This is a genomic window from Acidobacterium sp. FHG110202_01, from assembly GCF_059115305.1.
The window spans coordinates 173,015-230,685 of sequence record NZ_JBZYWJ010000005.1 but is presented as its reverse complement, the minus strand read 5'-3'; the positions used below and the strand labels follow the sequence as shown (position 1 = coordinate 230,685).

The 57,671-nt window shown below is 56.3% G+C and carries 45 protein-coding genes, 2 tRNA genes, 3 rRNA genes and 1 pseudogene (1 of these 51 cut by a window edge); 19 read left to right on the top strand and 32 right to left on the bottom strand.

The annotated features are described in order from the left end of the window. On the top strand, positions 1 to 1,465 hold the 3' portion of the coding sequence (locus AC5S16_RS12475; protein ID WP_493930399.1) for a glycoside hydrolase family 31 protein. 905 nt of this gene lie to the left of the window's left edge; the window shows 1,465 of its 2,370 coding nt (coding positions 906-2,370); its start codon lies off the left edge, out of view; its stop codon occupies positions 1,463 to 1,465. A 36-nt stretch (positions 1,466 to 1,501) separates the two neighbouring features. On the opposite strand, the gene AC5S16_RS12470 is transcribed toward AC5S16_RS12475, so the two are convergent. Beyond that, on the bottom strand, positions 1,502 to 1,888 hold the full coding sequence (locus AC5S16_RS12470) for a type II toxin-antitoxin system VapC family toxin (protein WP_493930398.1): 387 nt from the start codon (positions 1,886 to 1,888) through the stop codon (positions 1,502 to 1,504). After that, positions 1,885 to 2,145, bottom strand: coding sequence for a type II toxin-antitoxin system Phd/YefM family antitoxin (locus AC5S16_RS12465; RefSeq protein WP_493930397.1), 261 nt, complete (start codon positions 2,143 to 2,145; stop codon positions 1,885 to 1,887). Before AC5S16_RS12465 ends, AC5S16_RS12470 begins: the two co-directional genes overlap by 4 nt. A 148-nt stretch (positions 2,146 to 2,293) precedes the next feature. On the opposite strand from AC5S16_RS12465, the gene AC5S16_RS12460 reads away from it, so the two are divergent. Continuing rightward, positions 2,294 to 2,809 (top strand): hypothetical protein, encoded by a 516-nt coding sequence (locus AC5S16_RS12460; RefSeq protein ID WP_493930396.1) that lies wholly within the window; start codon positions 2,294 to 2,296, stop codon positions 2,807 to 2,809. 162 nt (positions 2,810 to 2,971) lie between these two features. Further along, a complete protein-coding gene (rpiA, locus tag AC5S16_RS12455; RefSeq protein ID WP_493930395.1) occupies positions 2,972 to 3,685 on the top strand; it encodes a ribose 5-phosphate isomerase A in 714 nt (237 codons plus the stop codon). A gap of 275 nt (positions 3,686 to 3,960) precedes the next feature. On the opposite strand, the gene AC5S16_RS12450 is transcribed toward rpiA, so the two are convergent. The 8 genes from AC5S16_RS12450 to AC5S16_RS12415 form a co-directional block, all read right to left on the bottom strand. Beyond that, entirely contained in the window at positions 3,961 to 4,587 is a 627-nt protein-coding gene (locus AC5S16_RS12450; protein ID WP_493930394.1) for a Uma2 family endonuclease, read from the bottom strand. Between the two features lie 60 nt (positions 4,588 to 4,647). After that, a 5S ribosomal RNA gene (gene rrf / locus AC5S16_RS12445) occupies positions 4,648 to 4,764 on the bottom strand. Positions 4,765 to 5,075: 311 nt separating this feature from the next. After that, a 23S ribosomal RNA gene (locus AC5S16_RS12440) occupies positions 5,076 to 7,997 on the bottom strand. A 336-nt stretch (positions 7,998 to 8,333) separates the two neighbouring features. Next, positions 8,334 to 8,409, bottom strand: a tRNA-Ala gene (locus tag AC5S16_RS12435). 11 nt (positions 8,410 to 8,420) lie between these two features. Continuing rightward, a tRNA-Ile gene (locus tag AC5S16_RS12430) sits at positions 8,421 to 8,497 on the bottom strand. 283 nt (positions 8,498 to 8,780) lie between these two features. After that, positions 8,781 to 10,280: ribosomal RNA gene (locus AC5S16_RS12425) — 16S ribosomal RNA — on the bottom strand. Together the 16S, 23S and 5S rRNA genes with 2 tRNA genes alongside form the textbook arrangement of a ribosomal RNA operon. Positions 10,281 to 11,208: 928 nt before the next feature. Beyond that, positions 11,209 to 12,666 (bottom strand): M48 family metallopeptidase, encoded by a 1,458-nt coding sequence (locus tag AC5S16_RS12420; protein ID WP_493930393.1) that lies wholly within the window; start codon positions 12,664 to 12,666, stop codon positions 11,209 to 11,211. 103 nt (positions 12,667 to 12,769) lie between these two features. After that, positions 12,770 to 13,456, bottom strand: a complete 687-nt coding sequence (locus AC5S16_RS12415) for a MarC family protein (protein ID WP_493930392.1) — start codon at positions 13,454 to 13,456, stop codon at positions 12,770 to 12,772. Between the two features lie 202 nt (positions 13,457 to 13,658). On the opposite strand from AC5S16_RS12415, the gene AC5S16_RS12410 reads away from it, so the two are divergent. Together AC5S16_RS12410 and AC5S16_RS12405 are read left to right on the top strand one after the other, a co-directional pair. Continuing rightward, positions 13,659 to 14,600: a branched-chain amino acid transaminase gene (locus tag AC5S16_RS12410; protein WP_493930391.1), complete on the top strand. Its 942-nt coding sequence runs from the start codon at positions 13,659 to 13,661 to the stop codon at positions 14,598 to 14,600. A 135-nt stretch (positions 14,601 to 14,735) separates the two neighbouring features. After that, positions 14,736 to 15,377: an O-methyltransferase gene (locus tag AC5S16_RS12405; protein ID WP_493930390.1), complete on the top strand. Its 642-nt coding sequence runs from the start codon at positions 14,736 to 14,738 to the stop codon at positions 15,375 to 15,377. 125 nt (positions 15,378 to 15,502) lie between these two features. Here AC5S16_RS12405 and AC5S16_RS12400 read toward each other — a convergent pair whose 3' ends face one another. Then, positions 15,503 to 17,050, bottom strand: a complete 1,548-nt coding sequence (locus tag AC5S16_RS12400) for a VWA domain-containing protein (RefSeq protein ID WP_493930389.1) — start codon at positions 17,048 to 17,050, stop codon at positions 15,503 to 15,505. A 256-nt stretch (positions 17,051 to 17,306) separates the two neighbouring features. Here AC5S16_RS12400 and AC5S16_RS12395 point away from each other — a divergent pair, with 256 nt between their 5' ends. Both AC5S16_RS12395 and AC5S16_RS12390 read left to right on the top strand, forming a co-directional pair. Then, complete coding sequence (locus AC5S16_RS12395; protein ID WP_493930388.1) at positions 17,307 to 18,983, top strand: hypothetical protein; 1,677 nt, start codon at positions 17,307 to 17,309, stop codon at positions 18,981 to 18,983. Between the two features lie 24 nt (positions 18,984 to 19,007). Beyond that, entirely contained in the window at positions 19,008 to 19,616 is a 609-nt protein-coding gene (locus AC5S16_RS12390) for a vitamin K epoxide reductase family protein (RefSeq protein ID WP_493930387.1), read from the top strand. Between the two features lie 47 nt (positions 19,617 to 19,663). Here the strand turns inward: AC5S16_RS12390 and AC5S16_RS12385 are convergent, their stop codons facing one another. From AC5S16_RS12385 to AC5S16_RS12365, 5 genes are all read right to left on the bottom strand, one after another. Next, positions 19,664 to 21,049 (bottom strand): NAD(P)/FAD-dependent oxidoreductase, encoded by a 1,386-nt coding sequence (locus AC5S16_RS12385; protein ID WP_493930386.1) that lies wholly within the window; start codon positions 21,047 to 21,049, stop codon positions 19,664 to 19,666. 63 nt (positions 21,050 to 21,112) lie between these two features. Continuing rightward, entirely contained in the window at positions 21,113 to 22,123 is a 1,011-nt protein-coding gene (locus AC5S16_RS12380) for a purine nucleoside permease (RefSeq protein ID WP_493930385.1), read from the bottom strand. Between the two features lie 84 nt (positions 22,124 to 22,207). Next, positions 22,208 to 23,380: an AAA family ATPase gene (locus AC5S16_RS12375; protein WP_493930384.1), complete on the bottom strand. Its 1,173-nt coding sequence runs from the start codon at positions 23,378 to 23,380 to the stop codon at positions 22,208 to 22,210. 118 nt (positions 23,381 to 23,498) lie between these two features. Continuing rightward, the gene (locus AC5S16_RS12370) at positions 23,499 to 26,399 is read right to left on the bottom strand and encodes a choice-of-anchor Z repeating domain-containing protein (RefSeq protein WP_493930383.1); all 2,901 of its coding nucleotides are present in this window, start codon (positions 26,397 to 26,399) and stop codon (positions 23,499 to 23,501) included. Between the two features lie 143 nt (positions 26,400 to 26,542). Next, positions 26,543 to 26,743, bottom strand: coding sequence for an allantoinase (locus AC5S16_RS12365; protein WP_493930382.1), 201 nt, complete (start codon positions 26,741 to 26,743; stop codon positions 26,543 to 26,545). A 101-nt stretch (positions 26,744 to 26,844) separates the two neighbouring features. Here AC5S16_RS12365 and trxB point away from each other — a divergent pair, with 101 nt between their 5' ends. Further along, the gene (gene trxB / locus AC5S16_RS12360; protein WP_493930381.1) at positions 26,845 to 27,780 is read left to right on the top strand and encodes a thioredoxin-disulfide reductase; all 936 of its coding nucleotides are present in this window, start codon (positions 26,845 to 26,847) and stop codon (positions 27,778 to 27,780) included. Between the two features lie 162 nt (positions 27,781 to 27,942). Here trxB and AC5S16_RS12355 read toward each other — a convergent pair whose 3' ends face one another. The 6 genes and pseudogenes from AC5S16_RS12355 to AC5S16_RS12330 all read right to left on the bottom strand — a co-directional run. Next, positions 27,943 to 29,883, bottom strand: a complete 1,941-nt coding sequence (locus AC5S16_RS12355; protein ID WP_493930380.1) for a sodium:solute symporter family protein — start codon at positions 29,881 to 29,883, stop codon at positions 27,943 to 27,945. A 381-nt stretch (positions 29,884 to 30,264) separates the two neighbouring features. Continuing rightward, complete coding sequence (locus AC5S16_RS12350; protein WP_493930379.1) at positions 30,265 to 30,876, bottom strand: HPP family protein; 612 nt, start codon at positions 30,874 to 30,876, stop codon at positions 30,265 to 30,267. Position 30,877: 1 nt separating this feature from the next. Continuing rightward, a complete protein-coding gene (locus tag AC5S16_RS12345; protein ID WP_493930378.1) occupies positions 30,878 to 32,644 on the bottom strand; it encodes a molybdopterin-dependent oxidoreductase in 1,767 nt (588 codons plus the stop codon). A 17-nt stretch (positions 32,645 to 32,661) separates the two neighbouring features. Then, complete coding sequence (locus tag AC5S16_RS12340) at positions 32,662 to 33,300, bottom strand: hypothetical protein (protein ID WP_493930377.1); 639 nt, start codon at positions 33,298 to 33,300, stop codon at positions 32,662 to 32,664. A gap of 46 nt (positions 33,301 to 33,346) precedes the next feature. After that, positions 33,347 to 34,453 (bottom strand): DNA glycosylase AlkZ-like family protein, encoded by a 1,107-nt coding sequence (locus AC5S16_RS12335; protein WP_493930376.1) that lies wholly within the window; start codon positions 34,451 to 34,453, stop codon positions 33,347 to 33,349. Positions 34,454 to 34,500: 47 nt separating this feature from the next. Beyond that, positions 34,501 to 34,548, bottom strand: a pseudogene (locus AC5S16_RS12330) ((2Fe-2S)-binding protein); the annotation flags it as partial. 66 nt (positions 34,549 to 34,614) lie between these two features. On the opposite strand from AC5S16_RS12330, the gene AC5S16_RS12325 reads away from it, so the two are divergent. Both AC5S16_RS12325 and AC5S16_RS12320 read left to right on the top strand, forming a co-directional pair. After that, positions 34,615 to 34,950, top strand: coding sequence for a PadR family transcriptional regulator (locus AC5S16_RS12325; RefSeq protein WP_493930375.1), 336 nt, complete (start codon positions 34,615 to 34,617; stop codon positions 34,948 to 34,950). Then, entirely contained in the window at positions 34,943 to 36,487 is a 1,545-nt protein-coding gene (locus AC5S16_RS12320; protein ID WP_493930374.1) for a hypothetical protein, read from the top strand. The genes AC5S16_RS12325 and AC5S16_RS12320 overlap by 8 nt, the downstream gene beginning before the upstream one ends. A gap of 149 nt (positions 36,488 to 36,636) precedes the next feature. On the opposite strand, the gene AC5S16_RS12315 is transcribed toward AC5S16_RS12320, so the two are convergent. The 5 genes from AC5S16_RS12315 to AC5S16_RS12295 all read right to left on the bottom strand — a co-directional run bounded on the left by AC5S16_RS12315 (position 36,637) and on the right by AC5S16_RS12295 (position 41,743). Further along, a complete protein-coding gene (locus AC5S16_RS12315; protein WP_493930373.1) occupies positions 36,637 to 37,605 on the bottom strand; it encodes an OmpA family protein in 969 nt (322 codons plus the stop codon). A 362-nt stretch (positions 37,606 to 37,967) separates the two neighbouring features. After that, complete coding sequence (locus AC5S16_RS12310; RefSeq protein ID WP_493930372.1) at positions 37,968 to 38,510, bottom strand: DUF2393 family protein; 543 nt, start codon at positions 38,508 to 38,510, stop codon at positions 37,968 to 37,970. A 66-nt stretch (positions 38,511 to 38,576) separates the two neighbouring features. Beyond that, positions 38,577 to 39,539 (bottom strand): quinone oxidoreductase family protein, encoded by a 963-nt coding sequence (locus tag AC5S16_RS12305; RefSeq protein ID WP_493930371.1) that lies wholly within the window; start codon positions 39,537 to 39,539, stop codon positions 38,577 to 38,579. A 309-nt stretch (positions 39,540 to 39,848) separates the two neighbouring features. Continuing rightward, the gene (locus AC5S16_RS12300) at positions 39,849 to 40,637 is read right to left on the bottom strand and encodes an ATP-binding protein (RefSeq protein ID WP_493930370.1); all 789 of its coding nucleotides are present in this window, start codon (positions 40,635 to 40,637) and stop codon (positions 39,849 to 39,851) included. A 47-nt stretch (positions 40,638 to 40,684) separates the two neighbouring features. Continuing rightward, on the bottom strand, positions 40,685 to 41,743 hold the full coding sequence (locus AC5S16_RS12295; RefSeq protein WP_493930369.1) for an alpha/beta hydrolase: 1,059 nt from the start codon (positions 41,741 to 41,743) through the stop codon (positions 40,685 to 40,687). A gap of 128 nt (positions 41,744 to 41,871) precedes the next feature. Between AC5S16_RS12295 and AC5S16_RS12290 the strand changes: the two genes are divergently transcribed. From AC5S16_RS12290 to dusB, 6 genes are all read left to right on the top strand, one after another. After that, the gene (locus tag AC5S16_RS12290; RefSeq protein ID WP_493930368.1) at positions 41,872 to 42,075 is read left to right on the top strand and encodes a type II toxin-antitoxin system HicB family antitoxin; all 204 of its coding nucleotides are present in this window, start codon (positions 41,872 to 41,874) and stop codon (positions 42,073 to 42,075) included. Further along, on the top strand, positions 42,072 to 42,284 hold the full coding sequence (locus AC5S16_RS12285; protein WP_493930367.1) for a type II toxin-antitoxin system HicA family toxin: 213 nt from the start codon (positions 42,072 to 42,074) through the stop codon (positions 42,282 to 42,284). Before AC5S16_RS12290 ends, AC5S16_RS12285 begins: the two co-directional genes overlap by 4 nt. Before the next feature lie 84 nt (positions 42,285 to 42,368). Next, complete coding sequence (locus AC5S16_RS12280; protein WP_493930366.1) at positions 42,369 to 42,833, top strand: GNAT family N-acetyltransferase; 465 nt, start codon at positions 42,369 to 42,371, stop codon at positions 42,831 to 42,833. A gap of 71 nt (positions 42,834 to 42,904) precedes the next feature. Beyond that, complete coding sequence (locus tag AC5S16_RS12275) at positions 42,905 to 44,029, top strand: VWA domain-containing protein (protein WP_493930365.1); 1,125 nt, start codon at positions 42,905 to 42,907, stop codon at positions 44,027 to 44,029. 34 nt (positions 44,030 to 44,063) lie between these two features. Next, on the top strand, positions 44,064 to 44,285 hold the full coding sequence (gene rpmE / locus AC5S16_RS12270) for a 50S ribosomal protein L31 (RefSeq protein ID WP_493930364.1): 222 nt from the start codon (positions 44,064 to 44,066) through the stop codon (positions 44,283 to 44,285). 72 nt (positions 44,286 to 44,357) lie between these two features. Continuing rightward, positions 44,358 to 45,488, top strand: coding sequence for a tRNA dihydrouridine synthase DusB (dusB, locus tag AC5S16_RS12265; RefSeq protein WP_493930363.1), 1,131 nt, complete (start codon positions 44,358 to 44,360; stop codon positions 45,486 to 45,488). On the opposite strand, the gene AC5S16_RS12260 is transcribed toward dusB, so the two are convergent. The 3 genes from AC5S16_RS12260 to AC5S16_RS12250 all read right to left on the bottom strand — a co-directional run bounded on the left by AC5S16_RS12260 (position 45,469) and on the right by AC5S16_RS12250 (position 49,506). Continuing rightward, complete coding sequence (locus tag AC5S16_RS12260; protein WP_493930362.1) at positions 45,469 to 47,046, bottom strand: hypothetical protein; 1,578 nt, start codon at positions 47,044 to 47,046, stop codon at positions 45,469 to 45,471. The two genes, dusB and AC5S16_RS12260, sit on opposite strands and share 20 nt — an antisense overlap. A gap of 48 nt (positions 47,047 to 47,094) precedes the next feature. Then, entirely contained in the window at positions 47,095 to 47,622 is a 528-nt protein-coding gene (locus AC5S16_RS12255; protein WP_493930361.1) for a YfiT family bacillithiol transferase, read from the bottom strand. 213 nt (positions 47,623 to 47,835) lie between these two features. Then, on the bottom strand, positions 47,836 to 49,506 hold the full coding sequence (locus tag AC5S16_RS12250; RefSeq protein ID WP_493930360.1) for a M20/M25/M40 family metallo-hydrolase: 1,671 nt from the start codon (positions 49,504 to 49,506) through the stop codon (positions 47,836 to 47,838). A gap of 196 nt (positions 49,507 to 49,702) precedes the next feature. Here AC5S16_RS12250 and AC5S16_RS12245 point away from each other — a divergent pair, with 196 nt between their 5' ends. Together AC5S16_RS12245 and AC5S16_RS12240 are read left to right on the top strand one after the other, a co-directional pair. Then, positions 49,703 to 50,308 (top strand): DUF305 domain-containing protein, encoded by a 606-nt coding sequence (locus AC5S16_RS12245; RefSeq protein WP_493930359.1) that lies wholly within the window; start codon positions 49,703 to 49,705, stop codon positions 50,306 to 50,308. Then, positions 50,305 to 52,311, top strand: coding sequence for an LVIVD repeat-containing protein (locus tag AC5S16_RS12240; RefSeq protein ID WP_493930358.1), 2,007 nt, complete (start codon positions 50,305 to 50,307; stop codon positions 52,309 to 52,311). The genes AC5S16_RS12245 and AC5S16_RS12240 overlap by 4 nt, the downstream gene beginning before the upstream one ends. A gap of 85 nt (positions 52,312 to 52,396) precedes the next feature. Here AC5S16_RS12240 and AC5S16_RS12235 read toward each other — a convergent pair whose 3' ends face one another. Both AC5S16_RS12235 and AC5S16_RS12230 read right to left on the bottom strand, forming a co-directional pair. Next, positions 52,397 to 55,540 carry an Ig-like domain repeat protein gene (locus AC5S16_RS12235; protein ID WP_493930357.1) on the bottom strand — a complete coding sequence of 1,048 codons (3,144 nt, stop codon included), beginning with the start codon at positions 55,538 to 55,540 and terminating at the stop codon, positions 52,397 to 52,399. Between the two features lie 345 nt (positions 55,541 to 55,885). Next, the gene (locus AC5S16_RS12230) at positions 55,886 to 56,935 is read right to left on the bottom strand and encodes a phytoene/squalene synthase family protein (RefSeq protein ID WP_493930356.1); all 1,050 of its coding nucleotides are present in this window, start codon (positions 56,933 to 56,935) and stop codon (positions 55,886 to 55,888) included. A gap of 174 nt (positions 56,936 to 57,109) precedes the next feature. Here AC5S16_RS12230 and AC5S16_RS12225 point away from each other — a divergent pair, with 174 nt between their 5' ends. Further along, positions 57,110 to 57,562: a cupin domain-containing protein gene (locus AC5S16_RS12225; RefSeq protein ID WP_493930355.1), complete on the top strand. Its 453-nt coding sequence runs from the start codon at positions 57,110 to 57,112 to the stop codon at positions 57,560 to 57,562. Positions 57,563 to 57,671: the final 109 nt, after the last annotated feature.

Here is a 57,671-nt window from a genome sequence, read left to right as displayed (position 1 = left end):
CGTAGCCAAGGGCTATCGCGAGCGCCATCTGCCTGCCGATGTGATCGTCGTTGATTGGCTCTACTACTCTAAGATGGGCCAGTTTGATTTTGTTCCCGACCTGTGGCCTGATCCGGCAGCGATGAACAAACAGCTGCATGAGATGGGCTTTCAGACGATGATCAGTGTGTGGCCGCGCTTCGAGCTCGGCTCGCGCTACTACGATTTTCTCCGCGAGAAAGGCTGGCTCGAGCATCTCGCCGACGGTACGCCCACCAACGGCCTGCCTTATGACAAAGCCGGCTCCGATATCGACACCACCAACCCTGACGCTGCGCACTGGTATTGGGACCGTATCAAGGAACATATCCTGAGCAAAGGCTTTGACTCCATCTGGGCCGATGAGACTGAGCCCGATATTCCGCCGAACGGAAGCTACCTGCACATTGGCCCCGGCACGCAATTCTTCAACGTGTATCCGCTCTTTCACACGGCAGCGCTCGCCGACGGCTTCCGCCGAGATAAGCATCGCGCGCTTATTCTCTCGCGTGATGCTTATCTCGGCGCGCAGCGCAACGGCGCCATCTTCTGGTCATCGGATATCACAGCAACATGGGATGCTTTCAAGCGCCAGATACCAACAGGTCTCGACTTCGCCGCGTCCGGCCTGACTTATTGGAGCAATGATACCGGCGGATGGCAGCCCCTGCCTGACATGCATCACCCTGCGCATCCGCCTCTGCTTGATCCATCCGGCGTGCGTGACAATGTCGGCAATTACGATGACTACCCCGAGCTCTATACGCGCTGGTTTGAGTACGCGACCTTTCTTCCCATCTTCCGCACACATGGAAGCCGCCGCTATAACGAAGTCTGGTCTTATGGCAGGCAGGCAGAGCCGATCTTAGAGAAGTATTTGAAACTAAGATATGAGTTGCTGCCTTATATCTACTCGCTTGGCTATCAGACTTATCAGACGGGCTCACCTTTTATGCGCGCGCTGTTCATGGACTTCCCCAACGATCCGAACGTCGCTGACATTCGCGATGAATATATGTTCGGACCGGCATTTCTTGTGGCTCCGGTAACCGAGCAGGGTGCAACCAGTCGCCAGGTTTATCTTCCCTCAGGCGCTGACTGGTACAACTACTGGACCAATCAGCGCTTGAAAGGCGGCCAGACCATCAACGTCAGTGCACCCATCGACACTATTCCGCTCTTCGTCCGCGCAGGCTCCATCCTTCCGCTCGGCTCATATATTGAGAACACTGCGCAGGAACAGAAAATTGCCAAGGTCCGTGTCTATCCTGGAACCGACGCTGACTTCACCTTGTTCCAGGATGACGGCAACACCTATGCCTACGAAAAAGGTGGTGCAAAGATCACGCGTCTTCACTGGGACAACGCGGCGCATCGGCTGACGCACACCGGAACAGAAGCATGGAGCGGATCTGACGCGCAGGTAGTCTCGGTTATCGGGAAATAAAAGCTCTCAAAACTTTGGAGCAATTAGGCGAGAAATCTACCAGATGCTCTTTACCGGATAGCGGTGGAAATGTGCATCCCTGGTCAGCACAGGGATATCTTCCGCAATGGCCTGCGCGATGAGTATCCGATCGAAAGGATCGCGATGATAAAAGTCCAGCGACTCAAGACGGAGCAGATGTTCTGAGCGCAACGGCAGAAGGCGAAAGGCATTCTTCTCCATTTCTGCCAAAAGAAAGGCGACGGAGTTACTGGGAACCCTTAGTGTGCCCTTCTGTATCTTGATGGTTGCTTCCCAAAGCGAACTGTACCCAACCAGCAAATCAGATTTCGGATCAGCGATGATTCGCTTGACGCGAGCAGACAGCCGCGCATCATCGCTGATCCACCACAAAAAGGTATGCGTGTCGAGGAGGGCCCTCACTTCTCTTCATCCGGAAAAAGCTGGCTGTTATAAAACATGTCTTCAATCTCCTTATTGGTTTCAGGAGAATTGAAGTCATCAGAAATCCAGATCTTCCCTTTAGCCGAACCCAGGATGCGACGCCTGGGCTTCTTCGGAACAGGCACGAGCTTCACCACAGGCTTTCCGGCCCGGGCAATGATAATCTCTTCGCCATTCTCGGCCCTCTGGATCAGCTTTGACAGGTTCGTCTTGGCGTCATGGATGTTGACTTCCATGCATCTCATCTTAGCTAACTTATTTAGCTAAGTAAAGATTCGGCACTTCGATATGCGGAGAAAGCACAAGTACAGCTACAATTGTTTCCGCTGAGACGCATGGAGCACCGAGGGCTGCCTCGTCTCGGAATGTTCAACGGAGGTTGTCTTGAAACCATTCACACTATCGCTGGCAGTCAGCTCACTCGTCCTGCTTGGCATACCTGCACTTGCACAGCATCCGCACGGCGGCGGTGGTGAGCATCCTGCTCCCATGCGCGGCCCGGCACCATTTCACGGCACTCCGAACATGGGTCCGAACCGTAACTTTGCTGACAGGGCCGGCCACCCGAATGCGCCCCACGTTGATGGAAATCGCTGGGTAGGTCACGACTATGGCCCTGGCGAGGCTCGCTTTCATCTCGACCATCCCTGGGAGCACGGCCGCTTCACTGGCGGTTTTGGCCCCGCGCACCGCTGGCGTCTTGTCGGTGGAGGCCCGTCGCGCTTCTGGTTCGGTGGCTTTTACTTCAGTGTCTTCGCCGATGACGTCGCCTATTGCAATGACTGGCTATGGGACTCAGACTACATCGTGCTCTACGAAGACCCTGACCACCCCGGCTGGTACCTGGCCTACAACACTCGCCTGGGAACCTACGTTCACGTCATGTACCTCGGCTCCTAGGTGCTGGCCGCACGGGCACACGCGCCTTCGGCGCAATTTCTGCCAATGGGAGCGGTTTCGATTTTTCTGCCCGCTCCCGTTGGTCGCTTTCTTTCGTGGCCGCCATTGTGTTTACAGAACGACTGGAATTTTTGCCTCGTGGCGTGATATGACCGAAGAATTATGACATTATCCACCCAGCACGACCCGGCAGAAGCAGCGAAACGCAAAGCAGCGGAATGGGCCGCCTCCCAGATTGAAGATGGAATGGCCGTCGGCCTTGGTACAGGCTCGACTTCGGCGCTCGTCATCGAAGAGGTGGGCCGCCGTGTCGCTGCAGGTCTCCGCATTACCTCCATCGCCACTTCGGAACAGTCGCACCGCCAGGCTGTTTCGCTCGGCATTCCCATAACCGACTTTGCCCACCAGCCACATCTTGACCTGACGATCGACGGTGCCGATGAGGTTGAAGAAGGCACGCTGCACCTGATCAAAGGCCATGGAGGCGCGCTGCTGCGTGAGAAGATTGTCGCCATGGCCAGCAGCCGCCTGCTCATCGCTGTCGATCCGCGCAAACTGGTGAAGACTCTCGGCTCGATCTTCACTGTGCCGGTTGAAGTCGTTCCCTTCGGATGGGAGACCACCGCCGCGCGCCTGCGCGATCACGGCTTTGCGCCCGAGCTGCGCGTAAATGATGACGGCAAGCCATACATCACCGACGGACAGCACTATATCCTGCACTGCGACCTGCCCAAGTCGGGACTTACTGCGGAGCAGGCAGCCGTTGCTTTGAAGGAGACCGTCGGAGTAGTAGAACATGGGCTTTTCTTAGGGATGGCGAGCCGGGTCGTGATTGGAAGCACGGATGGAATTCAGATTCTCGAAGCTAAAAACTGACGACAGCCTGTCCGATGACTCTCTTCGTCGATCAGATATCTGGTCATGATTGAAGTAACGGAATGACCCACTGAAGTCTGGGATAGTGGAAAAATCACGATTCATCGCGTACAGCACACCGCGAGGAGGGATCATGTCGAACTACGACAGTATTCGTAGTCACGGCGTTTTGTGCATTTGACCCTTACCTGCGATGTGGTTATCTGTTTGAAAAAGCCGAGAAATGCAAAAGCCTGTTCGAATTCTCGTGCAGTACCACCGGCCCTCAGCGAGACTTAAACTTCCGTGCCCTGATCAGAGTCCTCGTAGAGGCTCCAGACAGCAGCAACATCGAGCACAAAGCCTGCGACCGGTCCAGTGCCTGCGACTTTGTTTCCAATCTCCAAACGCACCGGGTGGCCCGGTTCGTAAATAAGGACATTGCGGCTGTATGGATCGATGAGCCATCCCAGTTGAGCGTCATTGGCAATCCAGGACTCCATCTTCTTTTTGGCTTTCGGAAGGCTATCGGAAGCCGACAACAACTCGATCACAAAGGCAGGGGCAAGATGCAGGAAGTGCTTCCTGTCTTCTTTGGTGAGGCCGTGCATCTGCTCCGCTGTGGCATAGGCAGAATCCGGACTGAGAGAGGAGCCATCCGGCAAGAAGAACCCTGCGTTGGAATCAAAAACTCTGCCCCGTCGATGCTGCTTCCACCAGTCTCTCAACTGGGAGCCAATCTCAATATTGCCGCTGCTGCTGTCTGCGCCTGTCGGTGCATTTACTACGATCGTGCCTTCCTTTGTTCTTTCCAATCTCGCCACATCATTCGCTGCGCACAGTTCCTCGAATTCCTCATCCGTAAGTGGCGGATCAAGCACAACGCTGCTTGGCAGCTTCGGGATTTCGAGAATGGTGTTCATGCACGTATTTTATGACGGAAAGCAAAAAGCCCGCTCGTAAGAGCGGGCTTTTTATGATTATGCCGGCGATCACCTAATCTCCCACACAATTTCTCGTGCAGTACCATCGGCCCAGCGAGGCTTAACTTCCGTGTTCGGGATGGGAACGGGTGTGACTCTCGCAGTATGGTCACCGGCAAATTGAGGCGCTTACAAGGCGTCTACACCTTGTGCCGAAATCCTGAGCGTTTTACGCGAAGGACCTCAAAGCACCTTAGAACTTGAGGGCGCTTGGCGGGCTGTTTCTCCCGCAGCCAGGTAACTTCAACGAGCTTTTTCTCTCGGAAGCGAAAACGGCAAACTGGCGCCACGTCGACAATCTTGAACTGCATTGCCGAAACTCTGATATCTCACAACGAAATCGATTGATTTTAAGGTGGGGACTAAAGTCCACACCTGTGACAAGGCTTGTTGAATTGTCTGGCAATACTCTGCACAGAATTAATTCTATGGTCAAGCCGAACGGGCGATTAGTACTGGTAAGCTACACGCATTACTGCGCTTCTACCTCCAGCCTATCAACCAGGTGGTCTTCCTGGGCCCTTCAGGGAGATCTCATCTTAGAGCGTGCTTCCCGCTTATATGCATTCAGCGGTTATCACAACCGAACTTCGCTACCCAGCCGTGCCATTGGCATGACAACTGGAACACAAGAGGTTCGTCCATCCCGGTCCTCTCGTACTAAGGACAGCCCTCTGCAAATCTCCTACGCCCACAGCAGATAGGGACCGAACTGTCTCGCGACGTTCTGAACCCAGCTCACGTACCGCTTTAATAGGCGAACAGCCTAACCCTTGGAACCTTCTACAGCTCCAGGATGCGATGAGCCGACATCGAGGTGCCAAACCATTGCGTCGATATGAACTCTTGGCAATGATCAGCCTGTTATCCCCGGCGTACCTTTTATCCGTTGAGCGATGGCCCTTCCATACAGAACCACCGGATCACTAAGGCCTGCTTTCGCATCTGCTCGACTTGTAGGTCTCACAGTTAACCACTCTTATGCCTTTGCACTCGACGGCTGATTTCCAAACAGCCTGAGAGTAGCTTCGCGCGCCTCCGATACAATTTAGGAGGCGACCGCCCCAGTCAAACTACCCGCCTAACTATGTCCCTCTCCCGGATGACGGGAGCAGGTTAGAATCACAACACTCACAGGGTGGTATCTCACCGGTGGCTCCTCCAAGCCCGAGAGCCTGGGATCAAAGCCTCCCACCTATCCTGCGCAGTAAGAGTCATAATTCATAGTTAAGGTGTAGTAAAGGTGCACGGGGTCTTTCCGTCTAGCTGCGGGTAACCGGCATCTTCACCGGTACTACAAGTTCGCCGAGCAACTCGTTAAGACAGTCGCACGATCGTTACGCCATTCGTGCAGGTCGGAACTTACCCGACAAGGAATTTCGCTACCTTAGGACCGTTATAGTTACGGCCGCCGTTCACCGGGGCTTCAATTCAAAGCTTCGCCTTGCGGCTAACCTCTCCTTTTAACCTTCCGGCACCGGGCAGGCGTCAGCCCCTATACGTCGTTTTAGACTTTGCAGAGACCTGTGTTTTTGTTAAACAGTCGCCGTGCGCATTTCACTGCGGCCCACCAGAGGTGGGCGACCCTTCTCCCGAAGTTACGGGTCCAATTTGCCGAGTTCCTTAACAAGCTTTCACTCGAGCGCCTTTGGATATTCTCCTCGTCTACCTGTGTCGGTTTGGGGTACGGTTCCCAACTACTCTCCTTAGAGGATTTTCTTGGCAGCGTGAACTCACCAGCTTTCGGCTATACAGCCTACTGCTTTACGCCTCACTGTTAAGCTCGCCCGGATTTTCCTAAGCGAACCAGCTTACGCGTATCGAACCCAATAGCCATAGTGGGCCCTGGTTATCCTTCTGCGTCTCCCCATCGTCAAACGAGAGCTGGGAGGTCCGGAATATTAACCGGATGTCCATCAGCTACGCCTTTCGGCCTCGCCTTAGGGACCGCCTAACCCTGAGCGGATTAACCTTCCTCAGGAAACCTTAGACTTTCGGCGCGGAGGGTTCTCACCTCCGTTATCGCTACTTATGCCGGCAGGGTCTCTTCGCAACGCTCCACCAGTCTTCTCAGTCTGGCTTCACTGCTGTTGAGAATGCTCTCCTACCACGCACACCATAGGTGTGCATCCGCTGCTTCGGTGTACAGTTTTAGCCCCGTTGTATTGTCGGCACCGGACCGCTTGACCAGTGAGCTATTACGCTTTCTTTAAAGGATGGCTGCTTCTAAGCCAACCTCCTGGCTGTCTGGGCGTTCCGACTTCCTTTCCCACTTAACTGTAACTTGGGGACCTTAGCAGGCGGTCTGGGCTGTTTCCCTCTCGACAATGGAGCTTAGCCCCCACTGTCTGACTCCCGGACTGGTTGTCAGTGGCATTCGAAGTTTGGTTGGATTCAGTAAGCCGGAAAGCCCCCTAGTCCATCCATGTCTCTACCACCACTGCAAATCATCCGAGGCTAGCCCTAAAGCTATTTCGGAGAGAACGAGCTATCACGGAATTTGATTAGCCTTTCACCCCTACCCTCAGCTCATCCGAGCTTTTTTCAACAAACACCGGTTCGGTCCTCCAGTGGGTGTTACCCCACCTTCAACCTGGCCAAGGGTAGATCATCCCGCTTCGCGTCTATTCCTGCCAACTGAACGCCCTATTCAGACTCGCTTTCGCTTCGGCTCGCTTACGCTTAACCTTGCTGACAAGAATAACTAGCCGGCTCATTATGCAATAGGCACGCGGTCAGGCATTCGCTTGCGCGCATAGCCCTCCCACTGCTTGTAGGCACACGGTTTCAGGTACTTTTCACTCCCCTAACAGGGGTTCTTTTCGCCTTTCCCTCACGGTACTGGTTCACTATCGGTCAGAAACGAGTATTTAGCCTTGCGGAATGGTCTCCGCGGATTCAAGCAGGGTTTCACGTGCCCCGCCTTACTCAGGTGCCTGCTTCGAGTCCGGATAGCTTTCGTCTACGCGCCTGTCACGCTCTATGGATCCCCTTTCCAGAGGATTCGACTAACTACCGGATTGGTAACTCTACTGTTGCAGGTCCTACAACCCCCGAGACACCGAAATGCCACGGGTTTGGGCTCATCCGATTTCGCTCGCCACTACTTTCGGAATCGAGGTTTCTTTCTTTTCCTCCAGGTACTGAGATGGTTCACTTCCCTGGGTTCGCTCGTGCCCGCCTATGTATTCAGCGGGCCGTTCCTGAGGTTTGCTCAGGAGGGTTTCCCCATTCGGAAATCTCCGGATATAACGCCTGTGTGCGGCTCCCCGAAGCTTATCGCAGCTTGCCACGTCCTTCATCGCCTGTTTCTGCCAAGGCATCCACCGTGCGCCCTTAGTAGCTTGCCCATAGAATTAATTCCATGCAGGAATTAAAACCTGGTATTACCGCCAATTGTGATTGCATCAACTTACAGACGCTTTTCACAAGAAGTTATTTTTGATCTAAAGACACTCAACTTGAACATGACTCGATCTGCCGGTCTAGACCAGACCCGCAAACCAAAGCCTTGCTCAGCCTTGTATTTACCCAATCGATTTCGTTGTCAAACATCCATGCATCAGCTTTCACCGATGCTCGCCCTGAGGCGGATCGAACATAGTCGAGACAACTTACGCTCGACTCTGCCCAAAGATCAACTTCCTCTACGGAAGCTCACCTTCAGGCAGTCTCTTGTACGGAATTGGTGGAGCTGAGGAGGATCGAACTCCTGACCCCCTGCTTGCAAAGCAGGTGCTCTCCCAGCTGAGCTACAGCCCCATCTTAAGTTATGGTGGGCCTGGGTAGATTCGAACTACCGACCTCACCCTTATCAGGGGTGCGCTCTAACCAACTGAGCTACAGGCCCGGCATTACTGCCCAGAAAAAACTAGACGAAACTATTTTAACTGAGCCCTATGCTCGTCGCGTGTGCGTACTCGAGAAAGTTTTCGAGGACCAGGCTGAACATGCTCGGCAGCTACGCTGCCGATGACCATCGATCTTGAACTTGAAGAAGCAGAGAAGGTTTGATTCAGGCTCCCTCAGCTTCCGTCAGGAACGGAGCCGAGGGGTGTATGGCACATTCATGCGCGACTCGAAAGTCGTCCGCCATCGCGGATACATGAGATTGCCATAACGTTCTCTCTTAGAAAGGAGGTGATCCAGCCGCAGGTTCTCCTACGGCTACCTTGTTACGACTTCACCCCAATCATGAATTACACCTTGGAAGGCTGCCCCCTTGCGGTTGGCTCACCTGCTTCTAGTACAACCCACTTTCGTGATGTGACGGGCGGTGTGTACAAGGCCCGGGAACGTATTCACCGCGGCATTCTGATCCGCGATTACTAGCGATTCCAGCTTCATGGAGTCGAGTTGCAGACTCCAATCCGAACTGAGGCCGGCTTTTTCCGATTAGCTCCCCCTCGCGGGTTTGCGACGGTTTGTACCGGCCATTGTAGCACGTGTGTAGCCCTGGACATAAAGGCCATGAGGACTTGACGTCATCCCCACCTTCCTCCCCGTTATCCGAGGCGGTCTCACCAGAGTGCCCAACTAAATGATGGCAACTGGCAATAAGGGTTGCGCTCGTTGCGGGACTTAACCCAACATCTCACGACACGAGCTGACGACAGCCATGCAGCACCTATATAGCAGCCTATTGCTAGGAAGGAATATTTCTACTCCGGTCCACTACATTTCGAGCCCAGGTAAGGTTCTTCGCGTTGCGTCGAATTAAACCACATGCTCCACCGCTTGTGCGGGCCCCCGTCAATTCCTTTGAGTTTCAGCCTTGCGACCGTACTCCCCAGGCGGATCGCTTAACGCGTTAGCTTCGGCACGGCGGGATTGGGTACCCGTCACACCAAGCGATCATCGTTTAGGGCTAGGACTACCAGGGTATCTAATCCTGTTTGCTCCCCTAGCTTTCGTGCATCAGCGTCAGTTATGGTCCAGTGAGCCGCTTTCGCCACAGGTGTTCCTCCCGATATCTACGCATTTCACCGCTACACCGGGAATTCCACTCACCTCTCCCACACTCGAGCCCGGTAGTTTCTCGTGCAGACTTCGAGTTGAGCCCGAAGATTTCACACAAGACTTACCGAACCGCCTACGCACCCTTTACGCCCAATAATTCCGAACAACGCTCGCCCCCCTCGTATTACCGCGGCTGCTGGCACGAAGTTAGCCGGGGCTTCTTCTTCCGGTACCGTCATAATCGTCCCGATCGAAAGGAGTTTACGTCCCAAGAGACTTCATCCTCCACGCGGCGTTGCTGCGTCAGGGTTTCCCCCATTGCGCAAAATTCCCCACTGCTGCCTCCCGTAGGAGTCTGGACCGTGTTTCAGTTCCAGTGTGTCCGTGCGCCCTCTCAGGCCGGATACAGATCACCGCCTTGGTGGGCCATTACCCCGCCAACTAGCTAATCTGCCGCGACCCCCTCCTTAAGCGAATTGCTCCTTTGACCCGTAGGTGTTATGCGGTATTAGCCTCGGTTTCCCGAAGTTATTCCCCACTCAAGGGTAGGTTAGTCACGTGTTACTCACCCGTGCGCCACTTTACTCAGGGCCGAAGCCCCTTTCTCGTTCGACTTGCATGTGTTAGGCACGCCGCCAGCGTTGATTCTGAGCCAGGATCAAACTCTCGTTTGAAACCTGAGGACTGCACTCGACCGACGGAGGTCAGCGAGGCAATCCACCCTGCAATGCTCGAAAGATTGCAGGGATAATATAGTGAGAATGATCAAACCGATCTTCTTCCATTCTCACGACTGGCATGTTCAACCTGATTGTCAAAGATCCTCAACAGTTACCGCCTGAGCGGACTGCTTCTGGATCGAGTGCGCGACCTCGTCGCGCGTCCTCGAACTTGTTGCGCCCTGTTTTTGCGCGAACTTTTTAAGATTATCAATCCTGCGTTAATGAGTCAAGCGATTCTTTCAAAAATCTTTATCGCTGACCGAATCACGTTTCGAACTATCCAGATCACCCTCGAAGACTATCTTCGAACCAAGTGAACGGGAGAATTTGTGATTCCCGCAAACCCTAAAAAGCCGCAACCGGCGCCAAACTCTAAAAGATCATCCGCAGAGCATACTCAGCGGAGGGCCCTCAGGCCCGTGGGAGCTAAACTCCCTGCTTGCAATGGATTGTCTGTTCAGATTGACGCTTCACGCGTCCTTCGAACTCACCGGATTTCGTCTTCCACTCGAACCATTCAAGGCCGGGGGCGAAACCGTTTTGATCCCACTGCTTCGTGTCGCTTTTGATCTTAACGCGCCGGCCAGATTCTTGCAAGTCGGCACGCTTTTTCGAGCAACAAGCACTTTCCAGCGCTCATCGCTGTCTCGAAGCGACAAGAGCAATACTAGCAACCGGCAACTATTCCCGCAACTGTTGAAAACTGTAAACAACTGTTGAAAAACGTGTTTCCATTAATGTTTACGCTTGTTTTAAGTGCGCGCCTGCATTGCGGACCGAATAAAACAAGCAAAATCACCCATGTAAGCACCATCGAGAGTGCGCCGATAGGCAAGTGCCTTAGAGCCCACGGAGCGCAGCCGAAGGGGCAAGTCACAAGTTATTTGATCCGAAATGTCCTCAGCATCTGCTCATACGTCGGACGCAGCGCCTCGAAATCCTTCTGCGGGGCCACAAACACCAGGTAGCTCAACGACCCGTCTTTCCGCGTAATCGCCACCATCCAGTCGCGCTCCGACTGCCCCTGATTCACAAACTCCACGCTTTTGCCCGGCTGCTGGTTCACGCGCACATCTTCGATATTCGTCACCGACTTCATGCCCGGGTTTTCCTTCTGCATCGCGGACACCAGCTGGTTCGTAGAGGTTGCCAGATCGGCAGCCTGATCCGGCCGGTAAGCATCGACCATCACGCCATAGACAATTGTGCTGTTTCCGTTCGTCGTGCTCACGCCGTTCTGCGGAGCTATCGTCGCGCCGTCCATCCTTTGCGAGGCCTGCCAGTTTCCCGGATATTGCACGGAAAACCCTGTGCTATCAAGAAGCTGCCAGTCACCGCTGGCCTTGAAGTCCACGGGCTGAGCTGTCAAGTTGTTCGGCCCATTGCTCGTTTCGTTGTTCGATCCATCACTCGACACATTGCTCGCCCCAGTCTTCCATTCACCGCTTGAAATCTGCTTCGCCGTATACGCGTGCATTCCCGATACGATCTTCTTGATCTTCTCGAACTCCGGCGTCGTCTTTACCCAATTCGAGCGCGGAGCAAGCGTGGCAATCTCAGCGTTAACGTATTCAGTCCGGTTGCCTGGGTTCGGATGGTCACTTAGAAACTGCGTTCCACCTGCGCCATATTTGCCCTGAATGATCTCGAAGAACTGCACCATGCCCCGCGGATCATACCCGGCATCATAAGCAATGTTTGTCCCCATCAGATCCGCCTGCCGCTCCGCATCGCGGCCCATTTTGAGGAAGGTCATCCCTGCCGCCGCGCCCACGCCCTGCGCCGCCAGCTGTCCGCCGATAACCCCTGCCGCCAATTGTCCAATAGCCCACAATGGAGCCTGAGACTGCTGCTTGGTGATGTTGCAGGTCGCGTGCCGCATCACCACGTGCGAAATCTCATGCGCCATCACGCCGGCCAGCTGCGCCTCGGTCTCCGCCGCCTGAATCGTCCCCAGGTTCACAAAGACAGGCCCGCCAGGCAGCGCAAAGGCATTGATGTCCACCTGGTTGACTACATGAAATTCATAAGGCCATTGGGTCCCGGTAGACGAAGCAGGAGCATACTGCACCAGCTTTGCACCCAGCCGCTGTATGTACTGCGTCACAGAGCTCGAATCCGGCAGCACCGGCATGGTCTTATACACCTGCTGCGCGGCCTTCTTGCCTTCGGCGATTTCCTTGTCGGGAGTAAAGGAATTCTTGCACGGAGGCGGTTGCTGAAAGCTGGCATGTACAGGAACGGGGGTTGCTGCCAAGAACAACAGTATGAGCAGGCTTGAAAAGATCCGCTTGTTATTCACAATGTGTTTCCGCTCGCGACGATTGCTCGTCGTCATTGCATCTGTCTGTATGAAGGCAAGGAATGTAAAACATTCCTTGCCTTCATACCCAAGGCCCGTGCGGCAAGCACCGCCCGCCGCGCAGGCGCCGCCGGAGGCATCAGTTCTGGCGCGCGATCACGCCCAGGTCTGTCAGTCCGTTCACGAAGAACTGCATTGCCAGCGCGACCAGCAACAGTCCCATAATACGCACCAGGATGCGGATGCCGGTCTCCCCCAGTATGCGCCGCAGCCGGTCCGCGCTGCTTAACACTCCATAGCTTGCGACTGCGGTAATCGCAATCGAGCCGATGATGGCAAACATCTGCCAGCGGTTCGGGGCCTGCCCGACCAGAACCATCACACTCGAAATCGCGCCAGGCCCGGCGAGCATCGGAATCCCCATCGGCACAATGCCCGCGTCTTCCTTGGCTGCGGCTTCGATCGTCTCGTCCGACGATTCCTGCGTCGGCGACCGCTTCGCCTCAAGCATATCGATGCCGATGAGAAGCAGGATCAGCCCGCCCGCAATCTCGAACGCTGGCAGTTTAATCCCAAAGAGGCTGAAGATAAACTGCCCGGCCAGCGCAAACGCCGTCAGCACAATAAAGCAGGTCAGAGCGGCCTTGCAGGCCATGCGTTTCCGCCGTTTCGCGTCCGCGCCCGCAGTAATGGCAATGAAGGTGCCCATCGCCGCAAAAGGATCGACGAGGAAAAAGATCGAGCTGAAGGCGAGCAGCGAAAAGCGCACATAAGCCGAATTCTGAAAATCGTGCAACGCCTGGTTCGCCGGTCCGTACATAACCATTGAGATGAAAGTTACTCTATTTCCTTGCAGAAACGCTATTCGATGGCGCGAACGTGTTCAGTGCCAAGCTTCCTCCGTGGAACCTTGGCGTCCTTAGCGCCTTGGCGGTGGATTTTTAAATTTCGATCGAGCCACAAACCCCGCCAACCGTACCTCCGCGACGATATAATCAACTTTCCGAAGGAAAGGAGCATCGGCTTCAATGCCTATCCAGCCCACCAGCAAAATCTGGCACAACGGCAACCTCATTCCCTGGGACAAAGCCCAGCTTCACGTCATGAGCCACGTCATCCACTACGGCTCATCCGTCTTTGAAGGCATCCGCTGCTACGGCCAGCCGCAGGGAGCGGCTGTCTTCCGCCTGCCCGAGCACATGCAGCGCCTCATCGACTCGGCCAAGATTTACCGCATGAACCTGCCCTATTCGCTCGACCAGCTTTCAAGCGCTGTCGTCGAGCTGATCGAAGCCAACGGCGTGGCGCCTTGCTACATCCGTCCCATTGCGCTGCGCGGATACGGCGAAGTCGGCGTGAACCCCAAGAACTCGCCCATCGAGGTCTACATCGTCAACTACCCCTGGGGCAAATACGTCGCCGGAGACAGCGGCGCCGACGTCTGCATCTCCTCCTGGAACCGCCTCGCGCCCAACACCATGCCTTCGCTCGCCAAGGCCGGCGCCAACTACATGAACTCGCAGCTCATCCGCATGGAAGCCGACACCAACGGCTACGCTGAAGGCATCGCGCTCGACACCAACGGCTACCTCTCGGAAGGCTCGGGGGAAAACCTCTTCATCGTGCGCAACGGCGTTATCTACACCTCGCCGCTTGCGAACTCGGTGCTTGCCGGAATCACGCGCGACTCCGTGCTGACGCTGGCCCGCCACTTCGGCATCCCTGTTGTCGAGCAGGCGCTGCCACGCGAGCTCGTCTACATTGCTGACGAAGTCTTCTTCACCGGAACCGCTGCGGAAGTCACGCACATCCGTTCGGTCGACAGGGTGCTGGTCGCCGACGGCAACATCGGCCCCATTACGAAGCAGCTTGCCGATGAGTTCTTCGGTATCGCCAATGGCCTCAAGCCCGACCGCTTCGGCTGGCTGACCCCGGTCAACGTCAACGCCGAACAGGCCGTTACCGTCTAACACGAACGATTGTTCGATGCGAAGGGCAGCTCGGGCTGCCCTTCCTCTTGCTCTGTGGAATTGTCATCCCGACCGTAGCGGAGGGACCTGCAGTTTCAGCCTGCGCTGATTTTTTATCTACATTTAGAACCAACAATGAGCCTCTTCCGCAAAAAACTGAAACAGGAACACAAAGTCATGCAGCAGGCCGAGCGCGCAAAGGGCACGCTCCTGCCCGAATACCACCGCCCCACTCCAGAGTGCCCTCATCCAAAGCGCTGGAGTATGTATGACTCCATGACTGCCGAGGCTGAAGTCCTCGAATTCCTTCGCACACTCGTCACCACCATCAAGCCGGAGCTGATTGTCGAGACCGGAGCATTCATGGGCGTCAGTACGATCTGGATGGCTGAAGGCCTCAAGCAGAACGGCTTCGGCAAAATCATCAGCTGCGAGCTCGACCCGCAGGTCTTCGCAAAGGCGCGGGAAAAAGTAGCGAGCTCCGGCCTGGCCGAATGGATCGACCTCAGAAACGAATCGAGCCTCGAAATGAAAATCGACGGACGAATTGATCTTCTCTTTACCGACAGCGACATGCCCGTCCGCGAGCAGGAGATTCTGCGCTTCCTCCCGCAGGTCAATCCACACGGCCTCATCCTGATGCATGACGCCAGCTCACATCTCAAGATCGTGCGCGAAGCCGCGCTGCGCCTCGAAGCCCAGGGCCTGCTCTCTGTCGTTCTGCTGCCTACGCCGCGCGGCCTGGTGGTCGCTCAGAAACGCGAAGGCCGCAGCTAGCATCGAGGTGCTCTTCTAGGTCAAATACAAAAACGTTTGTCATCCTGAGCGAAGTGACCGGAGGGAACGTAGTCGAAGGACCTGCTTTTTTGCCGGTTCCACCACAGCAGGTTCGCACTTTCGCATCATTTCATCACTTCCTTCTTCTTAACATCCACCGGAACCTCCAGCGAGCCCAGCCGCCCGCTGGTCATGTCCCATACCACCAGGTAGAGATACCGGTCGTCCTTCGACAGGTTCACTGTCTGATCCACTACTATCGGAGCATTCAGATTGCGGCGCAGTGCTTCCTCATTGAAAGTCAGTGTTACTTGCTCTGCATTACGATCCCGGGGGTAGCCATCGCCGGCAAGAGTGACAGACCCGATGCCCAGCACGGCCTGGGTCTTCCCATCCACGGACCGCCGCGTCAGCGCCTCAGCGGGCACCGAATAACGCAGCCGGAACGGCGTGGCTCCTTTCTTGGGCGGCGGCTCAGGCAGGGTTCCCGAAGGCGCAGGCAGGCTCACAACCGCGGGGTCCGACATAGGCAGCACGCGCGCCTGAAAGATGATCGGCTGGCTGCGCAATTCAGGCAGCTCGATCCGGTCTCCGTTGGCCATCAGGCGCGTTCTCGGCTTCGTTGGCTGTTCCGCTCCGCCACCGCTGCCATCCGCAAAATAACCGCTGCGATAACTGAGATGGTAGTGGCCCTCGCCTATTTCCACGCGCACCTTGTGCCACTTGTTATCGAAGCGGAAGTCATGCGGCGAATAAGTCAACGTATAGAAGCTGCTATCTGAATTGAGTAAGTGCTCGGCAATTTCCTTAAGCCCATTGCTGTTGTAGAAAGCCTGCCCTCCGGTGGCCTCCGCCACATTATTCATCACCGCATGCTGCGCAAACATGCCGGGGCCGCTGTAAACCGTAAGGCCGCGCGCGTCGATCGGATAGACAGCAATGCGCTCCTGCTCGAGCTCATCGTAAAGATTGCGCCATGCCGCGTAATCCTCATACACAGTGGGGTCCGGACGCAGAAACAGCGTGGAGCCGCCCGAGAACCACAGAATATTCTTCCGTCCCGGCAACTGGCCCAGCGAGAGCGCGATCTGGTGCAGCGTATCGATGTCGCTCAAGTATTCGCGCCCCGTAGGAGGAAAGCGCGGGATCGCCTTATGCACTGCAGCCAGCAGCAGCTTCCGGTCGGGAGTGAGGTTCTGCACCAGAAAACAATTCGCCGCGCGCAGATAGATCGCCAGTGGCTGCCCTTCCGGCTGCTCGTTAAGAAACTTCGTCAGCTGATAGTTGAGATACATCTGGTCGGGCATGTTGAGGTTGGCAATGTCGATGACGATGACATTCAGCACCGGCGGCAGATGCTGAAGATAGTCATTGCTGTAAACGCCCGCTGAAGCGGCGGACGAGGCTGCCTGCACCGTCGGAGCTGGAGCGCTCGCGTGTTCCTCAAAGCTCGTGATCATCTGCGGCTGCTTGTTATCGAAAATGCGGAAGATGGATTGCGGCAGTCCATGAACGGGATTGCCCTTCGCATCGGTGACCGTGACATCGGTAAGCACAACGCGAGAGTTCGCATGAATCGTATAACCGGGCGCTTGCGTTTGCTGAGAGTAGGCTGGAGCCGCGCTGAGAAGAGCCACTGCCAGAACAGCGAAAAACCTTCGCGAGATCATCATTCACCCGGAGCACAATTGCCGCTCACCGCTTTTATGGACGCGCGCCCGGGGCGTTTAGTTGCGGTATTTGTGCGGGTTTCAGCCACTCCGGGATTTCTTTTGAAACGACTTCCCTGCCGGATTCACTTTTAAGCATGTAAGGTTCAGCTCCTCTGAACCTAATTTGTGGTTTCTTCGCGGCAGCTGTTGAGTTGCCGGCCCCCATAAGCCCCCTCCCGGTGAAGTTCAGTCCAGCGGAGCCCAGAAAAGGTGATTTATGGGACTCGTGTGTCAGCTGGTATTTCAGCCAGTCATCAAGCTCATCCAGATCGTCGTATCAGTGATCGAATACATCCTCGTCCAGATATGCAAGCTGGTTCAGGAAGTCGTCAGCGTTGTCACGCAGGTGCTCGAATACATCTGCAACACCGTCGTACAGACCGTGTGCAGCGCGGTTTGCAGCGTCATTTGCGGCATCTGTGATTTCTTCTGCGGCATCTTCGGCTGCGACTGCGGATGCGAGAACGTCTGCAACAACATCTGCAACGTGGTCACGGACGTTGTCTGCAGTTGGACATACGTGCTTGAAACCGTGCTTCAGTTCATCACTGTCCTCATCTGCACCTATATCCTGCAGGCCATCATCACGCTGCTCAATGTGATTGAAGCCATTGTCACCATGGTTCTTACCTGGGTCTGCTCGCTCATCGACATCATCATCCGCTGGTTCTTCTGCTGGACTTACATCGGCGACATCTTCAACAACACGCGCCCGCGGCGCTTCCGCGTAGCTCCCAAGATCGTCCGCAACAACAAGGGTCATTCTGACTGGTTTGTTTACGTAAACAACACGAATGCCGACGGCAGCGTAGATCAGAATTCGCAGGGTTACATCCTGAGCGACCAGGGCCGACCTCTCGTGCCCGTTGTCGATGACTCAGGAGCGATCAATTACTTCGAAGTCGTCACGCGCCATAACTTCATCACCGGCGAGCTCAAGCGGTCTGACGACAAGAAGGGCGAGCTCGTGCCTGGCAATCCATTCCTCTACTACCCGTTCAAGGTCATCGAGATATCGAGCCATCTCTTCGGCGATATCTTCGCGACCACTCCATCGGATGACGGCACAGGCACGGACTTCTCGAAGAACCTCTTCACTTATAACGCGAACGTACAGGCATGGCTCGCCTCCGACGGCAAGCTCGCAAGCAACAACTACAACAACTGGAGCGATAAGTATACGAACAAGCCTTCACAGAACTACTTCGGTGACATGACCATCCCTGACATGGGCATACGCGTCGATACAGACTCGACCTGCAGCCGACCCACAAATACGTTCTTCCACCTGGTCAACGGTGACATCGGCTTCACGCCGGGCAACACCGGCGTCGCAGAAACCATGAGCTGCGGCGCGAGCCAGACGCTGAGCCTCGACCAGACGAACTTCCTCATGCTGAACAAGGACAGTAATGCCGCCGCCGTCACCACCTACTTTGTCTCGAAGTACAACGATGACGACTCCTCGGTCGGCTGCAACGATTTGCTCGGCTATACCATTGTCACGTTTGAAGGCAGCGACCAGCCTCTCTTCATCAACCAGAAGGTGCTCGCGTTTGACGCCGACACCAACAGGATGATGAAGAGCATCGTTGAAAACATCATCGCCATGAGCGCGTCTTCGATTGTCAGGGTCTCCGAGACTTACCTGCATGAGTGCGGACATCAGAGCGGCCTGCTGCACGACTCCGACAAACCCGATTGCGAAAACGATACGACGCTGCATATCGCGAAGGTGATGAACCCGAACGGCAGTGTGCGCAGGGCCTTCACGCGCTTCCAGTGGTGCATGGTGCGTGGCAGCTCCTACGTCACCTCGTCGTCGCTCGCGCCCTTCACGCAGGCCCCTGAGTTGCCGGACTCAGGCAGCGTGCCACCGCCACCTATCCACTGAAGAAAGGATGAAGCAGATATGTTTATGTCCGACACAATGAACAGCATCTCCCGCCGTGTGCACGAGCGGGAGATGCGCCGGCAGCTCTTCAGCAATCGCATCCGGAAAGCCATCGCCCGCTATACCGCCGGCTACATTCCCGCCATCGTGGCCGAGTTCCTCAAGATGCTGGGCTCTTCTCTTCTTGGTTTCTTCGTCATCAGCCGGCTGCTCGCATTTTTCTTTCACGTCCAGCCGTTGTATCTCTTCTCCGCAGTCGGCCTTGTCTATTCCTTGCAGGCTACGTATCACAAATTCCGCTTGTCCCGCGATCCGGCATACAAAATTCCGAAGTGCCGTTGCAAAGGGCGCGGGAATGACAATACCGAAGCTGTACTCCGAAGCAAACACAGCGCAGTTCTCAGGATTCCTAACTCTGCCTGGGGAAGTCTCTTCTACGCTGCGCTCCTGGTTATCACCTATCTGAAGCACGCTGAGATTGCAGCGCTGGCTGCAGCGGCAGCGCTCGCAGCGAGCACCTATCTGAGTTATGTGATGGTCACGAAGATTCGCAGCCTGTGCGTCAACTGCATCAACACCAGCGCCCTGAACCTGCTCATCTTCCTCCACGTTGTTGTATGGATCGCTAGATGAAGCTTCGCGTTGCGAATCCTGGCGCCCTTAGCGTCTTGGCGGTAGATTTATTTTCGAGTGACCGCCACTTCCCCGGAATGATCATGAAATCCCGGGGAGCCCGGATCGAGCGGCGCTGCGACTCCCGGCTGTTCATTCCAGCCCGGCAGCACCTGGCTTCCGGTGATCAGCCGCGCGCCGTGTGTGAAGGTGAAGTATGTCCACGCCCACTCCCAGAAAACGAAGATACGGTTGCGGAACCCGATCAAGAAGAAGATATGGATGGCTATCCAGGTGATCCACGCCATGAAGCCGCTCCAGTGTGCCTTGAAGGGCCATTCAATCTTCGCTACCGCGGCGAGGCGGCCGATCGTCGCCATGTCGCCCTTGTCGAAGTAGTGGAAGCCGCTGCGCGCGACACCCTTCAAATCCTGCTCCACCATGCGGGCCACGTGATCGCCCATCTGCATTGCCGGCTGCGCTACGCCCGGAACCTGCTTGCCATTCTCTTCAAAGTGCGCGAGGTCGCCGCAGACAAAAATCTCAGGATGCCCCGCAGGATTCAGCGTCGCATTCACCATCACGCAGCCGCGCCTGTCTGTCTCCACGCCCAGCAACTTGCCTAAAGGAGAAGCCTGCACACCTGCGGCCCACAGCGTCACCACCGCATCCAGCCGCTGCCCTCCTACAACGACATAGCCCGGCTTCACATCCGTCACCTGTGCGCCAGTATGAACTTCGACGCCAAGATCGTTCAGCTGTTCCACCGCTTTTTGCGAAAGATCCTCAGGATACGCAGCCAGAATGCGCGGTCCACCCTCAAGAATCACCACCCGCGCTTTTGCCGGATCGATGTGGCGGAAATCATGCCGCATATAAAGCTTTGCAATGTCCGAAATTGCCCCGGCGAGTTCCACACCCGTCGGCCCGCCTCCGATAACCACAAAATTCAGCGGAGGATAGGAGCCGGTCTCAAGCATCTGCCTCTCCGCCAGCTCGAAGGCAAGCAACACGCGGCGGCGAATCTCCGTTGCATCTTCGACTGTTTTCAAGCCCGGTGCAAATTCGGCCCATTCGTCACGACCAAAATAAGAATGCGTTGCTCCAGTAGCTACTACCAGGTAGTCGTAGTCCATCACGGTGCCGCTCTTCATCGCGACGCGCCGTTGCTCCTTATCTATGGAGACAGCTTCTTCCATCAATACTTCGATATTCTGGTATTTCCGCAGAATGCCGCGAATCGGCGTAGCGATATCTGCCGGTGAAAGCACTGCAAGCGCAACCTGGTAAAGCAGCGGTTGAAAGGTGTGATGATTGCGCCGGTCGACCACCGTAATATCCACCGGCAGCCTGGCCAGACCCTTCGCTGCATTCAGTCCGGCAAACCCTCCGCCAAGAATCAGAACTTTTGGACGTCGTCTCTCTGCGATTGCAGGAATTGGTGCGTTCGCCATGCGCCCTCCCTCTATGAAGATGCCGCAACTCCCAAGAGCGATACATGCTAAGAGAAATTCAATTCATCGTGACGGAATCTGATCCCATGCATGCGCCCAATCGGCAACCAATCTATCGACTACTGTGTGTCCGACACGATAAGCGCTCTCCAGCGCGGGTAGAAAGGCCGAGTACATGCCGGCTTTCTCACCGGAAAGACTCTCCCATGCCTTCATCCCCGGCGGAGGCTGGTCATAGTTGCTCACCGTGCGCAGCACCAGAATGCGGTTCCAGTCTACTCTCCCCGCCTTGGCAAGAAATTTCAGCGACTGCAACGTTCCCGTGTCTTCCATTCCGGTTACAGCGAAATGACCGTTGCCGCCCGTGTAATAGCTCACCCACGCATTCGCCCAGGCATCCATCTTCGCGCCATGCCAGAATGTGGACGCTGCCAGGTTATCGCCCTCGGCAACAAACGGCGCGCGCTTTGCAGTCTCCTGTGTAAAGTGCGACCGGCGCTCTGTGATTTGCGGATTGTCCGGCAGCGCAACATCTTTCGTGAGGCCATAAGCCCACTCGACAAGCGACGGATTCAGCTCATACACCTGCCCAAGATCGCTGTTCGCAGGCTCTTCATAAGGCTTCGATTTGCGCATCGGCACATATCCCGTTGGCCAGTCTTGAGGAATCTCGCGCGCATCGATCTCATGCGCGAGGTCTCCATCGACCACCCAGTGCGACCACACCGCCGAACCCAGCGAAACCGCAGCCGGATTGCCGCCGGCAATCCCCGCCACCAGCCAATAGGCATGGCTCAGATCAAAGCGCGGATCCAGTCCGAGAGCCATGATCGTCGCCGCGGCCTTAGCCGTGCCCACGCCTGTCAGCACACCCAGCACGCCGTTGCTGTTCATGCGCAGGTCATGGTATCCGGCAGGAAACGGCAGCACTTTATCGAGATGTTCGCGCTCCACCCAATATTGGTACTCCCCCGGAGCATCGCCTGTATCCGCCCCCTGCTCGTACATAGCCACCACGACTACTTTGACTTGGATAGGGGCCTCAGCCGCAGCACTCATCGCAAGCGCAGGCAAAAGACAAAGCATCCACCACCGCAAACAATTGCAAAGGCGCATTCAAGAAAATCCTGATGGAAATTGGGAACCGGCAGCTCCAGTCTAACGCGCAGGCCAATTCCATTTCGGCTTGTTGAACAGGTTCAAACCCTCCAGCGTGGTTTCTCCAAATACCTTCAGCAGATGGAGCCGCGTGCATACAGGAACAGCTGCCAGTTCCTCAATCAGCAACTGCGCATGCGAGACCACAATGATCTGCGTATGTTTCGCAGCCGCGAGAATGAGCCGGGCCAGCGCCGGCAGCAGGTCAGGATGCAGGCTGGTCTCCGGTTCATTGAGCACCATCAATTCCGGAGGCCGTGGCGTAAGCAGGGCAGCCGTCCAAAGCAGGTATCGCAGCGTTCCATCCGACAATTCAGCAGCGGAAAGAGGCCGCAACAGTCCGTGCTGCTGCAATTGCAGCTCAAAGCGTCCGTTCCTGACCTCAACATAAAGCCGGCTGCCGGGAAAGGCGTCTTCGAGCGTCGTTGCGAGTGCTTTGTCAGACCGGATTTCGATGATCGTTTCAAGGGCAGCGGAGAGATTACTGCCGTCCTGATGAAGGACCGGAGTAAAAGTGCCAATCTGAGCGGCCCTCGCCGGCGATTCAGAATCGGTGCGGAAATGGTCGTAGAAACGCCAGCCGCGAACCACTTCCCGCACCGCCAGCATCTCCGGGGCCCGCTGTGGATCAGCAACGGTGGCAAGCATGCTGTCTGTATCGGAAAGGTGCTGCGTCAGCATCACCGGCTCCTCGTCTTTTGTGGTCGCAAGCCAGACAAAGTTGTTTCTGCGATCCACAAGAGCAGCCGCTTTGCGATAGACCGGACCATGCCAGACGCATTCGCGCTTCACACGCGGATCCAGCTCAAACAATGTTGCCAGAGGAGGCTTAGGAGGGTAGCCAAGGTCGATGCTGTAGCTGTAGGTGTCGCTGCCGAAGCCAAGCTTGAGACTCGTGACTTTCTGTTTCGCGAGCGGTTCTACTGCATACGTTCCCTGGCGAACGCCGCGCGCAATGGTTTCCGGGCCCGCCCAGAAGGTAGACGGCAGACCGCCCTCGCGCGCAAGCGAAGACACAACTGCGTTCTGCGCTGCATCCGCCAGCAAGTGGAGCGAGCGATACACGCTGGACTTGCCGCTTCCATTTGCGCCGGTAATCACACTTAGCTGTCCAAGAGGCAGGACCAGATCACGAAGTGACCGATAACCCTGAACAGCGATCGTGCGGATCATGTGACCCAGAATAGCGTGATCGCCGCTCTATAGCATCAAGTCGACGCAACCATCAGGGAGTCGGCAACCCTGCACAGTGCAAATGAGGCCTGCAGTATCTGTGAAAATGTCATAAACATCAGGGATGCTGCTCGATCTCAAAACTAAGTGAGGCAACGTTACCCGTTACTGCGGTTACATAGAGCCGTGTCGCCGCTCCATTTCCAGTCAAAGGAGTCAGCGTGACCAGTCCATCCGCACCCGACGTTGTCTCAACCGTCTGCGAATTCAGTACCGGCGCAGATGGGCAGCGCCCCTGCGTAGGACAATCAGGCGTCCATTGCTTGAGCGTCTCGTAAAAAGTGACTGTGCCCGCAGCCATCGGGTGGCCCACGGCATCCGTCACTCGCAGCACAACCGGAGCAGGCGTATCCGTTGTGCTGATCGTCTGCCCAGCTCCGCTCACTGCAACCAGTCCCGCCACTTCCGAATGCACACTGTAAACCTGAAAGGTCGCACACGTCGTATTTCCAGGCAGGCACGCATAGACGGGAACATCCGCCCCCACAGCCAGCGCACTGATATCCATCTGCCCCATTGCGATTCCGCTGCCATCGCTCAGGCTTGAAGCCACAGCCGGAGCCGCCCCTGTACCGGCAGACCAGTTCACCTGCTGTCCCAAGACAGGAACTCCATTGCTTAATACCTGAACCTGCGGGCTCCAGGTAAATGAGGCGCCGGCGGCAATGTAGAGGTCCGGCGATAGAGTAGCAATCGAAGGTGCGCCGCTCCCGGTGAATTCTGTGATGACGCTCGCGCCGTCGCTCAAGGAAGCCGTGATTTGAGCAAGCGAAGTAGAGTTGGCAGCAACATTGATGGTCGCTAAGCCATCGCCGCCTGAAAGCACAGTACAGGTCGTCTGGCCGCACCCTAGAGATGCCGTTCCCTCTGTCACAGCAAAGGTCACCAGCACGCCCGGCGCCGGAGTCACCGCATCAGCCGCAAGCGCCTTGACCGTAAATGGAGTCAGCACTCCCAACCCCACAGAACCGTAAGGCGCCGTCACGATGCCAAGCGCATCGCCGCCCAGTGCGTCGTAACTCAGTCCGTCCTGGATCGCCGTCACCCCGAGGGTCTCAGGATCGCTCACTGTCAAAAGTACAACTCCGATCTTCCCGTTTGCCGGAGGCGCAATTGCAGTGATCTCCGTGGGCGACACGCTGGTCACCGGCGCGCTCACTCCGTTGACCGTCACCACCGAATTTGCACGGAATCCCGCTCCGCGTATCGTGATCGGTCCGCCGCTCAATGCCAGCCGCGTGGGCATGACCGAATCTGCGTAGAGGAGTCGTGCATGGTAGAGATAATCCGGCCTTCCATCGCCGCGCGCATCCGCAATGCCCAGCCGCAGCTGCCCCTGCGCCACCGTAGCTACAGACAACGTCGTCAATCCAGTCTGTGCGCCGTTAAATGCACTTGGCGTTTCGCTTACAGGAGCCGAGCCCACGGCATCCGTGCCGCTCCATGCTCCCAGCACGACCTCAGCCTTACTCTTGGTCGGATGCCCGCTTTCATCAAGCGCCGTCGCCTCCACGGTCAGTTCCCGGTTCGGACGCACCGGCCAGTTGAACCAGCCGGTATGTCCGTATCCGGTAATCCGGCCCGTCCACTCGCCGCTTGCCAGGATCACCGCCGGAGCTGCCTCCGTGCCGTCATTCCCGCTGTATTCCTGGTCGGCCGAATCCTCGATCATGACATCCTGCCTCACCGAGCTTCCTGCCGCCAGGCCATAAAGCATGATCGCCGGCATCGTACCCGACGGAGTCACCTGCCCGATCGTATACGGCCCCACAGAATAATTTGCCGCATACAAGGGATTGATCGACTCAAAGCTGAGCTGATAATCGGCAATTGAGGTCCCCACCGGAAGGGGCACGCCGCTCAAGTCAAACCAGCCTTCGAGCGTCGTATCGTCGCTGCCGTACTTGTTCACCGGATTGCCCTGGCTGTCCGTCGTTCCAGTCACCGGATTCGGAGCATTGCCCTGGAAGAACGCTCCGCTGACAGCAGTGACCGTATAGCGGATATCCGGAGCGCCGGTCGCCTGGTTGATCGGCCTCAGGACCACATTCACGCCCTGCATTCCCTGGCCGCTGCGGAAGTGAATCGTCCCCTGCACCGAGATGGTCGACGGCGCTGTCAATTTCTTTCCCGGAAATGCGCTGAGATTCGATGCGGTCACAGGATACAGCCGACTGATGGCCGCAACATCGTCGTAGCGCAGGGTCAATGGATTCGAAGTGCAGAACTCCGCACTCAGCTGGCAGAGATACTCCACCGGATGCATGATCGGCCATCCCGCCACACCGTCGCTGGTAATCTGGTCGCCCACAAACATGGATTCATTGGCCTGTGACCAGTCCAGGCCCAGGATTCTTCCGTATCCACGGATCATCTGGTATTCCATGATGTCGAGCTGGCCCTGGCTGTTGGCGCAAAGCCCGTTCAGGATCATCAGGGCATGCAGAATCGTGCCGTCGGTTGCAACGTTGTCGACTACCGTGATCACGCCGTTGTCGCGGCAGTCAGCGGGATCGCTCGCCCCCGGCCCGAAGAGGGTGTTAATCACAGACCCATCAGCATCGGAAATAATTGCCAAAGGCTTGCTGGTAGCTGTCGATTTGATATCCGCAGGCATGCTGATGCTGCCGTCAGCGTTTTTCGTTACATTGCTGCCGCTGACGTCTTCACCCAGAGTGCCGCCGTACACGAGCTGTACAGCCGCGGTCGGCACATTGTTCCATATCGCAGCCGCGGCAGTGATAAAGGTATCTGTCACGTAATGAGTGGCAATCCCGTTGAGGTTATTCATGTCGAGATAATAGGAAACCGTTCCATTCTTCCAATGGAGCGGCTGCCCTTTCACTGAGGGATCAAAATAGCTCAAACCGGCCACCCAGCGCGGCCCTCCACAAAACGCGGAATGCACAGAAAACAGCAGTAGCAGCAGAGTTGCAATATGGCGGAGAAAGCGGCGCATGGCTTTATTCCGCCATGAAAGCTGCGCCGTTTCATTGAGAAAGATTCTGTCTTTAGACTGCGATTTTCACTCTGGAACAGGAGACCCAGAGCGTCCTGAAGCGGGAAAGTGCTGACGCTTTTCGCTTGACAGCCAGAGTGCTGTCAAATCTCCGGAAAGAAATCGAAGAACGCATCGATGCTCTGCCGCAGCTGTGCCTCAATCTGCTCCCGCGAGCCCTCAAGAATATGCATCGTTACTCGCGCCGAGTTTCCATTCTTCAGTTGAATCGGGGCCTCGCCCACCTGCTCGATCTCATCCGCGGGCAGCAGCCGCAAGCCGTATACCAAAGTCAGATTCGCCATGCAGCCATCTTAGAGCCTGTCCGGTCCCGGTTGCATCTTTCCTCTGCCTGGGAACATCTATCAGCTACTGCCTGAGCAGGTACAATCGAGATTTGCAACCTATGTCTGACACGATTCGCGACACCGTCATCCTTGGCTCCGGCTGCTCCGGGCTTACCGCCGCCATCTACACCGCGCGCGCCAACCTGAAGCCCCTCGTGCTCGAAGGCCACGAGCCCGGCGGACAGCTCTCCATCACCACGCTGGTCGAGAACTTCCCAGGGTTTCCCGATGGCATCCAGGGACCGCAGCTCATCGAGAACATGAAGCAGCAGGCCGCGCGCTTCGGCGCTGAATTTCGCATGGGCCATCTCGTCTCCGTTGATCTGTCGAAGCGTCCCTTCGCGCTCAACCTCGGCAGCGAGACCATCCACACACGCACGCTCATCATCGCCAGTGGAGCATCGGCGCGTTGGCTTGGACTCCCCTCCGAGCAGGCGCTCATCGGACACGGCGTCAGCTCCTGCGCTACCTGCGACGGATTCTTCTTTTCCGGAAAGGAAATCGCCGTCATCGGCGGCGGCGACTCAGCCATGGAAGAAGCTCTCTTCCTCACGCGCTTCGCCACCAAGGTCACTCTTATTCACCGCCGCGAGCACTTCCGCGCCTCGCGCATCATGCTCGACCGTGCCATCGCTCACCCCAAGATTGAATTCCTCACCAACACTGTGATCGAAGAAGTTCTGGGTGTCGAGAAGAAGGAAGTCTCAGGCCTGCGCGTGCGCAACCTGCTCACGAACCAAGAAAGCGAGCTGCGCCTCGATGGCCTGTTCCTCGGCATCGGACACGAGCCCAACGCAAAAATGTTCGCCGGCCAGCTCGACCTCGACGAAGACGGCTACATCAAGACGCAGAACTACGTCCATACCCGCGTCCCGGGCGTCTACGCCTCCGGTGACGTGCAGGACCGCCGCTACCGCCAGGCCATTACCGCCGCCGGAACAGGCTGCATGGCCGCCCTTGAAGTCGAGAAATATCTCGAAGAGCACGGCAGATAAGTGGAGAATTGAGAAAGGCCGTCATCTTGAGGTGATGACGGCCTTTTCTTAGTCGGGTGCCTCAGGTTCGCGGAGCTAACCTGGGGTAGTTAATTTTTGTGTGTTCATGTCCTCTTTAGGAAAAGAAACTCACTCCACAGAGCAGCATAGAAAGTTTTCTTCTTAGCGGCTCTCCGTTACAGAAGTCTCTTTCATCTTCACGCCTGACAGAGTTTCCCAGCCGCGGCGCGAGAGGTCCCACTTGATCAGATATCCGGCAACAGCAGCGAGCACAAGCAGCACTGTGCCTGAAACCCACTCGCCAAAGACATACTTGCCCAGGCCGAAGAGCGTTCCATACACAAGCACGCAGCCCATCGCCGTATCGAATGCATTCGCAGCGAAGTCGCGCACCTCAGGCAGCTCCGGAGCAAGGCGCGCAATGTGCTTCCAGCCATAGGCCGCAGGCTGCACGCGTCGATAGAAGGCAAGCAGCGTCTCTTCCTTTTCTGCAGGAGTCAGAAACGTCGCAGCAATCCATGCAATCGTCGTGATGCCCGCGGTGATCAGCGTCGATTTCGCAAAGACCACGGCATTATTTCCCGCAAAGGAAACATGCGACAGGCTCAACGCCACCACCGCAGCAACAATCATCGCCGAGATTTCGCTCCACGCATTCACGCGCCACCAGAACCAGCGCAGGATATAGACGGCTCCCGTGCCCGCGCCCAGGTTCAGCACCAGCTCCCATCCCGCGCTGATCGAAGTCAGCTGGCTGGCCACGTATCCGCTCGCCAGCACCAGAATCACAGTAATGATCTTGCTGACGAAAACATAGTGCCGTTCACTTGCCTCGCGGGTCAGGAAGCGGCGGTAAAAATCATTCACCAGGTACGAAGTGCCCCAGTTGAGCTGCGTCCCGATCGTCGACATATACGCCGCAAGAAACGCAGCGACCATCAACCCGCGCAGCGCTGGAGGCAGATAGTCGCGCAGCACCATCACATAGCCCTGCTGCGGATTGGCGGCATAAGCCGCGCTCGGATGCAGTCCGCCATGCGGCGAGTAAACCGCCAGCGCCACCAATCCGGTTACAATCCATGGCCAGGGACGCAGCGCATAATGCGCAATATTGAACCACAGCGTCGCGCCGAGCGAATGCTGCTCATTCTTCGCGCTGAACATGCGCTGCGCCACATATCCGCCGCCGCCCGGCTCCGCGCCCGGATACCACGCCGCCCACCACTGCACTCCGATATACATAAAGAAGGTCAACAGCGGCAGCGTCCAGATATTCGAAGTCGTCAGCCCGGCATGAAAATCCGGCAGGAAGGACAGCACATCTGAAGTGGGCTGCCCGGCAGCGCGCGTCGCCGCATCCACCACCGCGAGCTGCAGCTTGAGCGCATGCATGCCGCCGAGATCGACAACCGCAAGCCACGCCAGCACGACGATCATTGTCATCTTAAGCGCGAACTGGAAGAGGTCCGTCACCAGCACGCCCCACAGCCCACCGAGAAACGTATAGAGTCCCGTGAACGGAACGAGAATGAAGATGCAGATCGCCAGCGCCGTATGCCGTGGATCGCCCAGCGTGTAATGCATCAGCGTATGGCCGCCAAGGCTTAGCTGCAGATCGCGCCCCTGAGCAATCACCGGCCCCAGGACGACTGCAATAATGTCCACCATTGCCCGCGTCACCCAGCCGAGAATGAAGCAGTTCATCACCAGGCCGAGATAGATGGCCTTGAACCCGCGCAGAAATGCAGCCGGCTTGCCGCCGTAGCGAATCTCAACCAGCTCCACGTCTGTCAGGATTTCCGCGCGCCGCCAGTAGCGGGCAAAGAAGAAGACCGTCGTCATGCCGCTCAGGCAGAGGCTCCACCAGATCCAGTTGCCTGAAATGCCCTGCGTCGCCACCAGCCCGCAGACCAGCAGCGGCGTATCTGCGGCAAAGGTCGTCGCCACCATCGAGGTCCCGGCCAGCCACCAGGAGACATCGCGCCCGGACACGAAGAAATCCTCGGTCGAACCACTCGATTTGCTGCGGTAATAAAGGCCGATCAGCAGGTTGAAAAGGAGGTATCCGGCAATGACCAGCCAGTCTGTCAGGGTAAGCGACATCGAAACTCTCTCTAGCGCGGAAAAATTAGGTGGTAAAAAGCAGTATATACAGGTTTACAGCGCTTCAGGAAACAACATTCCGCGCTTCCAACTCTACTCTTGCGACTGCAGGCAGATTACTCCGTGCGCAACGCCTGCATGGGTCTGGATGAATCTGCACTGTGGTGGATCTCCTACATGGACAAGACACCGCACAGACCCGGCTGTCTCGGATCGAGTTTACGTGATTGGAAGGTCGAATAGCGATAACAGGGCCACGCACTCATTGAGTCCATCTTTAAGATGAAGCTCAATAGCTCCTGGCACGCTCCTCAGAGGTGGATTCATTCTGGTTCCGCCGGCCATTTTCAATGGATTATCGCGCGCAAGTATCCGCAAATTTCAATGTTGAACACGCGTGTATCGCCACATCGGATAAGCCAGTCCTGCCAAGTGATTCAAAATCCAGGCTTGCAAAGTGAGCAGAAGCACAGCGACTTCAATGACAAGCAGATATTGGCCTTTGGAGAGAATCCCCAGCGCGACGATCAACGTAGTCGCGCCTGCAGGCGGATGGCTGATCGACATAAAAACCATGATGGCGCCAGTCAGAGAAAGTGCAAGAGCTGCAGCAAAGACGCGAGGCCAGTAAATGCTGTCGCCTGTGGCCTGAGCGAAGGCGTGCATTCCGGTAACCCGGAAGGCGAAGTAGCCGCAGAGCAGTCCCATCCCATGTCCGAGGAGAGTGTTGCGTGGACAGGAGGCCTCCGACATTGGCGAAAAGAAGAATAAATATGCTGTTGGACCTAATGAGGGAAATACAAACGGACTGTGGGTGATTTCTCCAAGTAAGGCGAGCAATGCGATGGTAAGGAATCCATTGATGCAGACATAGATTGCCCACACGGTTTTTGCAGGAAAGTGTTTAAGCAGGAACGGAAGTCTTAAGCGGGCCAGCAGGACATCGACATGGCCGAAATCATGAGGTGAAGGAGATGGGTACGAATTTACCATCTTAGATATTGGGCAGAAGGTCGAAGTACTCATCGTCTTCGTTTTTTCCGCCTTCTCCCTTGCCGACGACTTTCTCTGATTCAACGAACTCGATACGCTCGATCCATTTCACCATCTTGTAGCCGAGTTGATTATCAACACGAAGCCGAAGCGGGGCTCCGTACTCTTCGGTGAGGCGGCTTCCGTTCATCTCGTAGGCAAGCATCGCCCCAGGTTTCAGGGCGTTCTCGATGGACTGGGTGTCATAATAAACGCCGCCGAAAAGAGACTCTCCATAGGAATAAAAAGCAATGGTCTTTGCAGTGGGCAATGGCTTCACAAGCTCGATGAGCTTTGCGAACGAGATTCCACTCCATTGCGCGATACCGGACCATCCCTGAATGCAGTGGTGCATGGTGATGGTTTCGGTGCGGCCAAGCTCCTCCATCTGCCTGAGAGAAAGCTCCATCGGATGTTCCACGAGCCCGGAGATCTTGAACCGGAAGTCCTCAAACTGGTTTTCACGCAGGCTTTTCCAATCTTCGCGCACAGGCAGGATACCGTTTGGCCACATTCTGGGAGAGACCTGGTCAGGCGTATAGGATTGGACGGGGTCCAGGCGGTTGAGAGTCGCGGTGCGAATCGGCATTGAGATCGCTTTGTGAAGATGCTGTACCTTTCGCGGATATCTCCAGGCGATGTGATGCGCTACGATCCACGTCAGAACGACGACGCCGATACCCGTAAGTCCGAGCCACATGCCAAGTGGATTCAGCTCATCCTTGCCGAGGACAATGTGGTTCATGTTACGAGTAAACCCTGTAAGCACGATAAGGCTGACATGAACGACGATAAAACAGGCGAATCCAACCATCATGAGGAAATGGATGGAGCGTGCAGCCTGCCGTCCACCAAACATCTTTGCGAACCAGGGAGCGCGATTGACGAGCGCAGGCGACATCGCCATTCCGGTAAGTATGGAGATCGGCGCCATGATGAACACGGTTGAGAAATAGGCAAGCTGCTGCAGCGCGTTATAACCGTAGAAGCCGTTGGGTTCCGGGGGCAGCGTGAACGTGGCGTAATGAACGAAAGTTGCCCATGCCTCCGTAAGGATGGCCGGAGATGTTGGCACCAGGCGCAGCCATTGGTCCGTGGTGCAGAGTCCGATCACGAATACGAGACCGGTGATGATAAATCCATAGACATTTAGAAAATGCCAGGATCTCGCCATGCCGATGGTGTGTTTGTAGCCTGGCAAGCCTAACAGTGGGGAAAGATAACGGGCATCGTCTTTTGCCGTCCACCGCTTGCCGACAGGAACCTTCAATGGAGTAAAACGAATCCACTCGGAATCGGGAGTGCAGTGGTCATTAAAATAGAGTCTGGGGTGGTCGGCCAGAATGGATAGTCCGCTGCGTATCAGCATGGTCAGGAAGAGGAGATTAAAGAAATGTGTCCAGCGAATCCATCCGGGGAATCCGTGCGGGCCGCTGATCTTCCCCTGATCGAGTGCCTCGTCGATTGGAATATATGGCATGCCAAACGTCAGGCGCTGGATCCAGGCCGCGGCGAAAGCTGCAACCAGAATCGCAAGCAGCCCATAGACAAATCGTGGATTAATCCAGAGGCGATGCCTGCGATCCTCGGGATAGTAGACCTTCCGATGAGCAGAGTCAGAAAACTTGATCATCTTCAATCTCGCTACAAGTTGCGTGCTGCAGACAGAGTACCAGCCTACTGCAGGCGGCTGGTTGCCCCACGATAAATCGGAAAGACCGTCGTTCAATTGGTGTGCTGACCTCCTTAGCGGCCTTCTCTGAAATCAAAGTAGGCGAGATTCATGTTTCCTCCTGTAAGAACATGGATGGTGAGAACGCTTTTCCCCGCAGGAAGCCTCGGCGTTACGATATTTCGCATGATGTTCCAGTGGTGCCATTGACGCCACGCAATGGGATCGGCTGCGCGGAATGTCGAGAGAATGCTCAGAGGGCCAGTCGCATCTTTCCCGTTCACATCGATCGAGATGGCTCCCCCGCGCTGAGACGTGTAGAGCAGATCGGCGCTGTAAACACCGGCGCGGGCAACATCCACCGTGATGTTGAGCCATTCGCCCGGCTCAGTCCACCCGACATAAAGCTGGTTCTCCTGAGGCTGCACCAGGTTGTAGGGATTGTTGTCGATCTGGTCATGAAATTTTGTGTAGGAGGTGTCGACGGCCTCGTGCATCCGGAATTCATTGAGATAAGTCCCATCCGCCGGATTCAGCCCTCCGCTGCCTAGGTTTTTCGCGGTCGTATCGTGGTACGCAATGCCTTCGCCGCCCTGGTCGTAGAAAGCGCACTGCACCTGGCCGGGAATCTTCTGCACCCTGCCCTGATAGGGCATCCCCTTGTAGTCATGAAAGATAGTAGCCGGCGCAAGAACAAGCAGACTGAACAGCAACGCGTTTTTCACGAAGACAAGTCTAGGCGAAAAGTCGAAAGCGGCCTTATTTTTTTAGCCCCAGAAAGACTTTCATGCGCTCCAGTTCCGCTTCGAGTTCGCGCTGAAAGATGCGGTCGCGCGGTGGGCGTGATTCGACATAGCCCAGCTCAGAGATCAGTTCGCCGTCCTTTACGGAAAGATTGCCCCAGCCAATCACGCGGTCGCGCCAGAGCAGCGGCAAAGCGTAATAACCAAGCTTGCGCTTCGGCGCCGGAGTATAGGCTTCAAAGCGGTATGCCCAGTCCCACAACAGCTTGAAGCGGTCGCGGTCCCACACAACCGGATCAAAGGGAGCCAGCAGGCGGACTGTATCCTGCACGTCAGCGCGCGCGGGATCTTCCTCCTCCGGCCAGTACCAGTCGACGCCGTCGATGCGCACATGAGCAAGCCGTTTCTTTGCCCGTTGCAATGCAGCCGGAATCTCCTTCTCCCATTGAGGCGCGGCAATGCGCAGCCGGCGCACCAGGAAAGAGAGAGTCTTTCCTGGCAACGGAGCATAGATGCGAATGGCCACGTCAGCAAGCCTGTCGAGCCTGTCGCGGCGGACGGCCGCAGCGGACGGGGCCACCTCATGCTGGTGCGCAGCATAGATGCGGATGCCCTTTTCGCGGCGCACAACGCGCACCAGACCACGATAATGCATGGCATCGAGTAAGTGCGTCGTGGCATTGGACGATCCGCCCCAGTAGTTCTGTACTTTGCCGTGCGAAAAATGCTTATCCACTTCGCGTGGATGCACTGGGCCGCGCTCGCGCACAAACTCAAGCAGAAGCAGCGCCTGTTTTCTGCGCACGGCAGGCCAGGGCTGAAGACCTGCCTCCGGAATCCGCGATTTCGTGCGCGGGTGCATCAGCGCCTGCATGGCCTTTGTCACGAATCCATAATTGACGAAGAAGTCCTCCTCGATGCCGAGCTCTTCATAACGGCGCTCCAGGTCTCCCGCGCGATAGCCTTTCACCCGGTGGCGCAGCATCAGATCCTGCGCGCGGGCCGGTGCGCGGATGGGGTCAGCCTGGACAAAGCCCCAGTAGTCGAGAGCGCGCTTCAGAGTGATTGGAGAAAAGAGGCTGCGGGCGACGGCGAAGCGGCGCAGGTCATCGAGCGTGGTCATTTTCTGGTCAGAAAGATTTTCGCATGAAGTTCAGAGAAAGAAGTTCCTTAAGGGCACTTCTCCCCACCTCTGAGCGCAAAAACCAGGCAACAATTTGATGTTGACTGCGCTTATCGAATCGGAGTACAGTCGTTTTTCGATATATCGATTATCGATCATTTATGCCAAAACGAAAACTTGATCCATTGCCATCAGCTGCATTTCAGATCCTTCTCGCTCTCGCTGACGAAGACCTGCATGGCTACGGCATCATGCGGCAGGTCGAAGAGCAGACAGAGGGCCGTATGCGGCTCGGGCCGGGCACGCTGTACAACTCCATCCAGTCGCTGCTCGAAGAAGGCCTTATCGAAGAGGTTGACCTGCTTAACGGCGAACGGCGGCGCTATTACCGTCTGACATCTGCGGGACGCAAGCTGGCCAGTGCTGAGGCCGAGCGGCTCGCCAGCCTGCTGCGCGTAGCACGCGCCAAGAAAATTCTGCGAGGCGAATATGTCTGAGAAGATTTATGCCTGGCTGCTGCATCTCTTTCCTTCCCGTTTTCGCCACATCTATGGAGAAGAATCACTGCAGCTGTTTCGCGACCGTTACCGCGACGAGCGCGGCGTCCTTCAAAGACTGCGTCTCTGGCTTGATCTGCTGTTCGATCTGATGGTTTCTATACCGCGGACATATCGTGCTCAACCCACGTTCTTCGCTGCTTCTGCACAGCCTCGGTCGAACGGCATTCCTTCCTTCCAGATATTGGAAAACAAGCCGCCGCGTCCTGGAGCATTTCTTTTCGGCAGCATAGTGGCGTTTGCTGCATTGAGCGTTTTTTTAGTTCTGTTCAATCAGGTTGAAAAGCAGCGCCCGTTTCGAGCTTCAACAGCGCAGCCGTTACCTCAAAATGCTGTGCCGCCTTCTACATCTGCGCATCCGGGAGAGAAAGCCAGCAATGATGACGCAGCAGAAACAGGAATGATGGGGAATGCAACGGCAGGTGCGAGTAATCCTGCGATTGATGGCGTGAAAGCTGACAAGTCGAAGCTGAAGCGGCTCATCTCACAGGGAGGTCTTGAACAGCAGCCAAAGCTGCTGAATGCTACCAGCGCGATGATCCAGCTATTCAGCACCCACAACATCGTTATGTTTGGCGAGGTCCACGGCAGCAAGCAGGAATATGAATGGCTGTGCAGGCTGGTGAAGACACCGGAGTTCTCCGATCGTGTGGACGACATTGTGGTTGAGTTCGGCAATTCGCTCTACCAGAAGACGGTGGATCGCTATGTCTCGGGTGAAGATGTCCCGATAGAGCAGGTGCAGAAGGCATGGCGCAATATGGTGCTATCGACCGTCCCCGTGCAGCCTGTATATGAACAGTTCTACAAAGCTGTGCGCGAAGCAAACCTGAAACACCGCGGCGGACACCAGCTTCGTATTGTGCTCGGCTCTCCGCCAGTGGACTGGGAGAAGATCAAAGACCGCAAAGGCCTTGAGCCGTACATCAACGAGCGCGAGCAGTGGTATACCAGCGTCGTGAAGAATGAGGCCCTGGCAAAAGGCCACCGCGCGCTGCTGATTATGGGCGCAGGGCATTTTCTTCGTGGGCAGGAGCAGACGCTGCAGGACGGACATCAGGTCGTGGCTCGCGGCCCGGGATACATCGAGCGCGAGCTTCGTGCTGCCGGCGCAAACTCTTATCTTGTTGCTTTCGGGACAAACGTAATTGATAACAAAGGAACGGTGGACCAGCGCTTTGATTCCTGGCCTGTTCCCGTCATCGTGCCACTTGCAGACAACTGGGTTGGCAAACTGCCGGCCCAGCCAGTGCTCTCAGGCGGCTATGCGACTGCTACACCGCTGAAGCTCGCCGATCAGGCAGATGCGCTGCTGTACGTTGCGCCATGCTCTTCTTTGAAATCTGTTTACGTGCCGCGTGCGGAACTTGAAGGCACTCCTTACGGAAAAGAGATGGCGCGACGAAACGCGATCATACTCGGCCATCCGGATAATTCTTTGCACAATGAATCAGAACCGCAGTGTGTTCAGCCTTGATCTGAATGATGAGTGATTAAGCCGGTAGATGAGATTCTTCGCTCAGAGACGGGACAACTTCGATGGACAAAAAAACGGCCCCTCGGGGGAGGGGCCAATCTGCCTTGGTTCTCTCGTTGTGTGAGAGCTTGGTTGCGGACCTTTTGTTGTTATTGTTGTGGTTGAGCCGCTGGCTGCGACGCAGCACCCTGAGGGGAGGGCTGCGCGGAAGACTGCTGCGTCGCGCCAATCGGTGAACCCGAATTCGAGGAAGACGAGTTCAAGGCCGCTAAACTGTTTTGCATCATGGATACCCGAACCACACTGCCCGATACGCTGGAGCCGTCGTCGGTTTCCACCTTTGCGTTGCCCATCGCAACCTGGTGGATGCGATAGACCGGAATCTGTTTTTCGGTTACGAGGTAGCGGACCACGGCATCAGCCATGTGCTGCGAGCTCTGAATACCAACCTGCCCGCGTGCCCGTGAATAACCCTGCACCTCGACAATGTATCCCTTCTGTCCCTGCGCCTGTGTTGCCAGCTGGTCAAGAGCATCCTTGGCCTTTGCGTTCAACACCGTCTGTCCAGGGCGGAAACGGATAATCGTATCGTTGACCTTCTGGTACTGATCCAATCCAGAAACGGTCGTGTTCAGCTTGCCAGTCTGATCGCTGGCGTTCTGCGCCGTGGTCTGTGCCTGGTTCGCAGTCGAACTCGCCTGCTGGGCTGTCTGGTTTGCCTGGTCTGCCGTACCCTGGGCCTGACGGATCCCAGCCTGTGCGCGCGAGTCGACATCCTTGATGTCGTTCGCGTTCTTGGCTGTCAGCTGATCGAGTTCATTAAGACGATCTTTTACGGGATTGAGTTGCCTGTTCACCCATTTTTTTCGGGCGAAGGGGTTCATATGTCCCCAGAAACCTTCATTGGACTTGGTGGGCAGCGGGTTCCCTGTCGCATAGGTGCTGTTATCATTCGGGTTGGCTCCGTTGGCGGAAGTTCCCGTCTGCACCTGAGCATTGGAGGGGGAGGACTGACCTGACTGCGCGAATGCCGGAAGTCCAAGGCTTGCTGCCAGAATCAATGCAGAAAATGCCTTGAGATTCAGATTGCTGTTCGACTTGATCTTGTTCTCTGTCATATTTTTCACCGTTTTGTATTCCTTCGTAACGACCTTCTAGAACACACTCCGGATGCTGCGCAGCGTCCCTTACGCGGGTATAAAGAGCAGTTGGCATGCCAAACTGGCCGCACGGCGGAAGAAAAATATTATTTCTTTTGTTTTGTTTTATTTACGGATGCAAATAGATGGCATGCAAGTGCTGAGGGCCTCTTGGGAAAGTCAGCTCAGGCATCTGGAAAGTCACCTTTTTCCATAATTCCAAGGAAAAATTTGCGCAGTAGGAAATTCATGCGCGGTTTTTAGAGAGGTCGGGCGGTTTTGCGCAGCAGAGTGGATTTCTCGAAATATCAAGGAGTTAGGAATCTGCCGCCAGGGGTTCCCTACTTGCCTGTCACCTGAATGATCCTTACTTCCGGATACTGGCCGTTCCATTCCGTCGTCACCTGCTCGAGGATAAGCCGGAAGTCGCGCTCCTCTCCTGGTTTCAATGGGTTGGCGCTGACCGGCTGCGTATCTACATAAGGTTCGCGCATCCGGATGAGCGCCAGCGGCATGGTTTCCTTTTGCGCAAGCTGGTTGCCATAGTCATGGAAGGCTACCTGTACAGTGATTGCGGTGACGGTCTCGTTGCCTTTGTTGGCGATGTGGCCATCCACGTAAGTGATTTTGCCTCCGGCAAAGTTGGTCGATTCGCTCATCTTGAGATCAGTGACAGGGAGGCTGGCGGCATACGGATCGGCGGCAGCAAGACCGGCTCCTCCGGGATTCACAGGCGCTGTCTTGTGGCCACCAAAGATGAAAAGCAGAACGACGCCCACGACGACGACCGCTCCGGCGATGATCCAGGGCAGAAGCGAGCGGGGTTCGCGCTCCTGTGCGGATTGCCCTGTCAGGTCGAGAGAATTTTTGCGATCATCAGCCATCAGGTGGATTCTACATCGCGCAGCGCGACAGGAGCATTGCCTATGCCAACAAAGAAAGGCCGGCAATTAAGGCTGGAAGACGATGCGTACACCTTCTTCTTTAGTATCCCAGGTTGATGCCAGGTCCCGCAGAGGAACGGTTTTCAGCTCGAAGCGAAACGGCTGCTTCGCTGCCTCCTGAAAGAATTCACCAACGGCCTTGATGAGCTGGTCGAGCGAGGCGCTGCCGAAGCCGCTGCCCAGCAGTTCAAGACCGGAGCTGCGCAGCGTGGCGGCCGGAAGAGTGATGGTGTTCCCCGCGCTTGACCCGATCTGGATGAAGCGAATGCGAGCTCCTGCGTGCTCCAGGCCCTTCTGCGAGATGGCTTCAAGCACACGCTCGGCAGGCTGACCCCAGAGATAATCGAGGACAACGTCCACGCCGGACTCGGCCAGCTCCTGCCGGAAGGCGGCAACCAGCGCATCCTTCTCCAGTTCAAGCGAGATGACTGCGTCCGCTCCAAGTTCGCTGAGCTCCTTTAATGCCTGCGGATTGCGGCCTGCCGCGATGACGCGCCGCGCGCCGAGCCGCTTCGCAGTCTGGACGGCGAGCCTTCCGGCAACTCCGGTGGCGCCCAGGATAAGGACGCTCTCTCCGGCAGTAAAGCGGGCGCGAAGCGTGAGCGCCGCCCAGGAAGACATGGCAGGGTTCGCCATCGCTGCGGCAGATGCCTCGTCGAGGCCGTCAGGAAGAGGCACGCACAGTGAGCGAGCGGTAATGGTACGCTCGGCGAAACTGCCATAAGGGCTGCGGGAAACACCAAAATAAACGCGCGTGCCGTCTTCGAGATTGCCTGCCCCATCCACTCCGGGAATAAAGGGCCGTTCTCCGGTGCTGCCGTAATGCGTTCCCTTCGCCAGAGCCTTCACGATGGGATGGAGCCCGGCGGCAACAACATCGACCAGGACTTCGCCATTTGCCGGAACTGGATCGGCAAAGGAACTGTACCGGGGAGGAGCGTCAAAACTCTCCACAACGGCTGCATTCATGGAATTTCTCTCCAGCTACGGGGTTGACTATATAACAGCATCGTTCCCGACACGGGCACGGTAACGGAAAAGAAACACAATTTTCGAAAAGTTTTCGCATAAACCGCATCGAATGAGGGCAAACTTGTGTCTAAACGAGCAGAAAGGGCGAATCGTTAGAGAGGCCAGCATGGAGCAGTCCCCAAACACACTCCAATTCAGCAGTGCCTCTGGAATAGATGCGCCAGTGCGGCCGAAAAAGTCGTCGGACTATGTTTACCAGATAGCGATCATGGCCGCAGCACTTTTGCTGCTGTTGACAGCGGCGATCTAAGAAAATTTGGCGCGTTTGGTTGATTGCCGCAAATCTTCGCCTGCCATAGGCACTTCCACACACATTTCCATCAAACGAGATCTCATGCGATCGCCAATACGGTCGCCAAGCGTTCCATCACGCATCGCTTCTTCTGCGATTTGCTGATTCTCTGAAACTACCGCACTATTTCTCGACCTGCCACGAAAGGCCCCAGCTGCAAGGTTTGGATAGTTTGTCGTGATGAGGGTGGTTTTCTTGCCGTTATATCGGGCATTCAGGATCAGAGCGACGGTATCCCAGACCCATTCGGTTGGCTTGATGTAGCCAAGGTCGTCGATGAGAAGCACTTCGGCATCGAAGACCGGCTGCAGAACCTGAAGCTCGGTGATGTGCGTTGCCGGGTTGTAGGACTCCTGGATCTGCTTGAGCAGCTCGCGGTAGTCACAGAAGAGACCCTGCGCGCCGCGCTCAGTGATAAGGGCATGCAGAAGACCGACGGCGAGATGCGTCTTGCCCACACCCATCGAGCCTGTAAAGAGGAGCCCCTTGCCTGTGGTTTCAAGCGGATAGGCGGTGACAAATTTGTCAGCCATGAGATAAGCGCCGCGCAGGCTGCCATGTGAGTGGTACTCGAAGCTCTGCAGGGTGCAGTGCTGGTAGCGGGGAGGAATGCGAGCACGCTCGATAAACCGGACCACACGGCGCTCCAGTTGACAATCGCAGGGCTCGGCGGCGCGGCTGCCGTCGGGACGGGTGACGACGCGCATGCCCATGCCGTCGCATTTGGCGCAGATTTCTACCATGGCTCTCGATTCAGTATCGCAGGGCTGCGTGTGTATAACCAGTGCGGCTATTTCCCCAGGTGTGTATCAAAGAAATGTGCCATGATCTCGTCGGCTTCACGGGATTCGGGCAGGTCGACATTGTTCCAGAAGGCATGCGGCAGAGCGTCGAAGACTACTAGCTGCGCATCGGCTCCAGCACGCAGGAATGCCCGGTGAAGAACCGTTGTTCCGCTCAGGAGCAGGTCGCGGGTGCTGGTCACGAAGAGAGTAGACGGCATTCCTTTCAGGTCAGCGTAAACAGGCGATAGCACGGGGTCTTTCGGATTGGTTGCCCCTACATATTCAGGATCGTGCGCCTCCGGTTTGGGTGGGTCAAGATGTCCAGATAGCCCGCGGAGCCCATATATGGCGATGGAATCGCCAGCCTGGCTGAAGTCACCCATCCCGGAGAAGACACCCAACGCTCCAGGCAGCGGGAGATTCACCTGCTTCAGCTTTACGGCAACTTCTGCCGTCAGAATGGCTCCGGCCGAGGTCCCGTAGATCGCAATATTGTGCGGCTTGTAGGTCTTGAGCAGCTCTTTATAGACAGCTACTGCGTCTTCGACTCCTGCTGGAAACGGGTGTTCGGGCGCCAGGCGGTAGAGCACGGCAATGGTCTTCGTCTGGGTAATGTTGGCGATCGGGATGGTTTCCGTCAACGAGCCGGAATCTGAGTTGAAGCCGCCGCCATGAAGATTCAGCAGAATGCGGTCGGCCTTCCCTGCTCCGATGACAGGCGGAGTGATGATGCGCACGGGTACCCCGGCCATGGTCGATGAGGAGATGGCGGCCGGATAGACTTGCCGATAGGCTTCCCCTGCCTTGGCCTGCCAGGCATCGGTTTTGGAACGACGGTCAGCAAGGGATTCCGGCACATTGGCATCCGATACCGGCTGGGCCAGGCTCTTCTGGGCTTCCGGGCTGATGGTCGACGGTACGGGCACAACGCGGGCGACATGCGCCGTGCCTTGGGCGTCGATATAGCTGGAGTCGGACTGCGGCGCAGTAGCGGCGGTGGTCTGGGCGATTCCCGGCACAGCGCAAAGCAGTACAAAAATAGCGGCAGCAGAGAAAATTTTCATTGCACGCCAATGGAACCATAAGAAACGGCGAAAAGTCGAGCGGCGGGAATGAACTGGAAATCAGAAGAACGACACAATACACTACTGTTATGCACATATACGACGCATTGTGCGTATTCGAGGCATAAATGCACTTCCAAGTGGAATTCGATCGCGAAGAAGACGGACGCTGGATCGCAGAAATCACCAACCTGCCCGGCGCTATGGCTTACGGCGCAACAAAAGAAGAGGCGCTAGCAGCTGTCGAAGCAATTGCGTTGCGCGCGTTGGCTGATCGTCTTGAAAATGAGAGAGAATCCCTCAAATCCAGTGTCGAGTTTGCCTGCGCGTGAGCCATTGGCCGAGTACCCGCGCAAAACTCGTTCTTAGGGCTCTCAAAAGAATTGGATGGGAAGAATCAGAGCAGGTTGGTTCTCACTTGAAGCTCACACGCCCCGGATATGGGACTTACATCTGGTCATTCCATGATGGCGAAGAGATTGGCCCGAGGATGTTGGCGCGTATCGCAAAACACACAGGCTTGAAACCGGAGGACTTGTAGCTTCCGGGCTAGCAATACTTCAAACCATTCGTCATTGTGCCATACTCGGGCATGCTTCTCAGAGCCGCAGAACCGAATGATGCCATGAGTGTGGCACGAGTGCATGTTCGGTCGTGGCAGGTAGCTTACCGAACGCTCCTTCCAGATGAGTATTTAGACCAGCTTCGCCCGGATGATCGTGCGCAGAAGTATGATTTCACAAATGTAGATCCGCGAAAACCCTACACCATCGTTGCCGTGGATGGAGCGGCCATCTGCGGGTTTGCGACCACTGCTCCGGCCCGTGACCTGGATGATTATGGCGAGTTGTACGCGCTTTATGTGAATCCTGAACAGTGGGGCGAGGGGATTGGAGTTGCGCTTATATCCGCCGCTCGAGACCGTCTACTTGAGCTTGGATTTCAACGTGCATGTCTCTGGCTCATCGTCGGCAACACCCGCGCGGCCCGCTTTTATGAGAGAGATGGGTGGCGTCCGGATGGAGAGCGGCGGACAGACTTGGTGTGGGGAGTGACTGTTGATGAAATCCGTTATCAGCGCGTCTTATAGATTGCAGCTTCCGAACTGAGAAAGGTCTTGCTCACTGCTGGTTTTATATTGCCCGTATCCATGAAGGTCTTATGATGCGCTCTGCCCCTATCTTCGCGCTCTTGTTCTGCATGGTTGTTGCTGGTGCGAACGCGCAGCAGAGCGATGGCAATCAGACAGTCCTGACGGTGCGCTCCAATCTGGTGGAGGTGCCGGTCCTTGTAAAAACTAAGTCAGGAAAGGTAGTTTTTGCGCTGACTGCGGATGATTTTCTGCTCACCGATAACGGCGTGCCTCAGAAGCTTACTCTCGACCAGGATACGGATTCGCAGCCGCTGGCCCTGGCAGTCGTCGTTCAGACAGGCGGCACCGGAGTGAGCCATCTTGCTGACTATCGGCAGCTCGATCCGATTCTGGATGCGCTGATTGGTCAGGTGGAACACCACGTCGCCGTCATCGGCTTTGACAGCTCGCCTCATCTGGTGCTGCCGTTCACGCAAAACACAGACGATGCCTCCGGGGCAATCGCAAATCTGCAGCAGGGAGATCCAGGCGCCGCGATTTTAGACGGAGTGGCATTCGCTGTTGCGCAGCTGCGGACGCAACCTGCGAACTATCGGCGGGCCATTCTCCTGCTCAGCGAAACGATTGACCAGGGCAGCAAGACAACACTCAATGAGGCCCTTCGCCTGATCAGCGACACCAATACGACGATGTACAGCTTCGCGTTTTCGAGCACGCGGTCGGCGGTTTCGCATGAAGCATCCAAATTCAGCTATGGAGGCACCACCGAAGTCGGCCCCGCACATGGCTGCTTCAGTCATGACGGAGCTAACGCTGAGTATGACGGCCATTACAGCAAGCAGGTGCTCGATTGCATCAGCCAGCTGGCTCCTCCGGTTCGGCTGGCCACCCTGGCTTTTGTTTCGGCACGCAACTCGCTGCGCACGAATACGGCCGAAGCCATTGCACAACTCACCGGAGGCGAGTTCGTCCACTTCCGCAATGCCAAAGACCTGCAGCAGGGCCTGATCGCTGTTTCACACGATGTGCCGAATTATTATGTACTTAGCTTCCATCCGGAAACTCCTGCTCCTGGCATTCACAAACTGCATGTGGAGCTCAAGGACCGCCCTCAACTTGAGCTGAAATCGCGCGATGAATACTGGATCGACGGCGAAGCAGCAGACGTTGCCAACCCCACAAAATCGCAGTAAAATTAAAAGATTGCAGGGAAAGGTTTTTTGAATCATGCCAAAGCAGGGTATTCATCCTAACTATCAGGAAACTCGGGTGGTTTGTGCGTGCGGGAACACTTTCGTGACCCGTTCCACCCACAAGGGCGACATCCATCTTGAAATCTGCTCGAACTGCCATCCGTTCTTCACCGGCAAGCAGAAGCTGGTGGACACGGCAGGCCGCGTCGAGCGCTTCCGCCGCAAGTACGCGAAGGCGGAGACGACTTCGAAGTAACCGGACTCCGGATTGCTTGAAATAAGAGAAAGCCTCCGGGAAGCCGGAGGCTTTGCTGTGTAACGGGCAAGGATGAAGAAGCACTGGGACAATCCGCTGGAACACGCCATGCCGGAAGACGTGCGCGTGCCCGCGTCTGTCCGCATCGGCAATGTAACGGTCGCTCCGGCAACCGTGCTTGCGCCGATGGCAGGAGTCACGGACACTGTTTTTCGCCGCTTCATCCGCAACGCCAGTGCTTTTTCTTCAAGCGCTGACTCCGGGGCATCGGTCGAATCGGAGATCACGAACCAGCAGTCGGGCTGCGGGCTGATCATGACCGAGTTCACCTCGGCGGACGGTCTTGCGCGCATGCGCGAATCGAAGCGCAAGCGTTACCTGACGTTCTATGACGACGAGCATCCGATCTCGGCGCAGCTCTTCGGCTCGAACCCAGGCACTCTGGCCGATGCTGCGCGCATCGTCGAGGACACGGGCTTCGACATGGTCGACCTCAACCTCGGCTGCCCGGCCAAGCGCGTCGTCTCGTGCAACGGAGGCAGCGGGCTCCTGCGCGATCTGCCGCTGATAGCGAATATCTTCGAATCTGTGCGCGCAGCGGTTACGATTCCCTTCACCGTGAAGTTTCGCCTGGGATGGAACGACAACCACATCATCTGCGTTCCGCTGGCGAGGCTGGCAGAAGAAAGCGGACTCAATGCAGTCGCGCTTCATGCGCGTACGCGTGAGCAAGGCTATTCAGGCCAGGCGCGGTGGGAACACATCGCTGAGGTTAAAAACGCGGTGCGCATTCCCGTCATCGGCAATGGAGATGTGCGCACTCCGGAAGATGCCTGCGCTCTCGTTGCCAGGACCAACTGCGACGCGGTGATGATTGGACGGGCCGCGCCGGCGAACCCATGGATCTTCCGCCAGATTGCTCAGTACACGGCGACGGGCCGCTACGATGAGCCGACCGATCTCGACCGTTACCACATGATCCGGACATATTTCGAGATGCTGATCGATGAAGGCAATCCGGAAGCGCAGGGCAAGATGAAGCAGTTTGCTTCATGGTTCACACATGGCGTACCCGGAGGGGCTGCGCTGCGCAAGTCGATCTATGAGTCGAAGACAGGCGAGGCGGTTCTGGATGCCGTGGAGCAGTTCTTTGAGCCGAAGTTAGCAGCGTCAGAAGCAGCATCTATTCTAGTTGCCGGTTGAAGGAATTGGTCGCACTTCTTTTCCGGAAAATGACTCTTAGCCGTTTGCGCCAATGTTCGTCGAGCGCTACCAGCATCCACTCTACTTCCGGTTTTAAATGGCGCAGTACGGTCTCGTTTGCTGGATGAATGCGGAGCGCCGGAGCTACCAGCATGAGCAGCGGCGCATTTGCTGACAGCTCCATACCTGGGAAGTATCCATGCTTCTGCAGTACGCCATCCGCATGCACCTGACGCACGCGGATCCAGTAATCCAGTCCTTGCAGGGGCAGGTGCAGGTCTTCGTCAGCCTTGATTTCGAGAACGACCAGGCGGCCGGCGCGCGTGGCGCCGAGAAGGTCGATCATGCCGCGGTCGCCTCCGGAGAATGCAGGCACCTGTGTGTAGACAAACTCTTCGCGGATGGAAGGCTCAATCTCGGCAAGACTCTGGCGCAGTTCGGATTCGAGCCAGCGTTCCGGCTGCAGGCGATACAGCGGATTGCGTGCACTGCCTCCAGGGAAACGGCCCTCTGAAACGCGCGCCATCAATTCTTTGAATAACTCTTCGGTCTGGTCTATAAGCGGAGTTTCGTTCGGGCCCGCGCCGAAGGTGATGGAGTCCTGCCGCGCGAATGATCCCGGCACGAGGCCATGCTGCACATGCGCGAACTCCAGGCCATGAATGCGAAAGCTGATTTCGCTGGTGCTCAGCGCGCGAACTTCAGTACGAGCCTCCATCCCTGATGGAAGCAGGCCCAGCACACGATCGATGGCAGACTGCATGCGCTCTTTCGCGCGGCCTGGATCAAAAGCATGCATGAGGCGCGTCTCTAAATTGCCTTCTTCAATAACAACCTGAGTCAGCTCTTCGCCGTGCTCTTCGAGCTCGTATAGCTCCCATTTAGCGAAAGCGGGGTTGAGCCATGCCATGCGCGCGCGCGTTGTGTCTGCACCGCCTTCGGGCACGATGACTTTCAGCCCTTCAAAGAGGCGCCTGTCGCCGCTATGATCGCGGCAGTAGTCAAGCCACAGAATGCCGAGCGTCAGGACGCCGTCGATGGTGGCCTGTGTCTCCTCGACATTTATGGCGATGACCGCCCACGCCTTTGGCCCGCGCACGAGCGTAGCGCGCGCGTATGCCGGGCCGAAGCTGTGCTCGAGATCAATCGCATTGTGCAGATCGCCAATGCTGTAATCGGCAAATGCGCGCGTGAGAACGCGCTCCAGTGTCCGGAGATAACGCTTGCGTGTGGCCTCGCGGGCAGTTGGCGTGCGCGTGTCGCGGTCCGGAACGAGTTCGAGCGACTGCGGGCGGCTTTGTCCAAAGCGGCGCGTTTCGATGCGCAGCGTATCTTTGCGCGCGGTGATTCCGGTGACGGTGCGCACGAGATTGCGCTCCTCGGACCAGAGCTGCAGCACACAGCGGCCGTGCTCGGCTGAGAGCGCGTAGCGGGCCTTCTGCATCTCGAAGAGCACGCGGCCATCCTCAAGCACGGCGGCAAGCGGATGCTCGGACAGAAATTCCTCGAGCGCGCAGGCAAGCTCCGCCGGGGAAACTTCGCTTTTTACGGGAGGCATTAAGAAAACTATGCTCACCCGCAGCCGGCACGGGCAAGTATTTTCACGCTACCAGCCCATGCGTTTGCGCAATTCGGTAACGTGGGCGACATGGTGGCGGCAGTGCCAGTCGTAATTCTGGATGACTTCAGCCAGCCGCTGGCGGCCATTCTCAGAATGCACATAGCCGCGCTGCCAGTTTTCTTCGCTAAGAGATTGAAAGAGTGTCACCCAGCGGCGATGCAGGGTATCGACCAACTGCAGCGACACATCAACAGGCAGGGTGTGTGCGTCCTCAAGCCCGGCCCAGAGATTTTCGTCATAAGCTGCGACTTCAGGCCAGTCTTCGGTGAGAGCGCGGCGGCTCCGGACATATGCATTGATGTGGCTGTCGGCAACATGGTGGACAACCTGGCGGACGGTCCATCCGCCCTCGCGATAGGGAGTGTTCAGTTGCGCGTCAGTGAGCCCCTGTACAGCGTTCTTCAGGTTTTCCGGCAAGGCGGCAATCACAGCAATCGAGGCACGGCGCTGTTCGGGTGTCTGCTCAACAGCGCCGGCAAAATCTCCAATGGGGTAGCGGGGATCTGCGCTCATGACGGCAGAGCTCTAGCTAGCGAACACGGTGGTGGTGGCGATGGTAGCGGCGGTGGTGGTGATGTGGCTGAGCAAATGCGGACGCCGAGAACAACAACACCAAGGACAGGACGACAAGCTTCTTCATGCCCTGATCGTAGCAAGAGAAAGTTAAAAGTTACTCTGTGGAAACTCAGAAACGAACCAAAAGCGCTAACGGTGTTCGACGAGGCGTCAATACCCCTTATCTGGATGCGTCTCAAATCGCCGAAAGAAGCTTGATTCGAGGTAGTGCGGCTTTGCGGGATTGTTGGCAACAGCACAGACAAGGTCAGCGTAAAAGGCATTGAACTGCGCGGCAGCCGCAAGATCGACTGGCTGGGTCAGGTCGTCGTCGGTCGAGTGATAGCGCTCTGCCAGCCATCCGCGCCATGCCTTGTACTCGGGTGATCCGGCTTGCCAGCCGAACTTCATTGCCAGGGCGGGCACTCCGGCCTGCACAAAGCTGTACTGGTCGGTGCGGATGAATGAGTTGCGATCGGGCTCTGGATCACCGGCAATCTCGATGTGGTGTGCTGCTCCTGCTTCGCGTGCCTGGTCGGCGAGCGTTGATTGCTCGAGCCCCTGGACATGCAGCTTTTTAAGAGCAAAAAGAGGCATGAACATATCAAGATTCAGGTCGGCTACGATGCTGTCTTCCGGAACCGTAGGGTGTCCGGCAAAGAAGCGTGAACCCAGCAATCCCTTCTCTTCCGCAGTGAAGATGAGGAAAAGCAATGACCGCTTCGGGCGCTCGCCGCTCTGGCTGATTGCCTTCGCTGTTTCGAGAACAGTGGCCACACCGGAGGCGTCGTCCATTGCTCCGGCATAGATGGTCTTGCCGTGGATCGGCTCGCCTACACCCAGGTGATCCAGGTGGGCGGAGACGATCACATACTGCGCCTTAAGCTGCGGGTCGGAACCGGGGAGCACGGCGGCGATGTTGGGCGAGGTAACATGCGAGGTCTCGGTGGCCACTGTCGCGTGAATGCTTTTGTTCAGAGCAAAACGGGGCAGCGGCTTCTGCGCATCGGCTAGCGCTAATATTTCGGCGATGGTATGCCCGGTGCCGGCAAAGAGCTTGTCAGCCTGCGCCGGGTTAAAGGTCGCAGTAAAGAGTGTGCCGTGATCATCGGCCAGGGCTGGATGGCGTTCGGCAACCGCGTTGTCTCCCGGAACCGCCGCCAAACGCATACCGGGCTGCGAGGAACTCGAGGCGATACGCTGCCAGCCAAAATCCATAGATTTGGGAGTGGGAATGGAGATCATGCCCAGGGCGCCTGAGTCGCGGATCGCTTTGGTGAGGGGCGAGGTACGCGCGAAGGATTTCAGTGGACCAGGCAAATCGGCGGGGCCTCCATTGACCAGCACTACAATCTTGCCTTTGAGCGCGGACTTGGGTAGCTCGGGTGAATTGAAATCGTCATAACCGGCCTCAGGAAGATGCAGGCCATATCCGATGAAGACGAGCGGCGCATCGATGGTCCGGGGCTGCGGCATGCGGGTACCCAGAATGGCGTCATCACCCAGCACAAGTGCGGTCTGTTTTCCGTTTTCTATCAGGGAGATTGCGGAATTCTTAGCAATGACACGCTGCACATCAAAGTGGACTGGCTGGTAGTAGGTTCCGTCCACGCCGGCGGGCTTCAGCCCCCATGATTTGAACTTGTCGACGACGTAGGCAGCAGCCTTCAGGTATTCTTCGCTGCCGGTGAGGCGCCCCTTCATGGAAGGATCAGCAAGGTAGCGGATATGCGCCCACCAGGCTTGTCCACGGTCCTCATCGCTGGTTTGCGCTGCCGCGGTTACGCAGATTGCGGCAAGCAAAATTCGTGAAACCACCCCGTAGCGGGAAATGACTCTCATAAATGGCCTGGCAATGAAATCTATACGGTCAAAGTAGCCGATAAGACAGATGAAAACAATGTAAAATTCCGCGATTGTGATCCGGCTGTGCCGTGATACGGTGTGAGCAGTGAGTTTCCTCATCAGGATAAGAAAACCAGGCTCTGCCTGTGCGGGGCCGTGCTTTTTTGCCATTTCAGGCTGCATTGTTATCGCGATGTTTTGCAGCCTGACATTTGCGCAACAGGCGCCATCGGTCGTCCAGCCCGGTGCGCCGGGAACTCCGAGCAAGAAGCTCCCGCCTTCTACTTCCGGCGTCGCTCCGCATGCCTCGCAGGCTGACATTGATTTCATGCAGGGCATGATCATGCATCATTCCCAGGCGGTAGAGATGACCGCTCTGATTTCCTCGCACACGGAGAACAAGGCGATTCGCGCTCTGGGCGCTCGCATCAGCCTTTCGCAAAGCGATGAGATCAAGTTCATGAAGCGGTGGCTCGCGGCGCGCGGCCAGTCTGATTCGATGGCAATGCCGGGCATGCCCGATATGGACAAGAGCGGCAAACCCATGCAGGCAATGCCAGGCATGCTCACTCCCGAACAGATGAGCGCATTGCGCCAGGCAAAGGGCGACGAATTCGACCACCTGTTTTTGACCGGAATGATTCAGCACCACAACGGCGCACTGATCATGGTGAAAGATCTATTCGATAACCCTGGCGCAGGGCAGGACGCCGAACTGTTCGACTTTGCGACCGATGCGGATAATACGCAACGGGCTGAGATCAGAATCATGCAAGACATGTTGAAGGAGAAACGATGAAACACAAGCAAGCTTTTCGCCTTATGGGCGCAGCTCTTGCCTTGGCCATGACGTGCACAAACACAAATAATTTATGGGCACAGCAACAGAACGCTCCGGCTGCAAAGGATGCGAAGCCGGCTCAGGCGGAAGAAGATTCATCCAAGCCCGAGACTCCTGATCCGCTGCCGCCAGGCATGACCGGATCGACGACAAACGATCCGCGCGCAGCGTTAAAGCCTGGCCTCTACGATGCCGGCGAAGCTGCAATGGGTATGGAGCACCTTGCCTTTCTGAAGAAGCCTGATACTTTCCAGTTGCCTTCCTCCAATCCTGATGATCCGGTTGTGCAGAAAACTCTGGGCACGCTCGGCGTAGGCAACACAGCCAAGATGCCTAAGCCAATGCAGCTGGTGATTGCACAGCTTGCCTTTGCGAACTCGGATTTTGCCTTTCAGGGAACGCATCTGTTTCAGGGCAACTTCTATGGCGTGAACTTCTACGATATTTCCAATCCGGCAAAGATTTCGCTGATTACTTCGCTGGTGTGTCCGGGCGGGCAGGGCGACGTTTCGGTATACAAGAACCTGCTGTTCATGTCGGTCGAAATGCCGAATGGACGCCTGGACTGCGGGACGCAGGGCTTTCCGCCGCTGCCTCCACCGGAGCCGGGACACGAGAAGGAGCGCCGTCTGCCGGCAGCGAGTCCGGACCGTTTTCGCGGCGTGAGAATCTTTGACATTGCCGACATCCGGAATCCTAAACAAGTGGCTGCAGTGCAGACCTGCCGCGGCTCGCACACGCACACGCTCGTCATCGATCCCAACGACAAGGACAATGTCTATATCTATGTCTCGGGAACTTCGTTTGTGCGGCAATCAGAAGAACTGGCCGGATGTTCGAATGAGGCTCCGGATAAAGACCCGAATACATCGCTCTTCCGCATCGACGTAATCAAAGTCCCGGTTGCTGCGCCAGATCAGGCCAAGGTGGTCTCCAGCCCGCGCGTGTTTATGGATGCGCGTACGGGAGCGCTGAACGGGCTGAACAACGGCGGAAGCCATGGCAAGGGCGCCGAAAAACCTGCGGACACGAACCAGTGCCACGACATCACCGTGTATTCGGCGATTGGGCTGGCGGCAGGAGCCTGCTCGGGCAATGGCATTCTGCTCGACATCAAGGACCCGGAGCATCCGAAGCGCGTGGATGCGGTGAATGATCCGAATTATTCCTACTGGCATTCGGCTTCTTTCTCGAATGACGGAACCAAGGTCGTATTCACTGACGAATGGGGCGGCGGGTTGCAGCCGCGCTGCCGTCCGACCGATCCCAACAAGTGGGGAGCGGATGCGATCTTCAGTCTGAAGGACGATAAGCTCTCGCTGGCCAGCTACTACAAGATGCCCGCGGCACAGACGGCAACGGAAAACTGCGTGGCGCACAATGGATCGTTGATCCCGGTGCCGGGACGCGATATTGAAGTTCAGGCATGGTACCAGGGCGGCATCTCTGTAATGGACTTCACCGATGCGGCGCATCCTTATGAAATTGCCTACTTCGATCGCGGACCGATTGATCCCAAGACGCTCATTCTGGGCGGAGACTGGTCGGCGTACTGGTACAACGGCTACATCTATGGATCAGAGATTGCTCGCGGGCTGGATGTCTTCCGTTTGACGCCGACAAAGTTTCTGACGCAGAACGAGCTTGACGCGGCGAATCTGGTGCAGCTCAGCGAATTGAATGTGCAGAACCAGCAGAAGATCATATGGCCCTCGAACCTCACAGTTGCACGGGCTTATGTGGACCAATTGGAGCGCTCGCAGGCTCTGGCTCCGAAGAGAGTTGCTGCACTGAACAATGCAATCGGACGCGCGCAGAAATCGCACCTTGCCAGAAAGGACGTAGCAAAACTTCACGGCCTGGCTGCGTCGGTTGAGACAGATGCATCTGCTGCTAAAAACTCTGAGGACGCTAACCGGCTGCACTTACTGGCGCAGATACTCGAGAGTCCGAAAGCCTGATAGACAGACTCGTCATGGCTCCGCAGGGTTGGGCACCGAACGTATCGCCTCGCGGAGCCACAGATGACGGACAATGCTCGTTTCATTACCACACGTTCAGGTCAAGGTCGAAGCTGTGCCTCACCTGCCCGCTCACTGCTGTGACGGTAATGTTGTAGTTCTTGACCTGATCCGGCTGGAAGCCGCATCCGGAGAGTGAGGCAAGACCCGCCAGCGTAGCAACTACAAAGATAGCCGGCATGATATGGCGACGGAACCGACGTACTCCCGCCAGCGGCAACAATAGGAACGCAAGAGCCAGTGGCGCTTCACGCTCGAAGGGATTGCTCTTCTTTGCAGTCGTCGTAGGAGCTGCTGTCTGGATCGTCAGGGTCACAGTCTGTGCTCCACCATGGGCCTCGATGCTGACCGGTGAGAAGGTTGCCGCCGCGCCTGAGGGCAAGCCAGTTGCTATAAAGCTGACCTGCGACGGATAGGAGCCGTAACTCGGGCTGACCTGAAAGGTGAATTTCGCGGGCGCTCCTGGCAGTACGGTTTGGCTTTGCGTATTGGCGGCGACGTTCAGCGTGAAATCAAGACTAGCAACAGGAATGCTGATTGCCGTGCTGCTGCTGGAGGTGGTGAAATTCGGATCTCCTCCATAGGTTGCGATCAGAGAGTGGGTCGTTCCCGCTGCAAGTGTTGAAGTGGTATAGCTGGCGATTCCATCCGTCAGCGTTACAGTACCCAGCAATGTGCCTGCATCATAGAAATTCACGCTGCCTGTTGGGGCTCCGGTGGTAGATGACTGTACGTGTGCTGTGAGAGTGAGGCTCTGACCAGGCGTGATAGAACTGGCGCTGTCGCCGAGTGTGGTCACAGTCGCAGCGCGGGTTACAGTCAGTGTGCCGTTGGTCGCACTCACGGTGTAGTTGTTCAGCGCTGCGCCGCTCACACTGGGAATGATGGCATACGTTCCTGCGTTCGAACTTTGCGTGGCTGCTGTGGAGAAGCTCTGAGTAAACGCATCGTTGCTCACTGTGCCGGTGACTGATCCGCTAAAAGCGGCATTCGCCGCGCCGTAGGCACGTGTGGCATTGTTCGCTGTGATGCTGAGTGCGGCCGGCGTCACGGTGATGCTGGTAGTCGCTGTTGCCGTGCTGTAGTCCGCGGTGTTGGTGGGAGTGAATGTGGCTGTAAGCGTGTGCGTTCCGGTATTCAGTACCGTGCCTGACGGCGGGTTATACGTAAATGTTCCCGGAGCTGTTGCTGTAGCGTTGAGTTGCGAGGCTGACAGCGGAGTTCCGTATGCGATTGCATGGGGCGCCTGCCAGGACAATGTCGGTGCTTGGCTGTCAACCGTCTCGGTCAGAGTTCCAGCGCTGGCGGCATAATCGTCGTCTCCGGAATAGCTCGCTGTGATGGTGTGGCTGCCGCCGCTCAGATGCGCCGCGAGTGCAGCGGAGCCACTGTTCAGAGTGGCCGTGCCAAGCGTTGTTATTGTCCCATTGATCGTGTCCGTGAAGGTTACTCCTCCAGTCGCTGCCGGTTGATCTACAGTCGCGGTAAAGGCTACGCCTGTTCCAAATGGAACCGGATTTGCGCTGGCGGTGAGTGTGGTGGTTGTCGGCCCCACGACCTGAAATTTCAGCGAGGCTATATTACCGATCTCCGGTGAGTTGCCGTTTACGCTGCCTGTGCTGAATGAACCGCCCTCATTTCCATATGCGGCAAAGGCATACAGAGTGTGCTTGCCCAGGGAGAATGAAGCAGCAGGCGACGGGATGTTGAAGGTTGCGGGATTGGAGCTGCTCGCCTCTGGACTTACCTGCGTCCATGCGCCGTTCTGTCCGTCCACCTGATAGTAGAGTGAAGTCGGTTTCGGATTAGCCGCTCCGCTCACGGCACTGTAAGTGGGACTCGATGTATAGGAGCTGTTGACTGTCGCTGAAAAAGTCGGCGTCCCGGTCGTCGTCTGATAAACGCTGTCGCTATTCGATGTACTTCCATCCAATGCCAGAGTTATATCCATAGGCACTGGTACCAGCTGCGCAGATGCCGGTGAAACGCCTTCTATCACTGCCACATTATTTCCATTTGTGTTGGCGACGTAGATTAGATTGGTGACCGGATTTACTGTTACAGCCAGAGGGTTGGCACCGTTTACCGGTACCGTAGCTGTAGCTGAATGAGTGACGCCATCGATCACAGCTACAGTACCGTCATCGTAATTGGGCACATAAACCTGATTGGTGATCTGGTTTATTGCCAATGCCTTCGGCTCTCCGCCCACTGGCACGGTTTTTAAGATCGTGTTGGAGGCGCCGTCGATTACCATCACAGTGTTGTCGCCAACATTGGCCACATATACCTGATTGGTGACTGAATTCACCGCCACCGCCCAAGGGTTGACGCCCGCGTCAATGGAAGAAGTTACAGTGTTGGCCGCCCCATCGATCACCGTGACCGTGTTATCGACAGCATTCGTAACATAGATCCGGTTCATCACCGGATTCACTGCCAAGGCAGTTGGAGTGCTGCCCACCGATACCGTTTTTATGATCGAGTTTGTTGGATCATTCGATGCCCCGTCGATGACCGCGACCGCGTTGTCGAGAGCATTCGCGACATAGATCCGGTTCGTCACCGGATTCACTGCCAGCGCGATCGGGACATTGCCTACCTGCACCGTCTCGATGACTGATTTTGCTGGATCGTTCGAGGAGCCGTCGATTACTGTCACTGAACCGCTGCTATGTGAACAGTCACCTTTATTTGCTACATAGACGCGGTTCGTTACCGAATTTACGACCATCGCCCATGGATGGCAACCTACGGGTATTGTTGCTGTTACTGTGTTCGAGGCGCCGTCGATCACCATCACAGTGCCGTCAGAATAATTGGCAACATATATCTTATTGGTCGCAGGATTTACTGCCAGTACCCACGGATTGCTGCCTACAGTTACCGGCTTCGAAGTATTGTCAGTACCGTCGATCACCGTCACTGTGCTCCCGCCATAGTTGGGGACGTAGAGCTGGTTTGTCACCGGGTTGACAGCCATGCCATACGGATTGGCTCCAGTAGGAATGTTTGCAATAACTGTCTGTGCGTAGACAGGTCTTGCCGCTGCGCACAAAGCGAGCAGAGCCAGACACGCGGGCCAACGCGGGTTCGATCTTTGAGAACGGCGTCCGAAGCTGTGCAGCGACAGAACGGAGGACAAGACAGACAGCGATTTCAGCATCATACGAGATACCCTGGCAGTGAACTTTGGACGCACAAATACGCACGCCCGAATCAACTACTGGAGACAGGGACCTCTGAAGAAATACGTTTTCGCGTGAAATCTTTAGGGGGATTGGGCCCTTCGCCTTATTCCTGAGCTTCAAGGGGATTTGAAAGTCCCTCTTAAGATCAGTGACCAGGATGTTATGCCGGAGCTAATAGGCCAGACAAGCCCAAAATAGTTACCATTCCATAAGTCAGTAAGCTCAAAATAGTCATCATTCGGGGAGGTTACTCTGCTTCCACTTTGGACATCTACCCGAAGTTCTAAAACTGGAGGCCCACGCTCCGGATGGTATTGATCAGCTTAGCTTTTCATGCGGACTTCTATCTTAGATATCAGCCCCTCAAGCCAGTTGCGAATCAGACTGTTCGATAGTGCCATCGGTAATGAGAACGCCATGATCCGATATACGTCGCTTCGCCGGATCTTTGAGGCCTTCGCCGGATCAAGCCAGCGGTCGTTGCTTACGAGAAGCAGCAGCGTCTCGAGACCGATGGCGATGGGCCACACACAGGCCAGCCGCAATCGCATGGAGAAAGGGGAAAGAGCGAGCGTGTATGCAATGGCCTCACGATAGTGGCCGAGAGCTTTCCTGACCAGTTCGAACAGGAGCGGGCGCGCACGCAGAGATGTTTCCGGCGACAGAAAGTCGCGCGCAGTCAAGCCATATTCAGCGAGCATCGTCTCTGGGAGATAACAGCGTCCGATGCGCAGGTCTTTGCCGCAGTCGCGCAGAATATTGGTCATCTGCAGGGCTTTTCCGAAGCGGATGCCGCGATCAAGCATCGCTTCGGGAGGAGCAGTGATCGCTCCAGGAACGTGGGCATAAGTCATCTTCGTCCAGAATTCGCCCACGCATCCGGCAACCAGGTATGTGTATCGATCGAGATCGGCGAACTCCTGAAGAGCTGCTATTTCGCCAGAGGATTCGTCAGGGAAAGTATGCAGATCGAACTCCATGCCCGCGCTGAGGGTAGTGACGATCTCGCATACCGCCTTTCGATCAGACTCGCCCAGTTGAGAAAGAAGGATCAGAGCTGATCCAAGCGACTCGAGTAGAACCTTTTCATCGGAATCTTTTTGCTGGGCAGCTACCTCCACTTGCATGCGCTGGAGCGACTCTTCATCGGAAACGCCGTTCACCTGGCGGCGGAGCGACAGGAGCAACTCCATACGCTTTCCGGACGGAATCAGCGATGTGTCCGCAATAGTGTCTGCCGCGCGCGCCAATAGATATGCAAGGCCAACTGGATCGCGCATGCCAACGGGCAGTATACGGAGTGTGAGATAAAAGGAGCGGGAGACACTTTTCAGCAGAGTGCCGAGAAGGACAGCTCGAATGGAGTCAGACATGGATTCCTGTTAATTCTATCTGGAGCCTCCCAGGCTCCGGCATACAAAAATGGCGGCAGGTAACATGGATGGAAATTCAACCTGCATATAGTTGGTGAACTGTTTAAGTGGGAGCGGCGTGGGTTCACCGGAACGTTCGAAACGACACAACAACTGAATGTGAGGTGGATCGTGATGAATCGAAGAGATTTTCTGGCTTCGACCGCTATGCTTCCGAGTGCTTTTGTGCAGGCGTCCCAGCAGATTACTCATGTCGATACACAGCAGAATGGTCCGCCTCTCAATAGTTCCGTGGTGAAAGACGCATCCCTTCCAGCAGAAGGGAACGCCCCCGGTGCGAAGGCAAAGGTGCATTTCAACGGCCCCACGAAGCAGTTGGCGGCAGTAGCATCTGGCTCCGTCACACTGGAGCCCGGTGCCCGGCCGCACCCGCCTCACCGCCATCCGGAAGAGGAATTCGTGATCATCGCCGCTGGAACCGGCGAAATCGTAGTCGATGGAGTGGTAACACAAGTAGGCCCCGGTGACATGATGTATGCCGAAGCCAACGTGTTGCATGGCATCGTGAACACGGGCAGCACCATGATGACGTTCTACTTTACAAAAATCCTGGCGAAGAATGCCTGAGGACGCACAGATGTATTGCCGTTCGCGCTCCGATAATCGCCGATCAAGTATTCATTGAGCGGAATCTCTGAGAAGCGCATAGACAAGTACTCTATGGACAATTGACTCC

What these genes read in the sequence shown, in the direction of transcription:
- AC5S16_RS12465 (WP_493930397.1), bottom strand. Translation starts at nt 2,145, where the DNA reads ATGGAAGTCAACATCCATGACGCCAAGACGAACCTGTCAAAGCTGATC.
- rpiA (WP_493930395.1), top strand. Translation starts at nt 2,972, where the DNA reads ATGACATTATCCACCCAGCACGACCCGGCAGAAGCAGCGAAACGCAAA.
- AC5S16_RS12450 (WP_493930394.1), bottom strand. Translation starts at nt 4,587, where the DNA reads ATGAACACCATTCTCGAAATCCCGAAGCTGCCAAGCAGCGTTGTGCTT.
- AC5S16_RS12420 (WP_493930393.1), bottom strand. Translation starts at nt 12,666, where the DNA reads ATGACGACGAGCAATCGTCGCGAGCGGAAACACATTGTGAATAACAAG.
- AC5S16_RS12415 (WP_493930392.1), bottom strand. Translation starts at nt 13,456, where the DNA reads ATGGTTATGTACGGACCGGCGAACCAGGCGTTGCACGATTTTCAGAAT.
- AC5S16_RS12410 (WP_493930391.1), top strand. Translation starts at nt 13,659, where the DNA reads ATGCCTATCCAGCCCACCAGCAAAATCTGGCACAACGGCAACCTCATT.
- AC5S16_RS12405 (WP_493930390.1), top strand. Translation starts at nt 14,736, where the DNA reads ATGAGCCTCTTCCGCAAAAAACTGAAACAGGAACACAAAGTCATGCAG.
- AC5S16_RS12400 (WP_493930389.1), bottom strand. Translation starts at nt 17,050, where the DNA reads ATGATGATCTCGCGAAGGTTTTTCGCTGTTCTGGCAGTGGCTCTTCTC.
- AC5S16_RS12395 (WP_493930388.1), top strand. Translation starts at nt 17,307, where the DNA reads ATGGGACTCGTGTGTCAGCTGGTATTTCAGCCAGTCATCAAGCTCATC.
- AC5S16_RS12390 (WP_493930387.1), top strand. Translation starts at nt 19,008, where the DNA reads ATGTCCGACACAATGAACAGCATCTCCCGCCGTGTGCACGAGCGGGAG.
- AC5S16_RS12385 (WP_493930386.1), bottom strand. Translation starts at nt 21,049, where the DNA reads ATGGCGAACGCACCAATTCCTGCAATCGCAGAGAGACGACGTCCAAAA.
- AC5S16_RS12375 (WP_493930384.1), bottom strand. Translation starts at nt 23,380, where the DNA reads ATGATCCGCACGATCGCTGTTCAGGGTTATCGGTCACTTCGTGATCTG.
- AC5S16_RS12370 (WP_493930383.1), bottom strand. Translation starts at nt 26,399, where the DNA reads ATGCGCCGCTTTCTCCGCCATATTGCAACTCTGCTGCTACTGCTGTTT.
- AC5S16_RS12365 (WP_493930382.1), bottom strand. Translation starts at nt 26,743, where the DNA reads ATGGCGAATCTGACTTTGGTATACGGCTTGCGGCTGCTGCCCGCGGAT.
- trxB (WP_493930381.1), top strand. Translation starts at nt 26,845, where the DNA reads ATGTCTGACACGATTCGCGACACCGTCATCCTTGGCTCCGGCTGCTCC.
- AC5S16_RS12355 (WP_493930380.1), bottom strand. Translation starts at nt 29,883, where the DNA reads ATGTCGCTTACCCTGACAGACTGGCTGGTCATTGCCGGATACCTCCTT.
- AC5S16_RS12350 (WP_493930379.1), bottom strand. Translation starts at nt 30,876, where the DNA reads ATGGTAAATTCGTACCCATCTCCTTCACCTCATGATTTCGGCCATGTC.
- AC5S16_RS12335 (WP_493930376.1), bottom strand. Translation starts at nt 34,453, where the DNA reads ATGACCACGCTCGATGACCTGCGCCGCTTCGCCGTCGCCCGCAGCCTC.
- AC5S16_RS12325 (WP_493930375.1), top strand. Translation starts at nt 34,615, where the DNA reads ATGCCAAAACGAAAACTTGATCCATTGCCATCAGCTGCATTTCAGATC.
- AC5S16_RS12320 (WP_493930374.1), top strand. Translation starts at nt 34,943, where the DNA reads ATGTCTGAGAAGATTTATGCCTGGCTGCTGCATCTCTTTCCTTCCCGT.
- AC5S16_RS12315 (WP_493930373.1), bottom strand. Translation starts at nt 37,605, where the DNA reads ATGACAGAGAACAAGATCAAGTCGAACAGCAATCTGAATCTCAAGGCA.
- AC5S16_RS12310 (WP_493930372.1), bottom strand. Translation starts at nt 38,510, where the DNA reads ATGGCTGATGATCGCAAAAATTCTCTCGACCTGACAGGGCAATCCGCA.
- AC5S16_RS12305 (WP_493930371.1), bottom strand. Translation starts at nt 39,539, where the DNA reads ATGAATGCAGCCGTTGTGGAGAGTTTTGACGCTCCTCCCCGGTACAGT.
- AC5S16_RS12300 (WP_493930370.1), bottom strand. Translation starts at nt 40,637, where the DNA reads ATGGTAGAAATCTGCGCCAAATGCGACGGCATGGGCATGCGCGTCGTC.
- AC5S16_RS12295 (WP_493930369.1), bottom strand. Translation starts at nt 41,743, where the DNA reads ATGAAAATTTTCTCTGCTGCCGCTATTTTTGTACTGCTTTGCGCTGTG.
- AC5S16_RS12290 (WP_493930368.1), top strand. Translation starts at nt 41,872, where the DNA reads ATGCACTTCCAAGTGGAATTCGATCGCGAAGAAGACGGACGCTGGATC.
- AC5S16_RS12280 (WP_493930366.1), top strand. Translation starts at nt 42,369, where the DNA reads ATGAGTGTGGCACGAGTGCATGTTCGGTCGTGGCAGGTAGCTTACCGA.
- AC5S16_RS12275 (WP_493930365.1), top strand. Translation starts at nt 42,905, where the DNA reads ATGATGCGCTCTGCCCCTATCTTCGCGCTCTTGTTCTGCATGGTTGTT.
- rpmE (WP_493930364.1), top strand. Translation starts at nt 44,064, where the DNA reads ATGCCAAAGCAGGGTATTCATCCTAACTATCAGGAAACTCGGGTGGTT.
- dusB (WP_493930363.1), top strand. Translation starts at nt 44,358, where the DNA reads ATGAAGAAGCACTGGGACAATCCGCTGGAACACGCCATGCCGGAAGAC.
- AC5S16_RS12260 (WP_493930362.1), bottom strand. Translation starts at nt 47,046, where the DNA reads ATGCCTCCCGTAAAAAGCGAAGTTTCCCCGGCGGAGCTTGCCTGCGCG.
- AC5S16_RS12255 (WP_493930361.1), bottom strand. Translation starts at nt 47,622, where the DNA reads ATGAGCGCAGATCCCCGCTACCCCATTGGAGATTTTGCCGGCGCTGTT.
- AC5S16_RS12250 (WP_493930360.1), bottom strand. Translation starts at nt 49,506, where the DNA reads ATGAGAGTCATTTCCCGCTACGGGGTGGTTTCACGAATTTTGCTTGCC.
- AC5S16_RS12245 (WP_493930359.1), top strand. Translation starts at nt 49,703, where the DNA reads ATGTTTTGCAGCCTGACATTTGCGCAACAGGCGCCATCGGTCGTCCAG.
- AC5S16_RS12240 (WP_493930358.1), top strand. Translation starts at nt 50,305, where the DNA reads ATGAAACACAAGCAAGCTTTTCGCCTTATGGGCGCAGCTCTTGCCTTG.
- AC5S16_RS12235 (WP_493930357.1), bottom strand. Translation starts at nt 55,540, where the DNA reads ATGATGCTGAAATCGCTGTCTGTCTTGTCCTCCGTTCTGTCGCTGCAC.
- AC5S16_RS12230 (WP_493930356.1), bottom strand. Translation starts at nt 56,935, where the DNA reads ATGTCTGACTCCATTCGAGCTGTCCTTCTCGGCACTCTGCTGAAAAGT.
- AC5S16_RS12225 (WP_493930355.1), top strand. Translation starts at nt 57,110, where the DNA reads ATGAATCGAAGAGATTTTCTGGCTTCGACCGCTATGCTTCCGAGTGCT.